Source organism: Bifidobacterium vansinderenii, assembly GCF_002234915.1.
Classification (GTDB): domain Bacteria; phylum Actinomycetota; class Actinomycetes; order Actinomycetales; family Bifidobacteriaceae; genus Galliscardovia; species Galliscardovia vansinderenii.
Genome location: NZ_NEWD01000007.1, coordinates 173,014 through 230,684 on the forward strand (window position 1 = coordinate 173,014; position 57,671 = coordinate 230,684).

A 57,671-nucleotide genomic window follows, 5' to 3' on the forward strand; every position below is an offset into this window, starting at 1 on the left:
CGCGGACCACGCACAAATCGAATCGCGATCGCGTACGAGTCTTACGCGGCGAAGTACTCCACGCCGGCCTCGAAGAGCGGCTGGTACTTGTCGCCGGGCACGTTCACGTAGAGACCGTTGCCGGAGCGCTCCGAGTGACCCATCTTGCCGAACACGCGGCCGTCGGGGCTGGTGATGCCCTCCACTGCGAGCAGCGAGCCGTTCGGGTTCACGTCCAGATCCATGCTCGGCACGCCGTTCTCGTCCACGTACTGCGTGGCGATCTGGCCGTTGGCCTTGAGCTGCGCCAGCACCTCGTCGGAGGCCACGAAGCGGCCCTCGCCGTGGGAGATGGCCACGGTGTGCACGTCGCCCACGTTGGTGCGGGCCAGCCACGGGGACAGGTCGGAGGCCACGCGGGTGCGCACCAGACGGCTCTGGTGGCGGCCGATCGTGTTGAACGTCAGCGTCGGGCATTCGGCGGTCATCGGCACGATGTCGCCGTACGGCACCAGACCCAGCTTGATGAGCGCTTGGAAGCCGTTGCAGATGCCCAGCATCAGACCGTCGCGGTTCTTCAGCAGGTCGCGCACCGCCTCGGTGACGGCCGGAGCGCGGAAGAACGCGGTGATGAACTTGGCGGAGCCGTCGGGCTCGTCGCCGCCGGAGAAGCCGCCGGGGATCATCACGATCTGGCTGCGCTTGATCTCCTCGACCAGCGCGGCGGTGGACTCGGCCACGGCGGCCGGCGTGAGGTTGTTCACGATCAGCGTGGTGGCCTCGGCGCCCGCACGCTCGAAGGCGGCGGCCGTGTCGTACTCGCAGTTGTTGCCGGGGAACACGGGGATGACCACGTGCGGCTTGGCAACGGGGGAGCCCACGTACACGGTCTTCTTCGGCGCATTGAAGCTCACGGCCTCGACGGCGTCGCCATGACCACGGTACGGGAACACCTCCTCCATGCCATGCTCCCAGGACTCCTGCAGCACGGCCAGATCGAGGTCCTCGCCGGCGGCGTGCAGCACGTACGCCTCGGTGGTCTCGCCGATCTTGCCCATGCACACGAGGTTCGACACCGCGGGCAGCTTGCCGTTGTCGGCCAGCTCCACGATGAAGCTGCCGTACGCCGGAGTGAACAGGTCGTCCACGGCGATCGAATCATCGAGCGCCACGCCGATGCGGTTGCCCAGCGTGTCCTTGAACAGGGTCTCGGCGGTGCAGCCGTAGCCCGGAGTGGACACGGACACGACCTGACCGTCCTCGATCAGGCCCTCGACCGCGGCCAGCACCTCGATCAGGCTCTCCGGATCCGGGGTCAGACCGTCGGCCTGGTAGCGCGGCGCGATGCGCACCAGCGTGTGGCCGGCCTTCTTGAACTCGGGGGAGGTGGCACGGTCCATCGGCCCGACGGCCACGGCGAAGCTCACCAGGGTCGGAGGCACGTCGAGATCCTCGAAGCTGCCGGACATGGAGTCCTTGCCGCCGATCGCGCCCACACCGAGATCGATCTGCGCCATGAGCGCGCCGAGCACGGCGGCCATGGGCTTGCCCCAGCGCTTGGGATCCTCGCGCAGCTTCTCGAAGTACTCCTGGAACGTCAGGTAGGCGTCCTCGCGGCGGAAGCCGGCGGCCACCAGCTTGGAGATGGACTCCACCACCGACAGGTACGCGCCGGTGAACTGGTTCTTCTCCATGATGTACGGGTTGAAGCCCCAGGCCATTGCGGAGGCGGTGGTGGTCTCGCCGAACACCGGGAACTTGGCGACCATGGCCTGCGATGGGGTGAGCTGACGCTTGCCGCCGAACGGCATGAGCACGGTGGCCGCGCCGATCGTGGAGTCGAAGCGCTCGGACAGACCCTTGTTGGAGGCCACGTTGATGTCGGTGACCAGGTCGTGCATGCGCTCGGCGAGCGTGTCGCCCTTCCACGGGGTGGCGTAGGTGCCGCCCTGCTCTACGTGAGCGTCCATGTACTTGGGGGCGCCGTTGGAGTTGAGGAACGCGCGGCTCAGGTTCACGATGGTGTCGCCGTTCCACGTCATGACCATGCGCGGATCCTCGGTGACGGTGGCGATGACCGTGGCCTCGAGGTTCTCCTCGCGGGCGTAGCCCAGGAACTCGTCCACGTCGTCGGCGGCCACGTCCACGGCCATGCGCTCCTGCGATTCGGAGATGGCCAGCTCGGTGCCGTCAAGACCCTCGTACTTCTTGGTGACCTTGTCGAGATCGATGGTCAGACCGTCGGCGATCTCACCGGTGGCTACGGACACACCGCCCGCACCGAAGTCGTTGCAGCGCTTGATCAGACGGCAGGCGTCGCCGCGGCGGAACAGACGCTGCAGTTTGCGCTCGATCGGGGCGTTGCCCTTCTGTACCTCGGCGCCGCATTCCTCGAGGGAGTCGATGTCGAGCTGCTTGGAGGAGCCGGTGGCGCCGCCGATGCCGTCACGGCCGGTGCGGCCGCCGAGCAGGATGATCTTGTCGCCGGGGGCCGGGGTCTCGCGACGCACGTGGTCGGCCGGAGTGGCACCCACCACGGCGCCGATCTCCATGCGCTTGGCCACGTAGCCGGGGTGGTAGAGCTCGTTGACCTGACCGGTGGCCAGACCGATCTGGTTGCCGTAGGAGCTGTAGCCGGCGGCCGCGGTGGTCACGAGCTTGCGCTGCGGCAGCTTGCCCTCAAGCGTCTCGGAGACCGGCACGGTCGGATCGGCGGCGCCGGTCACGCGCATGGCCTGGTACACGTAGGAGCGGCCCGACAGGGGGTCGCGGATGCAGCCGCCGATGCAGGTGGCCGCGCCACCGAACGGCTCGATCTCCGTGGGGTGGTTGTGCGTCTCGTTCTTGAACAGGAACAGCCAGTTCTGGTCCTCGCCGTTCACGTCCACCTTCACCTTCACGGTGCAGGCGTTGATCTCCTCGGACTCGTCGAGGTTCTTCAGCACGCCCTTGGCCTTGAGGTACTTGGCACCGATCGTGCCCATGTCCATCAGGCACACGGGCTTGGCGTCACGGCCCAGTTCGTGGCGGATGGCCATGTACTTGTCGAACGCGGCCTTGACCACGGCGTCGTCGATCTCAATGTTCGTCAGCTGCGTGCCGAACGTCGTGTGACGGCAGTGATCCGACCAGTACGTGTCGATCACCTTGATCTCGGTGATGGTGGGGTTGCGCTGCTCGCCGGCGAAGTACTCCTGACACACCTTGATGTCGGCCAGATCCATGGCCAGACCACGGTCGGCGATGAACTGCTCGAGACCGGCCTCGTCCAGATCGAGGAAGCCGTCGATGACCTCCACCTTGCCGGGCACGGCCACGTCCATCTTCAGGGTGTCGCGCGTGGCGAGCGAGGCCTCACGGGCCTCGACCGGGTTGATCACGTAGTGCTTGATCGTGGCGACATCGGCGTCGGTGAGCGCGCCCTCGAGCACGTACACCTTGGCGCTGCGCACGTCCGGACGCTCGCCCTGGCTGATCAGCTGGATGCACTCGCTGGCGGAGTCGGCGCGCTGGTCGAACTGGCCGGGAAGGAACTCGGTGGCGAACACCTTGGCGTCGCCGAAGTCGGGCAGCTCGGCGAACACGTTGTCCACCTGCGGCTCGCTGAACACGACGGGCGTGGCCTCGGCGAACAGCTCCTCGCTGATGCCCTCCACGTCGTAACGGTTGATGATGCGAAGGCCGGTCAGCGCGTCGATGCCGAGGATCGTGCGCAGTTCGTTGCCCAGCTGCTGGGCCTCAACGTCGAAACCGGGCTTCTTTTCCACGTAAATGCGAAAGACCACTGCGGTTTTCCTTTCTTACCAATTTGGCTTCCCCTTGAGGGGAAGCTGTCGAGCACAGCGAGACTGATGGGTGACATGGGCACGTACCGGATGGATATGCATCAACCCACCTCATCAGTCAGCCTGCGGCTGCCAGCTTCCCCTCAAGGGGAAGCCAATGAATCGGATATGACGGAGGTTACTTGACCTCGATGCCTTCGGACTTGGCGAGCTCGGCCAGACGGGATTCGATCTCCTCGTAGGCGGGGATGATCGAGCCCAAGCCGCGGCGGAACAGATCCTTGTCCAGGTGCTCCACCTTGCCGGAGTGATCGCGCTGATCCCACAGACGGCAGGAGTCGGGGGTGATCTCGTCGGCCAGCAGCAGCGTGCCGTCGGAGGTGCGACCCATCTCGATCTTGAAGTCCACGAGCTTGACGTCGATCTTGGCGAAGATGTCGATCAGGGCCTCGTTGATGCGGCGGGCGAGCGGGGCGATCTCGGCGAGATCCTCGCGGGTGCACACGCCAAGGGCGACTAGGTCGTCGTCGTTGACGAACGGATCATGCAGGTCGTCGTTCTTGAGGAAGTACTCGAGCACCGGCTCCTTGAGCGGCAGACCCTCCTCGACGCCGAGGCGCGAGCAGAAGTGGCCGGCCGCGGTGTTGCGCAGCACGATCTCCAGCGGGAACATGTCCATCTTGCGCACCAGCTGGGCGGTGTCGTCCACGCGCTTGACGAGATGGCTGTCGATGCCGCGGTTCTTGAGCAGATCGAAGATGATGGTGGTGATGAGGTTGTTCAGACGACCCTTGCCGGTGAAGTCCTCCTTCTTCTCACCATCGCCAGCCGTGGCCGTGTTCTTGTACTCGACCCAGAGCACCTCGGGATCATCGGTTGCGTACAGCTGCTTGGCCTTGCCCTCGTAGAGCTTTTCCAGTTTCTCCATCATTGCCTTTCTCACAACGGTATCTCACAGCGTTATCGGAGTGGAAACTTGGGGTGAATGATCGTTCTCACAGTATCAAGCGGCGGCTACAAAACACAGGGTCAACACAGGGGTGACACAGGGGTGACACGGGGTTGCCGGCGCCGCGCCGCCACCATGCGGCACCGGTCCCACCATGTGATCGCAGCGCGTCAGAACACGGTCACGTCAAGCGCGTCCGCCACGCGCCCCGCCTTGGCGCGCGCATCCGTCTCGGTGTCCGCCACGGCGAGCGCCACGGCCATGCGACGATGCCCGTCCACGCCCGGCTTGGCGAAGATACGCAGATCCGTGTCGGGCTCGGCGAGCGCCTTGGCGACCGAACCGAACGACACCTCACCCTTGCCGGCGATGACGATCGCGTGGCTGGCGGCGACCTTGGACGGGTCGCGCAGCGCCACCGAACGCGCGGAGACGGGCACGCCGAGCACGGCGCGGGCGTGCAGCGCGAACTCGCTGAGGTTCTGGGAGATCATGGTGACCATGCCGGTGTCGTGCGGGCGGGGGGAGACCTCGTTGAACAGCACGCTGCCGTCGACGAGCACGAACAGCTCCACGCCGTACACGCCCCAGCCGGTCTCGCCGTGCTCACGGGCGAGATCCACCAGACCCTGGACCATGCGCACGGCATAGTCGTCGGCCTTGATGCGCACGTCGTCGGGGATGGGGGAGCCCTGCCAGGATTCGCGATAGTCGCCGTCCTCCTGACGCTGGCCGATCGGCGCGCACGCCACGATGCCGCTCGAGGAGGCCACGGTGAGCACGGTCAGCTCGTAGTCGAGCGGGGCGAACGCCTCCACCACCACGCGGCTGACGGCATGTTCCTTGGCGGTGCGTCCCTCGGTCTGCGCCACCTGCCAGGCGCGGGCCACGTCGTCGGGACCGCGCATCACGGACTGGCCGTGGCCGGACGAACTCATCACCGGCTTGACCACGCACGGGAATCCAACCGCCGAGGCGCCCTCGGCAAGCTCCTCCTCGGTGCCGGCGAATCGGTACGGGGTGGTGGGCAGTTCCAGCGTTTCGGCGGCCAGACGGCGCAGGCGCTCGCGGTCCATGCAGATCTGTGCGATCTGGCAGCTGGGCACCACCTGCACACCGTTGTCGGCGGCGCGGGAGAGTTCGGCGGTGGCGATGGCCTCGACCTCGGGGATGATGATGTCGGGTTTGACGTCAGCGATCAGCGCGTTGAGCTCGTCAGCGTTGGCCATGTCGAGCACGCGCGCCTCATGGGCCACCTGCTGTGCGGGGGCTCCGGCGTACGAGTCGGCGGCGATCACGCGTGCGCCGAGCCGCATGAGTTCGATGGCGATCTCCTTGCCCAGCTCGCCCGAGCCGAGCAGCAGCGCGCGCGTGCAGGGGGCGGAGTCGCCGAGCGGGGAGCCGAGGGGACGATCGACGACGCGATCGGAATGATTGGTGGAACAGACGGATTCAGCAACGGGATTCGTATCGGTCATGACTCCATTGTGCAATGACCGCTCGAATACGCGATATGCCGGTGGTCGCCTCTCATCCGTCGGCACGGCAGGCCGCCGAAAACAGCAACGCCGACGGGGTCATGCGAACCACCCGTCGGCGAAGCATACGTGCGCGTCATGCGCACCACGATCGATGACGATCGAACAATCAGACGGCAAAAATCGAAAGATCAGATGCCGAAGACTTCCTTGGCCACCTTCTCCAGGGTGTCGCCGCCCAGTTCGGCGATATCGTTCTTGGTGGCGTTGATCTTGCCCAGAGCCTCGTCGGCCTGCTCGTACGTCCAGTCCAGACCGGCCTCCTTGGCCACGGCGAGCACGTCGTCCACGACAACGACGTTCTTGAGCTTCTCAACCAGTGTCTTCTCGTCCATGAGAACTCCTTTTCACATACTGTTCATCATGTCGGTCCCCGCAGTCGTGGCCGGCAATACTGCCGGGAACGCCCACCGGAATCGGCAGTTTCTGTACTAATCCTCTCCGCGTCGCTTGTAAAGTCGATACACGCGTTTGTCCGCAAATAACGGCTGTGATTCGCGTCACACTCAGCCCACGCGGATCGTGCCGAGCAGTGCCGCGTGATCGGTACCGTCCACCTGCACGTTCTTCAGATCCGACGCGGCAAGCCCCCGGTCGAGCACGATGTGGTCGATGGAGAACATCATCGGCAGATACGGCCGGTCGCTCGGCCACGAGAACGTGAACCCGTGCCCCGACTGACGGGCCGCGTCGGTGAACCGGTCGCCGAGCATGGCGCGGAACGGCGCATGATCGTACGTGGCGTTGAAATCTCCCATGAACACGTACGTACTGCCGGTGCGCGAATCCAACGCGCCGATCTCGTCGATGCTGCGCCTCCACAGATTCCAGTAGCCGTTCACCGGCGAGGTGGTGTGCACGGACACGAAGCGCAGTGTTTTGCCATCGGACAGGCTCACGGTGCCGGCGGGCATGAACGACGCGCTGGAATTGACCTCGTCCTTGACCGGATTCGCCAACGGCATGGCCGACCATACGCCGTTGCCGTACTTGCCGTCCGCGGACGCGGTCTTCGAATACGGCAGATAGTCGGCGATGCCGGCCTTGCCCAGCTCCTCCACGAACGCCTTGGTGGTCTCCTGCAGGGCGAGTACCTTCACCTGCTCGTCGCGCACGAGCCGCACGATCTCGCTCGCATCGGCCCGGCCCTTGTACACGTTGCACGTCATCACGCGCAGCATCGTCGCGCTCGCCGACGAGCCTGACGTGCCCGCCGCGCCCGACGATGACGACGACGAGTCCGCGCCGACCACACTGGAGAAGAACGGCCCCTGCCAGTACGCCTGCGCACCAAGGCATGCCACCATGAGCACGATGAGCAGACGCCTGCGGCCGAGCACGGAGAACAGCAGTGCCAGTGCGGCGGTGAGCGCGAACCACGGCGTGGCGGCGACGATGTTCGGTACGTACGGCATGGTCGACATGCCGAGCGGCAGCAGTCGGGCCGCGGTGCCGACCACCGTGGCCGCCGCGAGGATCACGGCCAGCGCCGTGCAGGCGATCCTGCCAATCGTGCCCTTGTTCATTGCACCGCCGTCCTTTGAATGTGAATGAATGTCTCCGTATGCATCGGTGATATTCGACCGTTATAGCCGTGCCTGATGATCATGGCCGTCGTCGTATCGAAAGTCTTTGCAAAAAAGCCGAAGACCATGACCATGATCTTCGGCTTCCATTCTCTGTGCCCGAGATGCGATTCGAACGCACGACACCCGCTTTAGGAGAGCGGTGCTCTATCCCCTGAGCTACCCGGGCAACGGCGTTCCATCATACCGCATGTCCGCGAAAACGCGAAACGCCCGTGCGAGGCGCCGATCGCCGCACTCGGGAAGACAATGCCCGGCGTGGTCACGAACGCTCGGCGAGCCGACGTTTTCCGCCATTTTGTCGGTTGTGCTGATACTGTTCTAATCAGTGGCGCATCTGACCAGACAAGGGAGGAACATGCGTAAGGAAACCCATAGGCCGGCTCTCGTGGACGTGACCGGTTCGGAGACCATCTTCTCGATTCTCGACGACCGCGCGAACCGCGCCCCGGACGATTCCCTGGTGGAATACAAGAACGCCGACGGATGGCAGTCGTTCTCCGCCGCCGAGTTCCGCGACGAGGTGGTTGCCCTGGCCAAGGGACTGATCGCCAAGGGCGTGAAGAAGGGCGACGCCGTGTCGATCCTGTCGCACACGCGTTGGGAGTGGACGGCGCTTGACATGGCGATCATGGCGATCGGCGCGCTGACCATCCCCGTGTACGAGACCAACTCCGCCGCGCAGGTCCGTTCGATCTTCAACGATTCGCGCGTCACGCTCGCCTTCGCCGAGGACGACGGGCAGCGTGACAAGATCGAATCCGTGCGCGACCAGTGCGCGTATCTCAAGGACGTGTACGTGATCGATCTCGGTGCGATCGACACGATCAAGACGTTCGGCCGTGGCGTGAGCGACGACGAGTTCCGCGAGCGCGCCGGCGACGTGACCGGATCCGATCTGGCGACCATCGTGTACACGTCGGGCTCCACGGGCACGCCCAAGGGCATCGAGCTGACGCACACCAACTTCTATTCGATCGTCGCCAACGGCAGCGAGACCATGGAGGACGTGGTGATGAAGCCGGGCCGTCGTCTGCTGCTGTTCCTGCCGCTGGCGCACGTGTTCGCCCGCTACATGCAGTTCGTGTGCTTTTACGGCAACGTGACGCTCGGCCTGTCGAGCAACCTCAAGACGATCCTCGCCGACTTCAACGCGTTTAAGCCCACGTTCATCCTCGCCGTGCCGCGCATCTTCGAGAAGGTGTACAACGCGGCCAGCCAGAAGGCCGGTCAGGGCGCGATGGGTCGCATGTTCGCCCGTTCGGCCGACGTGGCGCGCGAATGGTCGCGCGAGCAGCAGAAGGCGCAGGAAGCCGGCGGACGTATCCCGCTGTGGCTGAGCGTGAAGCATTTCGTGTACTCGCATATCGTCTACCGCAAGATCCGCGCCGTGTTCGGCGGCAACGTGGAGTTCGCCATCTCTGGCGGCGCCCCGCTCGACGCGTCGATCGCGCACTACTTCAACGGTCTTGGCCTGCCGTTGCTGGAGGGCTACGGCATGACCGAAACGTGCGCACCGGCCTGCGTGAACCCCACGGTCGGCTACAAGATCGGCACGATCGGTCTGCCGATGGCCGGCATGAGCTTCGGCATCGACGATGACGGCGAGCTGTGCATCAAGGGCGACAGCGTGTGCGCCGGATACCACAACCATCCCGAGATCACCACGCAGCAGATCGTCGACGGCTGGCTGCACACCGGCGATCTGGGCGACATCGACGCCGACGGGTTCATCAAGCTCACCGGCCGCAAGAAGGATCTGATCATCACGGCCGGCGGCAAGAACGTGAGCCCCGGCATCCTCGAGGCGTCGGTGATGAGCTCGCCCGTGGTGGCGCAGTGCGTGGTGATCGGAGACCGCAAGCCGTTCATCGCCGCGCTGATCACCATCGACCTGGCCGATGCGAACGCCTGGCTCAGGTCGCAGGGCGCCGAACCGGTGGCCGATCTTGACGAGGCCGCGCGCAATCCGATCATTCACGCCGAGGTTGAGCGTGCCGTGGACACGGCCAACGGTCTGGTCTCTCGCGCCGAATCGATCCGCAAGTTCGAGATCCTGTCCGACGAGTTCACCGAGGAGAACGGCATGACCACGCCGTCGATGAAGGCCAAGCGCGCCGTGATCGTGGACCACTACCGCGATCTCATCGACAAGGTCATCTACGTGCCTCGCAAGAAGAAGTGAGTGGATATCGGAGCAATCCGCGAGTTCTGAAGTGATTTCCGTCCCTTGCAGACATCAATCCGCGAGTTCTGAAGTTTGTGACCGGGAAATACCGAGTAGCGGCGTTGCGATTGCAACGCCGCTACTTCGTCTTCGGGCTCCGGAAACTTCAGAATTTGGAGATAGGTGTCTGCAAGCCCTCGTAATCACGTCAGAACTTGGAGATAGCCGGTGCGCCGTGTTCCCGCGTGCTCGGGAGTCGCCGAAAGGGGCGCACCACCTGGCACGCCCACGAACCGTGTTCCCGTATGCACGGCAGTCACCTCATCAGTCACGCATACGCGTGACAGCTTCTTCGGCAAGACTTGACGGACTTCGTCCGGCATCTTTCTACTCGCCTGTCGGCTCGTCTGGGGCCTACAAACGCTTCCAGCGTTTGCTTTACGTCCTCAGCCTAAGGGGAAGCCGGCATTGTTGGTATATGGCTGAATGGTTGTGTGTTGCCTTCCCCTTGAGGGGAAGGTGTCGGCGCAGCCGACGGATGAGGTGACCGTTCCCGCCATTGCGGGAACGCAACGGCATGGTGCCGGCCGTAGGTCGATGCTGCAACGGTCATTCGCCCTTGTCGCCGCTATCCGTACCGGTCTTACCCAATACAAGAATTCCCGTATCATCACGTCCCGTGCCGAGGCGTGATGATACGGGAATTCGCGGTTCTACAGGCCTTTCGACCGACTCGCGCTACTTACCCTTGCCCGCGCGCGGCGCGTCCGGGCCGGCGTACTGGGAGGTCAGCAGCGCGTTCGTCACCTCGTCGTAGAGGTTCTTGAACCCGGCGGGCGTGCTGGCCGGCAGCACCACCGTCTTGCCGTTCGGCGACTCCGAAAGCGAGCGCATCACGTCGAGATACTGGTTGAACATGACGATCTGGTTCACCTCGCCGATGTCCATGCCCACATCCTGCAGGCTCTTGATCTGGTCGACGATACCGTTGGCGATCTCACGACGGTAGTTCGCCTGGCCCTCGCCCTGCAGACGCACCTTCTCCGCGTCGGCCTGCGCCTGCGTCTCGATGGCGATGCGCTGCGCCTCCGCACGCTGGCGTGTGGCCTCCTTCTCGCGCTGGGCCGCATTGATCGAATCCATCGCCTGCTTGACCTGGCCGGACGGGTCGATCGCGGTGATCAGCGTCTTGACCACGGTGAAACCGAACCGCTGCATCTCGTTGCCCACCGTCTGCTGCACGTCGAGCGCCACGTTGTCCTTGCGGGCGAACGCGTCGTCCAACGTCAGCGCCGGGATGGCGGAACGCAGCGCGTCCTCCATGTAGCTGCGCAGCTGCGCAGCCGGATTCTGCAGCTCGTAGTACGCCACGGCCACGTTCTTCGCGTCCACGCGGAACTGAGTGGACGCCACCACCGTCACGAACACGTTGTCCAGCGTCTTGGTCTCCAACTTCACGTCCAGCTGACTCACCCGCAGGTTCATCTTCTGCGCAATGCGGTCGATGAACGGAATCTTGATGTGCAGACCCGCCGTGGACACGGTGTGAAACTTGCCCAGACGTTCGATCACATACGCATTCTGCTGCGGCACGATATACAGGCTGGCGAACAGCAGCACGATGATCAGCGCCAGCACCACGATCAGTACGGCAAACCCGATGATTCCACCGATAGCCATGATTATCGACCCCTTCCCGAGTCCCGCACGGCCATGACCGACATCAGTCGCACCCATGTGACGATGCGGGCCGTGCACAATCCCATTCTTTCACACGGGCACGCATTCCCGCCGCCGTGACACGACAGACCCGCGCATTGTGTCGAACGTTACTTGGCCATACGGCCCATATCCCGTCATGGCGTACGAACGCGGCCTACATTGGGACCATGGCTTACAGGCAAGACGACAGACCCGCGGCGGACCATGAGCCGGACCATGAGTCGGCATCGTCCGACACGAAGAACGATCCCGTGGGCAAGGCCCCGGAACGTTCCGAGGAGACGGCATCCCGGCGCCCGCTGACCATCGCGCTCGTGCTCGACACCTTCGGCAACCGCGGCAACGGCACCTCCAACTCGGCGCTCCAGTTCGCCGAGGAACTCGAACGGCAGGGCCACGCGGTACGGCTCGTCGGCGTGGGCGCGCCGGAATATCGGGCGCGCATCAACCGCGTGCCACTGGTCTCATGGATCGCCGCCAAACAGCAGATGCTCTTCGCCAAGCCCGACGACGCGCTCTTCCACCGCGCGTTCGACGGCGTGGACGTCGTGCACATCTACATGCCCTTCCGATTCGGCCGGCGCGCGCTCGCCGTCGCCCGGCAGATGGGCATCCCCGTCACCGCCGGCTACCACATCCAGCCCGAGAACATCCTGTACTCCGCCGGACCGCTCAAACTCATCCCCGGCATGCCGGCGTTCATCTACCGACTATTCCGCCACTGGCTCTACGGCAAGGTCGACCACATCCACGTGCCCACCGACATGACCGCACGGCTTCTGCAGGAGCACGAGTACCGGGCGCGACTGCACGTCATCTCCAACGGATACGCGCCGCGCTTCACCGGCAAGAACGACTATCCGGCGACGGTCCGACCGCCGTTCGTCGTGATCGCCTCCGGCAGACTCTCCCACGAAAAGGACCAGATGACGCTGATCCGCGCGCTCGCCGCATGCCGTCACCGCGACGACGTACGACTCGTGATCGCCGGCACCGGTCCGCTGCGCCGCTACCTACGGCTGCGCGCCCGCCACATGCTCGCCAGACCGGCCGACATCGGCTTCCACGACAACGCGACCATGCCCGACCTGCTACGATCCGCCGACCTGTTCGTGCACCCGTCCATCGCCGACCTCGAATCAGTGAGCGTGATCGAGGCCATGGCCTGCGGCCTGCCGCCCGTGATCGCACGATCAGACCTGAGCGCCGCACAGCAGTTCGCGCTCACCGACGAATCCCTGTTCCCCGTGCGCGACGTGCAGGCGCTCGCCGATCGCATCGACTGGTGGTACGAGCACCCAGACGAATGCGAGGAGTGGGGGAGACGGTATGCGCAACATACGCGGGAGCATTACTCCGTGCGCTCGTCTGTGGAACGATTCGTGGCGATGGAACGCGAGGCCATCGCCGATGATCGTCGGGCCCGGCGCTCGGATGATGATGGCCGGTGACGGACGGGTGCATGATGTGTTGTGTGCGGTACATCGGGTGCATGACATCATCAGAATACTGACGACAGTGTCATAAACGTTGATATTCCAACGATTGTTCCGGCACTGCCGCGGTCTGCGAATGGCGCGACACGCCGAGTTGGACAGCCTCTGAGATTCGTGTATAGTAATCACCTGTTGCGCTCATTCAGTTCGCTGAGTGAAGACGACATGGTGGCTATAGCTCAGTTGGTAGAGCATCTGATTGTGGTTCAGAAGGTCGCGTGTTCGAGCCACGTTAGCCACCCCGAGGTGATCCCCGGAGCCGAAAGGCTTCGGGGATTTTTCGTATGTGCGGTTGTGCGTTCACCGGGCCGGTGATATCGGGCGTGCCGCCCTTGGGACCGGATAGGATGACGGGGCCTTACAAGATATGCGGTCCCTCCCTCAGTCCGCCTGTGGCGGCCAGCTCCCTCCCTTGGAGGGAGCACGTGCTCCTTATCCTAGAGGGCGCATGCGCTCCTTACCCTCGTGCTCCCTCCAAGGGAGGGAGCTGTCATGCGCAGCATGACTGAGGGAGGGGTCGCACAGGGTATAGGCCGAAACGGTCACGCATTTGGACCTATAACTCAGAGTGTCGTCTACCTGCTACTGCTCCAGATTGCTCTGGGTGCCGGCGGTGGCGCCGGCGCTGGCCTGATCGGCCTGGGCGGCGTCGAGCTGGGCGCGCACGTCGTCGAGCAGGGACTGGGCACGGCGGGCAAGGGCCTCGCCCAGCTGCCACTGGCGCATTGAGGCGTCAAGGTCGAGTCCGCCGGCCTCCAGCGCCTGCACGGCCTGGATGAGCTGATCGCGGGCCTGCTCGTAGCTCAGCGCGTTGATCTTCTCAAGCTCCTCGGCGCTCAGCGAGGGCAGGTTGGAGGTGGACTGGGCGTTTGCGTTCTGATCGGTCATGATGATCTCCTTGGCGGTGCGCCGCATTGTGAACGAGCGGCGCATCTGGTCGTATATCGGATACTGACATATATATAGGTGTCGCAATCGTGTTGTTTCACGACCACGACAGTGTTTCATGACGTTGTTTCATGCGTCATGTTGTTTCACGGACTGGTCGATGTGCCGGACGGCGCCTACTGCACGGTCGCGCGAATCGATCCATGACGCAGCGTGACGGCAAGCTCGTCGCCGCTCTTCACATCGTCGGCGTCGGTCACCACATGGCCGCTCGTGGTCTGGATCACCGCGTAGCCGCGGTCGAGCGTGGACTGCGGACTCAACGCGGTCAGCGAGGCGTGCAGCTTCTCCACGGTCAGCGAGGCGTCGTCGACGATGCGGCGCATGCCGATATCCAGACGCTGGCGGGCGTCGTCGACGAACCGCTGCGGACGGTCGAGCATCGTCAGCGGCTGTGTCAGGCTCGGACGGTTCGCATAGCCCTCGATCAGACGCATCTCGTTGTCCACGCGGGCGCGAATACGGTCGCGCATGCGACGGCGTGCCTCATCCACGATCTGCAGCTGCTCGTTCACGTCCGGCACGATGCGCTTGGCCGCATCCGTCGGGGTGGACGCGCGCATATCCGCGGCCAGATCGATCAGTGTCCAGTCGTCCTCGTGACCGATGGCCGACACGATCGGCGTGACGCACGCGGCCGTGGCACGCACCACGCCCTCGTCGGAGAACCCCATAAGGTCCTCGAAGCTGCCGCCGCCTCGGGCCACGATGATCACATCCACGCTCGGATCTGCGTCGAGCCGTTGGATCGCGGCGATCACATCCGGCGGGCAACTGGGTCCCTGCACGTGCGCGTGCACGACGGTGAACTCGATCGTGGGCCAGCGCAGCCGTGCGTTGGTGATCACATCGCCCTCGGCGCGCGCCTGCGGAGCACACACCAGGCCGATGCGCTTGGGGAACGCGGGGATCGGGATCTTGTTCTCCGCGTCGAACAATCCCTCGCCCTTGAGCCGCTTGCGCAGCTCCTCGATCTGCGCCATCAGGTCGCCCTTGCCCACGCGGCGGATGTCATCGCCCATGAAGCTCAGACGGGTCTGCTTCATCCACACGTCGGGACGGCCGTGCAGCACCACGCGGTCGCCCTGACGGAATTCGCGGGCCATCTGCGCAAAACGGCCGAAGCCGGTCACGCTTAGCGAGATGTCCTCCGTGTTGTCGCGCACGGTGAGATAGGCGGAGCCGGCGCGGCGCGTGTTGATCTCCGAGATCTGGCCCTCGATCCACGTGCCGGGCCATTTGGCCACGGCGTCGTGATACTTGCGGCTGAGCAGGCTGATCGGCCAGGGATTGTCCGGAGTGGTGTCCCTCGCCAGACGCGCAAGCGGCTGCGGCTGCACGTTCTGGGCGCCGGGGGAGTCCGGGAAAAGCGTATTGGTCATGACCTCACTTTCCGCCGCGTGCGGGACATGTGACGATGGTCACACGAGCGGTGTGAGGTTGCTCACCGTGTGGCGTGGCGGGTCGTGCGCTGTCCGGTGATACGGGCACAATCGATGGTCGGCCATGACACGCCGGAGGCGATTTTCATCGCCGTTATTTTTCCGCGACATGATGCCGAAAACACTAGATATGCGCTTGGCATGGTAGATCCCAACTAGATATTGGGGTGGAAGTGCTGTAATGTGCAATAGGCCGGTTGGCGTGGTCCCGGCGATAACGACCACGGAATACGTTGCCCGACACACTAAAGAACCATGGCGGAAGGAGACTGATGAGCGCACAGGTGCTGGAACAGGAGACGACCGAGGTGATTCGTCCGCAGAAGGAGACCGTGCTCGTCGAAAAGCGCGACGGCAGGGTCGTCGACTTCGATCCGATCAACATCATCAATGCCGTGGCCGCCGCATTCGGCGACCTCGACAAGAAGGTGGGCCCCGAAGAGGAGCGCATCATCCGCGACATCGCGGATCGCGTCGAAGCAGAGGTGAAGACCCGCTACACCGGTCCCGCCAAGATCGAGGACATCCAGAACCTGGTCGAGCACGCCCTCATCGGCGAGCACCTGTACGAGGTGGCCCGCACCTACACCAACTACCGCCTGAACAAGGACATCGAGCGCGCCAAGGCCACCGACATCAACGAGGCCGTGAGCCGTCTGGTCAACAAGGACGAGGCCCTCGTGCGCGAGAACGCGAACAAGGACTCCAACGTCTACGCCACCCAGCGTGATCTGCTCGCCGGCGCCGTGAGCAAGGCCTCCGCCTTCTCCATGCTGCCCGAGCAGGTCTCCAACGCCCACATGAAGGGCGACATCCACTTCCACGATGCCGACTACTCGCCGTTCACCGCCATGAGCAACTGCTCCCTGCCGGACTTCGGCGACATGCTCGAGCACGGCTTCGCCCTCGGCAACGCCATGATGGACTCCCCGAAGTCCATCGGCACCGCCGCCACCCAGATCACCCAGATCATTAAGGACATCGCCGGCTGCCAGTACGGCGGCCAGACCGTCAACCGCTGCGACGAGATGCTCGAGCGCTACGCCAAGCGCGACTACGAGAAGAACCTCAAGATGGCCGAGGCGATCCTGCCCGACGAGATGCCGCTCAACGTGGCCGAGGACGTCGTCAAGGGTCTCAAGGCCCAGGAGCCCAAGTGGCTGCACTTCGAGAACCGTGAGCCGCTGGGTGAGGACACCCCGTTCGACGAGAACCTCTCCGAGATCGAGCAGCTGCGCGAGATCTACGCCAAGATCATGACCCGCAAGGCCATCTACGACGCCATGCAGACCATGGAATACCAGATCAACTCCAACCGCGTGTCCAACGGCCAGACCCCGTTCGTCACCGTCGGCTTCGGTCTGGGCACCTCCTGGTTCGCCCGCGAGATCCAGCGCGCCATCCTGCTCAACCGCATCCGCGGCCTCGGCAAGGACCGTCACACCGCCATCTTCCCCAAGCTCGTGTTCACCATCAAGCACGGCGTGAACGCCGACCCGGGCGACCCGAACTACGATCTCAAGCAGCTGGCGCTCGAATCCGCCACCAAGCGCATGTACCCGGACGTGGTGTTCTACGAGAACATCGTGAAGATCACCGGCTCCTTCAAGGCCCCGATGGGCTGCCGCTCCTTCCTGCAGGGCTGGAAGGACCCGAAGACCGGCAAGGACGTGACCGACGGCCGTATGAACCTCGGCGTGGTGTCCGTGAACGTGCCGCGCATCGCCCTCGAATCGCACGGCGACGTGGACCGCTTCTGGAAGCTGTTCAACCAGCGCATGGAGATCGCCCACGAGGCCCTGCAGTTCCGCATCATGCGCTGCAAGCAGGCCACCCCGGTCAACGCCCCCACCCTCTACCGCTACGGCGCCTTCGGTCGCCTGAACGCCAACGACAAGGTGGACCAGCTGTTCAAGGACGGCCGCGCCACCGTGTCCCTCGGCTACATCGGCCTGTACGAGACCACCGCTGTGTTCTTCGGCAAGGACTGGATGACCGACCACCACTGGGACGAGGACGGCAAGGAGTTCGCCCTGTCGATCGTGCGCCGCATGAACGAGCTGTGCAAGCAGTGGAGCGCCGCCGAGGGCTACCACTACTCCGTGTACTCCACCCCGGCCGAAAGCCTCACCGACCGTTTCAACCGCATGGACCGCGAGAAGTTCGGCGAAGTCGAGGGCGTGACCGACCACGACTTCTACACCAACAGCTTCCACTACCCCGTGTGGCTGCAGCCCACCCCGATGGAGAAGCTCGCCTACGAGAAGGACTTCCCGTACCTCGCCTCCGGCGGCTTCATCAACTACTGCGAGTTCCCCTGCCTGCAGCCGAACCCCAAGGCCCTCGAAGCCGTGTGGGACTACGCCTACAACATCGGCATCGGCTACCTCGGCACGAACACGCCCATCGACCACTGCTTCGTCTGCGGCTTCGAAGGCGACTTCGAACCCACCGACGAGGGCTTCAAGTGCCCCGAGTGCGGCAACTCCGACCCCGACAAGTGCAACGTGACCAAGCGCACCTGCGGCTACCTGGGCAACCCGGTCCAGCGCCCCATGGTGCACGGCCGCCACGAGGAGATCGCCCACCGCGTCAAGCACATGGCCGGCGAAACCGGACACGTGACGCTCAAGGACGGCACCGAGCGCGAATGGTTCGAAGACACCAAGTGACCGCAGCCGCGTGAGACTCCCGCCCTGAGCGGGAACCGCGCATAGCCCCATCACTTCCGGCTCCCCTCGCCGAGGGGGAGCTGTCGGCAACGTCGACCGAGGGGAGCCCAACCGCACGTATGGCATGTGCATTGGGCTCCCCTCAGTCATGTGCGAACACGGCAGCTCCCCGGCGCAGGGGAGCCTTTGCCGTCGCCACGGCCGTCGGCGCCCTATTCGCAACCAAGGAGGAAACGCATGCCCGAATCATGGAAGCAGGTCAAGCACCACGACTTCGCCGCCGGCGAGACCGACCGCGGCCCCGGAGTCCCCAGTGAACTCACCAACAACCCCCGTGCCGGCCAATGGGACGGCCGACGCATGGGACAGCGCATGGTCGCCGACTACAAGCGCTTCCTCATGACCGACGGCGAAGGCATCCGCTGCTCCATCTACGTCAGCGGCTGCCCCTTCCGCTGCGACGGCTGCTACAACTCCTCCATCTGGGACTTCCAAGCCGGCTACGAATACAACCAGAAGCTCGAGGACATGATCATGGACGACCTCTCCCAGTCGTTCGTCCAAGGCCTCACCCTCCTCGGCGGCGAACCCCTCCTCAACACCACCATCCTCATCCCCCTGTGCCGCAAGATCCGCGAACGCTTCGGTCACACCAAAGACATCTGGTGCTGGACCGGCTACACCTGGGAAGAGCTCATGCGCCCCGGCGAAACCCCCGACAAGCGCGACCTCCTCGACCTCATCGACATCCTCGTCGACGGCCGCTACCTCAAGGACCAGCACGACTCCCTCCTCCAGTTCCGCGGTTCCAAAAACCAGCGCATCCTCGACGTCCCCAAATCCCTCGAGGTCGGCAAACCCGTCATCTGGGCCAAACTGCACGACCAGGAACGGTTCATACCCGAGATATACGGCAAAGACCGTGCCGCGGGCGAGGGCGACGCGTCATGACGGAGCGTCGCCTGCGTTGCTCCTCGGTCGACGTACCTTCGTACGCCTTCCCTCGGTGCGCCTTGGTGCCGCACGCGTCATGACGCGTCGCCTGCGGCGTTGTGGTGAGTCGTCGGCGTTGCTCCTCGGTCGACGTACCTTCGTACGCCTTCCCTCGGTGCGTCTTGGCGTCGCACTCGTCATGACGCGTCGCCTGCGGCGACATTGTCGGACGGCGACAGTGTCGGGGGAGTGGTTGAACGGGAACGGCATGTGATCGGACAACTTTGTGAGGTATGTCGAGAATCATTCGCTGTTGGCTCAAAATACGGGCGTGTGGGGGTTTGGTGATCGTCGGCGTTCCGTACTGGCGACTACGATACTGCAAGGAAATGTGCGAGCGCATATAAGGGTTGCCGCGGAAAAGAAGAAGTGAGCGCGGCCGGTAGGCGTGGAAGGGCACACGGACGGATTGAAGGAAAAGGTATGCCGGAGTTGAAGACGAACGACTGCATCAGGATCGGCCTGGACATCGGGTCGACGACGGTGAAGGCGGTGGTCCTGGACAAGGACGGAGTCTCCGCCGACGGGGGAGAGGACGAATCGCCGCTGGCCGCGCCCGGCCAGCATATTCTCTACGCCGATTATCGGCGTCATCACGCCAACGTGCGTGCCACGGTGGCCGAACTGCTCACCGATATCCATCATCATCTCGAGGATCTGCATCGCGGCGACGAACCCGTGCGTCTGGCCATCACCGGTTCCGGCGGCCTCGGCCTCGCCGACAACCTGCACGTGCCGTTCGCCCAGGAGGTCATCGCCGAAACCGTGGCGATCGACGCCAAATACCCGCAGGCCGACGTGATCATCGAACTCGGCGGCGAGGACGCCAAGGTCACCTATCTCAAGCCCACGCCCGAACAGCGCATGAACGGCTCCTGCGCCGGCGGCACCGGCGCGTTCATCGACCAGATGGCCACCCTGCTCGACACCGACGCCACCGGCCTCAACGAAATGGCCAAGCACTACGAGACGCTGTACCCGATTGCGTCCCGCTGCGGCGTGTTCGCCAAGACCGACCTGCAGCCGTTGATCAACGACGGCGCTGCCAAGCCCGACCTCGCCGCGTCGATCTTCACCGCCGTGGCCACCCAGACCATCGCCGGCCTGTCGTCCGGCCGGCCGATCCGCGGCACCGTGATCTTCCTCGGCGGACCGTTGTTCTTCCTGTCCGAACTGCGCGAGGCGTTCCGCCGTGCACTCAAGGACCGCGTCAAGGAATTCATCACCCCCGAGGACGCGCACCTGTACGTCGCGTACGGTTCCGCGCTGCTCGTCGGTCAGGAGGACGCCGAACAGAACGAGGACGGCATCGTCCACTACGAGGCTCGCACGCTCGACGACATCCTCGCCGCACTGGAGAACCTGAAGAATCTGCCGAGCAACACGCCCACCATGCCGCCGCTGTTCGACACCGAGGAGGACCGCGAACGCTTCAACGAGCGTCACCACCGCGAGCACATCCACATCGGCACGCTCGAAGGCGCGCACGGCCCGCACTTCCTCGGCATCGACGCGGGATCCACCACCATCAAGGCCACGCTCGTCAACGACGATCGCGAGATCGTCTGGTCCAGCTACGCGAACAACGAGGGCAGCCCGCTGACTGCGGCCGTCAACATCGTCAAGAAGATCCAGAACGAGCTGCCCGAAGGCGCGTACATCGCCCGCAGCTGCGCCACCGGCTACGGCGAAGGACTCATCACCACCGGTCTGCACCTCGACGAAGGCGTGGTGGAGACCATGGCCCACTATCGTGGCGCGGAAATGGTCAGCCCTGGCGTCACCGCCGTCATCGACATCGGCGGTCAGGACATGAAGTATCTGGCCATCAACGACGGCGTGATCGACTCGATCGCCGTCAACGAGGCCTGTTCGTCCGGCTGCGGATCGTTCCTGCAGACGTTCGCCCAGTCCATGGGCCTGACCATCCAGGAATTCACGCAGAAGGCGCTGGCCTCCGACCATCCGGTCGACCTCGGATCGCGCTGCACCGTGTTCATGAACTCGTCCGTCAAGCAGGCGCAGAAGGAAGGCGCGTCGATCGAAAACATCGCCGCCGGCCTGTGCTACTCCGTCGTGCGCAACGCCCTGTACAAGGTGATCAAGCTGCGCGACGCCGGCGACCTCGGCGACACCGTGGTCGTGCAGGGCGGCACGTTCCTCAACGACGCCGTGCTGCGCGCCTTCGAACTGCTCACCGAACGCGAGGTCACCCGACCCAACATCGCCGGCCTCATGGGCGCGTTCGGCGCTGCCCTCACCGCGCGCATGCACTACAACGACGACGATGATCCGAACAAGCGTTCGTCGATCCTGTCCGGCAGCGAACTTGACAACCTGTCGATGACCTCCGAACGCGACGTGTGCAAGCTGTGCCAGAACCACTGCAAGCTCACCATCACCACCTTCGCCGACGGTTCGCGCTACGTGACCGGCAACCGCTGCGAGCGCGGCGGTGACAGCAAGCGCAAGCGCAGCGACCGGCCCAACCTGTACGAATACAAGTACAAGCGCTGCTTCGCCTACCGCAGGCTCACCGACAAGAAGGCCACCCGCGGCGAGATCGGCATCCCGCGCGTACTCAACATGTACGAGAACTACCCGTTCTGGTTCACGCTGCTCACCAGCCTCGGCTTCAAGGTGATGATCTCCGGCCGATCCAACCACGAACTGTTCGAGACGGGCATCGACTCCATCGCCTCCGAGAACATCTGCTACCCGGCCAAGCTCGTGCACGGCCACATCAAGTGGCTGCTGCACAAGGGCATCAAGACCATCTTCTACCCGTGCGTCAGCTACGAGGAGAATCTGGTCGAGAACACCGACAACCACTACAACTGCCCGGTCGTGGCCAACTATCCGGTCGTGATCGGCGCCAACATGCCCGAACTGCGCGACCCGTCCATCCGCTACATGCGCCCCTACTTCAATCTCGCCGACCACGACCTCATGGTCGACCGCATCGTCGAGGAATTCGCATGGGCGAACGTGAGCCGCGAAGAGGCCGAAGCCGCCGTCAAGGCCGCATACGCCGAGGACAAGCTCTTCAAGCACGACGTGCAGCAGGAGGGCCTGCGCGCGCTCGCCTACATGAAGGAGCACAACTGCCGCGGCATCGTGCTCGCCGGCCGTCCCTACCACATCGACCCGGAGATCAACCACGGCATCCCCGAAACGATCTGCGCGCTCGGCATGGTCGTGCTTTCCGAGGACTCCATCTGCGAACTGCAGCCCGGCGAGGACCTCCACCTGAGCGACTACCTCGCCGAAGGGGAGAAGGATCCACGCAAGAAGGACTCCGCAGGCTTCCGCCACGTAGGCGACCGCAAGGTCACCCGCATGCCGCTGCGCGTGACCAACCAGTGGGCCTACCACTCCCGCCTGTACGCGGCCGCGCACTTCGTGGCCTCCTACCCGGGACTCGAACTCGTGCAGCTCAACTCCTTCGGCTGCGGTCTCGACGCCATCACCACCGACCAGGTCTCCGAGATCCTCGCCGACAAGGCCGACGTGTACACACTGCTCAAGATCGACGAGGTGTCCAACCTGGGCGCCGCCAAGATCCGACTGCGCTCGCTCAAGGCCGCCGTGGAGGAACGCGAGGCCAACAAGAAGCGCGAGGAGCACGCCCTGCAGACCACCGCCGAACAGGTGCGTCGCGAAACCGAATCCGAAAACCGCCTCGCCGAAGCGCAGGCCAGGTTCGAAGAGGCCAAGAAGCAGCTCGAAGCCGCACAGGCCGAGGTGGAGGCCACCATGCCCGCCGCCAACCTGGACGCCGGATTCGTCAAGAAGCCGTACGCGATCACGCTGGACGGTAGGGGTGCTGCCGGTGCCGCCGGAGCCGGTGCGGGCGCTTCCGCCAAGCCCCAGCCGAAGCAGGGCGAATTCCGCCGCACCGGATCCAAGGCCCCCACGCCCGGACGCCAGATCCTGCTCGACGCGGTCATGGACGGCAACCCCAAGGCCAGCGCACAGACCAAGAAGAACGCACACAACACCGCCACCATGTCGAAGTACGCCAACCGCATCCCCTTCGGCAAGTCCATGAAGAAGGACTACACCATCGTGGCACCGCAGATGAGCCCCATGCACATGTCGCTCATCGAATCCGTGATCCGCTCCGGCGGCTACAAGTTCGACATCCTCGAACACGCCAGCCGCGACGACGTGGAACTCGGCCTCAAATACGTGAACAACGACGCCTGCTACCCGGCCATCATGGTCATCGGACAGCTCGTCAACGCCATCGTCGAAGGCAAGTACGACCCCGACAAGGTGGCGCTCGCCATCACGCAGACCGGCGGCATGTGCCGTGCGACCAACTACTTCGGCCTGATCCGCAAGGCACTCGTCGACGCCGGCTACCCGCAGGTGCCGGTGATCGCGCTGAGCACGCAGGGACTGGAGTCCAACCCCGGATTCACTCCCACGCCGGCGCTGCTGCACCGCGCGGTCAAGGCGCTGATCGTGGGCGACCTGTTCCTTAAGTGCCTTTATCGCGTGCGCCCGTACGAGCAGGTCAAAGGCAGCGCCGACGAACTGTACCGCATGTGGGACACGATCACCCGCGAGACGATCGAGCACCATGGCTTCTCCAAGACCGCCAAGGCGAAGATCGGCAAGGGATACCTGCCGTATCCGGTGCTGCTCAAGGAGATCGTCAAGTCGTTCGACGCGCTGCCGCTGCGCGACATTCCGCGCAAACCGCGCGTGGGCGTGGTGGGCGAGATCCTCGTCAAGTACCATCCCGACGCGAACAACCACGTGGTCGACGTGATCGAATCCCAGGGCTGCGAGGCCGTGGTGCCCGGCATCATGGAGTTCATGACCACGCGCCCGTACATCACCGACTGGAACGAGCACAACCTCGGCATGGGAGGCAACAAGAAGCTGTACGCCGTGATGCGCTGGGGTCTGGACCGCTATCTCAACCCGGTGCGCAGGGCCATCGACCTGGCGCACGGCAAGTTCCAGCAGGATCTGCCGATGAGCGAACTCGTCAAGAAGGCCGGCGAGGTCACGTCGGTGGGCGTGCAGGCCGGCGAGGGCTGGCTGCTGACCGCCGAGATTCTGGAGCTCATCGAATCGGGTGCGCCGAATGTGGTGTGCGCGCAGCCGTTCGCCTGCCTGCCGAACCACGTGACCGGCCGCGGCATGTTCGGCGAGATCCGCCGCCAGCACCCCGAGGCGAACATCGTATCGATCGATTACGATCCGGGCGCCTCGCAGGCCAACCAGCTCAACCGCATCAAGCTCATGATCTCCGCCGCCAAGCAGGCCGAGGAGCGTCGCCGGGCTCAGGCGGCCGGGGAAGCTGCAGGGGAGCAGGAGACGGATAGTGCCGCTGCCGGCGATGCCGACTCCTCTGGGGCCGGTAACGCGGCGAATGGCGAACAGGATCGCGCACCCGGCCAGGACGGCGGCGACGCCCCGGCCAAGCCGCGTCTCTCCGAGGCGGCGTGATCCGCTGCCGGGGCATATCGGTCATTGGTCGTTGTGAGCATTGAGCCCGGGAATGGGTACGTCGGTACCCTATACCCCCGGGCTCATTCGCTTCCGCTTTACAGTGCCGGTGGCGGGGCGCGGCTCAACTTCTTCGTCATCGATGCCCGCTGGCCGGTTTTTGCCGAGCCCCTTTGACCTAACTCCTAGTTCTGTGCGGATTTCGGGGGAGTGCGGACATCAATCCTCGAGTTCTGTGCGTGAGATTCGGCATATGGGAAGTATGATCCTTGATATTTCAGGCCTCATACTTTGATGTTCTTCTTAATGACGCACAGAACTCGAGGATTGGTGTCTGCAGGAACGGAAAATCCGCACAGAACTCGAAGATTGCCCTGTCTGCAGGATGCAAGATTGGGTGCGGACTCCTGCGTTCGGCGACCAGTCCCACCGACACGCCGAATTGTTGCATTTGCAACTGTTGTATATGATAACTTTTCGTTATGAAGGTTGCATATGCAACAGTTGCATGTGATGCAGATTCGAGGAGGACGATGGACAGACGCATTCTCAGTCTGGAGATGCGCGCGCTCTGCAAGTCCGTCGACCGCTATCTCGGCGAAACCATGCCCGAGTCCGCGGCCAGCGCCACTGGAGGCAACGCGCACATCATCCTGTTCCTGGTGCGCAACCGGGACAGGGAGATCTACCAGCACACCATCGAGCAGCACTTCGGCGTCACCCGATCCACGGTGTCGCGCGTGCTCGCGCTGATGGAGAAGAAGGGACTGATCACCCGTGAACCGGTCGCGCACGACGCCCGGCTGAAGAAGATCGTGCCCACGGCCAAGGCCGACGCCATCGTCGCCGACCTCAAAGCCAACGGCGAACGAGCCGAACGACTGCTGCTCAGCGGTTTCTCCGACGAGGAGGAGGCCGCGCTCCGCGAATACGTGCAGCGCATGCGCGACAACATCGCGCGGGCACAGCAGGAGTTCGAAAACAGCGGTGCCATTGCCGATGATGCCGTCGCGGACGCCGTGGCAAAGAACAACCCGACAAAAAACGACACAGTGAAAAACGACACAAAGAAGAAGGAGGAAGACAAGTGACCGACGCCACCGCCACCGAAGCGGCCATCGAGAAGTCGCGCAAGGCCGTCGAACCGGCCAGGCCCAAACACATCATTCGCACACTCGGCAAGTCGCTGCGCGAATACCGGAAGCACAGCCTGCTGGCCCCGGCATTCGTGATCGTCGAAAGCGTGCTGGAGATCGTGATCCCCACGGTCATGGCGTCCCTGATCGATCAGGGCATCACCGGCGGCAGCATGCCCGCCATCATCAAGTTCGGCCTGATCCTGCTGGGATGCTCGCTGGTGTCGCTCGCCTGCGGATTCCTCGCCGGAAAGTTCGCCGCCATCGCGGCCGCCGGATTTGCGAAGAACCTGCGCCACGACCAGTTCGAGAAGGTGCAGGGCTTCAGCTTCACCAACATCGACCGGTTCTCCACCGGTTCGATCATCACCCGACTGACCACCGACGTGACCAACCTGCAGAACGCGTACGCCATGATGATCCGCATGGGCGTGCGCGCGCCGATCATGGTGGTCGTCGCATGGATTTTCTCGTTCCGCATCAGCCCGAGCATTTCCATGGTGTTCCTCGCCTGCATCCCGATCCTCGGCCTTGGTCTATGCGGTCTGGCCGTGCTCGTGCACCCCGTGTTCGAGCGCGTGTTCCACACGTACGATGCGCTGAACAATGTGGTCGACGAGAACCTGCAGGGCATTCGCGTGGTCAAGTCGTACAACCGCGAATCCTATGAGATCAACAAGTTCGACCGCATTTCCAAGCGCATCTTCAAGGACTTCACCAAGGCCGAACGCATCATGAGCTTCAACATGCCGCTCATGATGTTCTGCATCTACGGATCCATGATCCTCATCTCGTGGATGGGCGCCACGCAGATCGTTGCCTCCGGCAACAACGCCGCGCTGGGTCTGACCACCGGCGACCTGACCGCGCTCGTGACCTACGCCATGCAGATCCTCATGGCCATGATGATGCTGTCGATGATCTTCGTCATGGTCATCATCTCCCAGGCGTCCGCCGAACGCATCTGCCAGGTGCTGCAGGAGCAGAGCACCGTGACCGATCCTGACCAGCCCGTCATGGAGGTGACCGACGGCTCCATCGACTTCGACCACGTGACCTTCCGCTACTCCGACAGCTCCGAAAAGCCCGTGCTCGACGACATCGACCTGAACATCCCGTCCGGCGCCACCATCGGCATCGTCGGCGGCACCGGATCCGCCAAGTCGTCGCTCGTCCAGCTGATCCCGCGCCTGTACGACGTCTCCTCCGGCTCCCTCCGAGTCGGCGGCCGCGACGTGCGCAACTACGACCTCGAGGTCCTGCGCGACCAGGTGGCCATGGTGCTGCAGAAGAACGTGCTGTTCAGCGGCACCATCGCCGAAAACCTGCGCTGGGGCAACCCGAACGCCACCGACGAGGAGCTGCGCCACGCCTGCCAGCTCGCCCAGGCCGACGGATTCATCCAGGAATTCCCCGACAAGTACGACACGTACATCGAACAGGGCGGCACCAACGTGTCCGGCGGCCAGCGCCAGCGACTGTGCATCGCCCGAGCGCTCCTGAAGAAGCCGAAGATCCTCATCCTCGACGACTCCACCAGCGCCGTCGACACCAAGACCGACAAGCTGATCCGCGAGGCGTTCCACAACGAGATCCCCGACACCACCAAGATCATCATCGCCCAGCGAGTCTCCTCCGTGCAGGAATCCGACATGATCCTCGTGATGGACGGCGGCCGCATCATGGCCCGAGGCACGCACGACGAACTGCTCCTCACCTGCGAGGAATACCGGTCCATCTACGAATCCCAGACCAAGAACCAGGGCCAGTCCGAAGAGGAGGCCACGGCATCCGAGCCGGCGCCTGCGTCTGCCCCCACCGAACTGCCCGAACAGGAGCAGACCCTGGCCCACGAGGTCCAGAACGCCCCCACCGCCGACCACACCGCCGAAGGAGGTGCCCGATAATGGCCGAACAGACCAAACAGAACAACACGAACACCATCACCAACCGCCGGCCGGGCATGCTCAAACCCGCACCCGGCACCACCAAACGCATCTTCGGCTACATCATGCAGTACAAGGTGCGCGTCGTGGCCATCGTCGCCTGCATCCTCGTCGGCGCCGCCGCCCAGGCCGGATCCGCGCTCTTCCTGCAGACCCTGATCGACAAGTACATCCTGCCGATGGTGGGGGAGACCAACCCCGACTGGAATCCGCTAATCCGCGCCATCACACTCATCGGCTGCCTGTACCTCGCCGGCATCCTCACCGGATGGCTCTGGCAGTGGCTCATCGTCACCGTCGAACAGGGCGTGCTCAAGAAGATCCGCGACGACATGTTCGCCCACCAGCAGCGACTGCCGATCCGCTACTTCGACACCAACGAACACGGCGACATCATGAGCCGTTACACCAACGACACCGACACCCTGCGCCAGGCCATCAGCCAGTCGTTCCCGCAGATGTTCTCCTCGATCATCTCCGCGCTCGCGGCCATCATCTCCATGCTCTGGCTATCCGTGCCGATCACCGTGTTCGTGCTCCTGTTCACCGTGCTTCTATTCGTCATCGTCCGCAAGATCGTCGGACGCGCCGGTCGATACTTCGTCAAGCAGCAGCAGTGGCTCGGCGACGTCAACGCCTTCGTCGAGGAATCCGTCAACGGCCAGAAGGTCATCAAGGTCTTCAACCACGAGGACACCACCCAGAAGACCTTCGACGAAAAGAACCAGGAACTCTTCGAAGCATCCGCCGAAGCCAACACCTGGGGCAACGTCACTATGCCGGTCGTGGGCAACATGGGCTACATGCTCTACATCCTGCTCGCCATCCTCGGCGGAGCCATGGCGCTCGCCGGCGTCGGCAACTTCGGCCTGTCCGGAGCCGGCCCGCTCACCCTCGGCACGCTCATCTCGCTGCTCACCCTCTCCCGATCGTTCATCAACCCGCTCGGCCAGGTCTCCATGCAGCTCAACATGGTGATGATGGCGCTCGCCGGCGCATCGCGCATCTTCCAGCTGATGGACGAGCCGGTGGAAGCCGACGGCGGCACCGTCACCCTGGTGAACGTGGAACTCGGCGAGGACGGCCGCACCATGACCGAGGTGGACCACGAGACCGGCCACTGGGCGTGGAAGCGCGAGGAGGGCGACGACGGCACGCGTTCCATGGCCGCCGCCCACGCGCTGAGCCCGCGCGCCGCCGAAGTGGCGACCAAGGCCCGCGAATCGGCCATCACCTCGCCTGACGGACGACTCACGCTGCTGCGCGGCGACGTGCGCTTCACCGACGTGACGTTCGGCTACAACCCCGACAAGCCCGTGCTGCACGACATCACCTGGTTCGCCAAGCCCGGCCAGAAGATCGCGCTCGTCGGCGCCACCGGTGCCGGCAAGACCACCGTGACCAACCTGATCAACCGGTTCTACGACATCCAGGAAGGCCAGATCCTCTACGACGGCATCTCCATTAAGGGCATCTGCAAGCCGGACCTGCGCCGCTCGCTCGGCGTGGTGTTGCAGGACGTGAACTTGTTCACCGGCACCGTGATGGACAACATCCGCTACGGACGCCTGAACGCCACCGACGAGGAGTGCATCGAGGCCGCGCGGCTCGTGAACGCGGACAGCTTCATCCGCATGCTGCCGCAGGGCTACCAGACGGTGCTCGAGGGTGACGGATCGGGTCTTTCGCAGGGACAGCGACAGCTGATCTCCATCGCGCGCGCCGCGGTGGCCGATCCGCCCGCGCTGATCCTCGACGAGGCCACGTCGTCGATCGATACGCGCACTGAGGAAGTGGTGCAGGCCGGCATGGACAACCTGATGAAGGGCCGCACCGTGTTCGTGATCGCACACCGCCTGTCCACCGTGCGCAACTCCGACGTGATCATGGTGCTCGACCATGGCAACATCATCGAGCGCGGTTCGCACGACGAGCTCATCGCCCAGAAGGGCGAATACTACCAGCTGTACACGGGCGCCGTGGAGTTGGAGTAGGGCGGCTCGCGGTTGGTTGGCTTGGGCTGCTTGGCATGGCTCTCCTCTCCGAGGAGAGCTGTCGACGCCGCCGACTGAAGGGGAGCCGTGCGCTCCCATGACTAGATAAGGCCCGCATTCCCGGCTGGAGGGGGAGTGCGGGCCTTTTGCGTCTTGATTGCTAAGATAGGTGTGTCCGCAAGGGCGGACGTGTTCCGGTTAATAGGGTTGACCAACCTTTTCTGCTGGAGAAATCCTCGCAATTGCGGGGTTTAATCTAGCGGTAGTGTTATGATCAATTTAAAGATAAGGTTAAAAGGGTAATCTATTTGAGTGAAAAGATACCGAAGATGTACTTTTGACTCTACTTGGAAACTACGGAGTTTCCTTACCCCCTAACCGGAAAAGGACGAATAATACGAAAGGAACGAAAAAAGGCTGGAGAAGAATTCAGAGGTGAAGTCCGTGCCTTCGTCGGTCCGATGCGCCAATATGACAAAAAACAACTTGTGAACAGCGATCTGTTCCAGGCCATGAAAGGTAGCGAACAGGCTGTTAAAGCTACGAACCTGCACTACGTCGTCGCTACACAGACACTGGAGGTTGGCATTGATGCCGATTTCTGTACGTTGATCACCGAACTGCCCGCGGCCAGTGCTCTGGTGCAACGTGCTGGCCGAGTGAATCGTCGGGGAACGCGGGACTCTGGACGCATCATCGTGTTCCGGGAACCAGATTTGTCCAAAACCCCAAAGGGCGTGTATTCGGCCGAGGAACTGGAATACGCGTCGCATTGGCTGGAGACATTCGAGGGAGCTGATTCCGGTATTTCCGCGTGGACATGTACACAGAATCCGCCACGGTCTGCCGAGTTGTCCCGTGCCGCTTTGCAGCGCTTGGAATCCTGGGATGCGGAGAACCTGTCTCATACGGACGAGGAACTGGCTGCCGACATGATGCTGCCGTTCCAGAATCCCTCTGACATCAACCTCTGGCTCCGGGACGATCTGCTGTTCCAGGATGATCCCAACATCGGCGTGGTCGTCCGATCGTTGCCGGAGAACGATGCCGACGCATTAGGTCTTCTTGATGCGGCGAGACCGGTGGCCGATGAGGCGTTTCCCATCCGGAACCGCAGTCAGATCGCGGAGATCGCGAAACGTTCCCACGATGGCACCTCGTTCCGCATCTTTATCGTGCGGGCTCGAGAGACCGGTGAGAATGCGGTGACCTTGTGGAGCGAATCCGTCGGTTCCCTGCCCGATTGTCTGCAATCCGGCGACACGCTGGTCGTGGATTCGTCGGCTCCGTTGTTCGATCGGAACCTTCATACGCTCAAAACGGCGGGAGGCGAATGCGAGACTGACGTGTACAACCTATGCCAGAATTCTGGCGTCGTGCTCTCGATAGCAGACGACGATGATGCACTTAAGCGGATATTTGCCGTGATCCGGTCGGCCGATGTTCCCGATGACTCTGATACTCCGAACGAGGATTCTTCGGGTTCATCCTCGTCTGATATGGATTCATGTCTGTTGAGGAACGTGCTCATCGATGAGGCGGATTTGGAATATCTTCGTAGGGCAATTCAATCGCATACAGTTGGGCGTACTGGCAATGGATATGATTCCGTCGGACAAAATTCCATGCAGGAGTTCGTTGAGAACTACGAGAATATGCCAACGGAACGGTTCGTATTTCCTGCACTTGCTACGGAGGAGGATCGGCTTTCATGGCTGGTTCTCCAACGTTCCGAGAACTCTCTGGATGACGTTTCCCTGCAGGAGATGCGAAAAGCGATCTCTGGCCGAAGGAACGATCCTGTGCATTTGAATACGGATGATGGGCATCAGCATTCCGTGGCGCGCAGGGCCGAACGCTTTCTTCAGATTCTCGGTCTATCTGACGGGACTTGTCATGATGTCATGACGGCGGCACTCCATCATGACGATGGCAAAAAGGATCCACGATTCCAAAAGCTGCTGCACTTTAGAATCAGGGAACCACAGAGCTATGATGACGAGACATATCTTGCCAAGAGCCAATATTACTCGCCCGTATACGAGGCTCGGATCCGTCGAGAGATGAACCTGCGTGGCTGGCGGCATGAGCAGCGTTCCGCCGCCGAGTGCTGGGCGAACCATGATGTTATTGGTGCGAACGACATTGAGCTGGTGACCCGTCTGGCCGGTACCTCGCACGGTCATGGGCGTTCATGCTTCCGCGATAATGCCGAGACATTGATCCCCCGGTACGTGATGGAACATGATGATACTGGCCCGGCACCGAGCATCAATGACATTCGTCGTGCGGCCAGGGAACTGTTCGACAACGGCGTGTGGGAGCGAATCATCTCCCATACGGACGAACGGTACGGGTACTGGGGTGTGGCCTACCTTGAGGCGATCCTACGGGCCGCCGATATCACGATCTCCGCGGAAGGGCGGTGAACGATGGATCTGGAAATCTACGGGCGATACGATGACGCGTTCTCGCATCTGTTTCTGATCGGTCTCGCATCGATTCTCGAAGACTCCGACGAGCAACGTACTTGCATGGTCTGGTGGAAGGAACGTGGAAAGGCCATAATCCGCCCCGGTGACGACCTGTCCTGGGAGGATTGCGCCGAGATCGTGCAGGCGCATGCCAGACGCTGGTGGGAATCGTCGTGGCTGAACGCCAGTGACGTGTACTCGGAAACGAAGAAAGCGGCGAAGCAGGCGAAGAACGCCGTCGCCGCGGAACGCGCGACGTTGAGCCCCCGGCTCGGCACTCCGAGTTCGCCGGATAAATGGCGACTGCTGGAATGTAATCGTGCACAGGCCATCGATGCGTTGCAGACGGTTCTGGATCATCGGTACATCGGGGCGTTGGGTGAGCCATCGTACTGGTCCGGAGATATGACCGCGAACGGATACACCCCTGACCGTGGCGCAACCCGCTGGGAAATGGTCGCCCGAAACCGTGGACAGGAGTTCATCACCGGACGTCTGCGCCCGCTGGCTGAGGCGGTAGCCTCACGTGATTTGCCACAGATTGAGGTCGGACTACGAGGACAGAAGACTGTCGATGAGACCGGCAAGAACAAAAGTGATAGCCGTACTCCCACAGGTCTGCGGAATCCTTCAATCACGGACAACGCACAGGCGTGGTGCGCCCTGTTCGGCGTCTCCGCATTCCCCGTGATGAAGTCGACGACGAACAAAAGAGGCAGCACGGCGGCATTTTCCCAGATCAGTGGACAGAATCCGTTTGCGGTACTACCCATATGGTTGAGCCCATGGACACTGGACAGATACCGCACGGTCGTACGCAGCCGTGCATTGCTAACGATCGGACTGGACGAGGCCTTCCGCAATTCCATGCTGGACGATATAGAAGAATTCCGTATTCGTTCGGGCATCACTGCAGTGACGGTGAGGAAGGAACGGCAGTGGCTGAAGGACAAGGGTGTGGAATACTGCATGATGTTTCCGCAATACGTGTCAGACAACAAATCGGCCCCGGAACGCTGGCTGATGAAAGGACATCCAGTCTTTTTGGAGGAAACGGGGGCGCATCGTGAACGATGACCCCATTCCAATCAGCCTTGTTGCCAACTACATGTTCTGTCCCAGACGCGCATGGATGGAATCCGTTGGAGAGCGGGTGGAGTCCGCCCAGATGTCGCAGGGATTCTATGATCATCGCAAAGTGGATCGTGAACGAAACCACCCTGCGAGCACCGGTGACGGGGACTATCAATCCATCAGCATACGTCATGAAGAATGGAGGGTTTCCGGGAAACTCGATGCGGCGAGATTGACGGATGACGGAGTGATCATCCGTGAGTACAAGGCCACGCCGGTCAAACGCGAGATGATCGTCACGGATGCGATGCGCATACAACTCGCTCTGCAGGCGGCTTGTCTGGAAGACATGGGATATCGCGTCGCACGTACCGAGATCTTCTTCACCACCCATCATCGCAACGTGGAAGTGATACTGACGCCCGAGGATTATTCCAAGGCGTGCATGGCCGTGGAAAAGACTCGCTCTCTCATCAATTCTGGGACCGCGCCGGAACCGTTGGAAGACAGCCCGCGATGCATGAAATGCTCCCATGCGGGAATCTGTCTTCCCGAAGAACGACAGTTGAAGCCCGTCAGTAGACGCGTCATGGTTTCGTCTCCGGACAATCAGGTGACCCATCTGGCCACGCCCGGGGCCAAGGCGTTCAGCCGGGCAGGGCGGATGATCGTATTCAAGGACGGTCAGGAACTGACTTCCATACCGCTTGACACCATTCAAGGGCTGCAGGTGCATGGGAACACGGACCTATCCAGCGGACTGATCCGCGAACTGATGTGGAGGGACATTCCGATCCTCTGGTGTAGCGGCACCGGTCGCCTGTACGGCTGGGCCATGTCAACCTATGGCCCCAACGGGTTGCAGCGTGCGAAACAGCATGTGGCTTCACAGGAGGGGCGATTGGGGTTGGCCAGGGAATTCATCATCGCAAAAGTGCATAATCAGTCGGTTTTGCTGCGCCGATCCGACAAGGACAATCCCATTGTGGAGCGGCTACGGAACATCGAGAAGACCGTTGTCAACGCGAATCGATGGCAGGACGTTCTGGGATTGGAAGGAGAGGCTGCGTCCCTGTACTTTTCCCAGTTCCCTTGCCTGATCAAACCGGGCCGCCGCGATGACTGGCAATGGAACGGACGTACTCGCAGGCCGGCGCTTGACGAGCTGAATTCCCTGCTGGACTATACATACGCGCTTCTTCTTGCGGACTGCATACGCGCTTTGATCTCCTGCGGACTGGACCCTCATGCGGGCTTCCTGCACAGCAGCAACCGGAACAAACCCGCTCTGGCATTGGATCTCATGGAGGAATTTCGCGCTCCTATCGCGGACTCCGTCGTGCAGACGGTGGTGAATAACGGGGAAGTGCATCCGGATGGGTTCGTCCGGTCCCTTGGATCGGTTCGGATGAAGGACGGGACCAGAAAATCGCTGATCGGCGCTTACGAACGACGGCTGAGTACCGAGCTGACCCATCCGATCTTCGGATACAAGGCCTCATGGCGGCGCATCATCGAGATTCAGGCAAGGATGATCCTCGGCTACCTAGATGGAACACAGTCGCCATATCGAGGAATTCGGGTGCGGTGATCCATGACCGACGAGCAACGAAGCTACCTGATGGCATACGACATCAACGATGACATAAGGAGATCACATGTTGCAAAGATCCTGCAAAGCCACGGCGAACGACTGCAATACAGTGTGTTCCTGCTGCGCATACGGCCATCGAAGCTGCTGAAGGTCAAAGCATCCGTGGAGGACGAGATCGACCCCGACACGGATTCGATTTTGATCTGCGATCTCGGAATCAACGATCACGCCGAACGATCCATGCTGTTTCTCGGCAAACGCAGCTACCGGGACACCATGATCCCTACAATTATTTAAAGCCTTGAATGGACTTTTCATCTCGCATGAAGGAAGTTTGATAATTTCAAAGGGATTATTTTGGCTGCGAAATGTGCCGCGAGCGCTGAATCATAACGGAAATCATGCCGGACCTCTCGCAGGCGACATTGCAGACACCGGCATGTCACTTTCTTCCAGATTGCTCCTCCAGCTCTTGCATATGCGGGAGCTCTCGCGATCCTCCATCCAACACTAAGTGTGCTAGTCTACCTATATCCCACCATCTCTAGAGCCTTAGCTCTAGAGCTTCATTGAGGGCAGTTGTCCGTGCTGTCGCTAGGTAGAAGCCATGGCATCTCTAGAGCCTTAGCTCTAGAGCTTCATTGAGGGGGGTACGCCACGGTCCGGTACCCATTTGCCTCCCGATCTCTAGAGCCTTAGCTCTAGAGCTTCATTGAGGGTCCATGCTCATGCCCTTGGCCGGCAGTGTGTCATGGGTATCTCTAGAGCCTTAGCTCTAGAGCTTCATTGAGGGAATGCGGCAAGCGTGGACATTTTCGCCACCATGTGCGATCTCTAGAGCCTTAGCTTTAGAGCTTCATTGAGGGAATCTTTCTCAGTTCGCCGGAACCGATCGGCCATCATATCTCTAGAGCCTTAGCTCTAGAGCTTCATTGAGGGGGTTGGAATCATGGGCGAAACGAATACTACGGATGATCTCTAGAGCCTTAGCTCTAGAGCTTCATTGCTATGCGAACTTCAGAACTTGGAGATAGGTGTCTGCAAAGGGCTCAAATCACTTCAGAACTCGAAGATTGCCCGGACACGTCCGAGCTGGCCATGGTGCTTCCTCGTCATCGCGCTTTTACGGGGATGGCGACGACGGACCATGCGAATTTGTTGCCGAACCGGAGCTATGAAATGGCTTGCGTACGTGGGTACGATTACTTAACGACTTAAGATGTCGATTTGGTCTTGCGGAGGATGACGGGGAATGGAAGAGCATGATTCGCAAATACTCGACTACGATGTCATGACGGCACTCGCCGAACAATGTCGGGGCCTGGTCCGTGAATTGGATCCGGATAGCGATCCTGTCGTCGGTCTTGATATCGATGCCGGGGAAATGGATCTTGCCATAGCGGATGCGTTGGATGCATTGTCCGTAATTCCGGGCTATAGGAACTTTTGTGGTGCTTTAGACTCCGTTTCCCTAGTCGTCTGACTTCCATGGGACGTGGGTGTGGAAGTCGTTCCAGTCGATGCCGGTGTCGTATTCAGGCTCGCCGTTATCGTCGCCGTCGCCGCTCGACTGTTGGGCCGGCCTCGTCGTCTTCCAATGCTCCGGGCGGATCAGTGTTCCGGGTCGCGGGCCCGCGCTTTTCATGTAGCACACCCATTCGCAGGCACGTCTCATATGCTCCTCGGGCAGCCCGTGGTGGTCGAGGAGCACGTGCTTGAGCGGCGAGTTGACGCCGCCCTCCAGCCGGTTCGTGGTGCGCGCCACCGGGCCCGCGGCGGTCAGCGAGGGCTCCAGGAACGCGAACAGCCTGCCCTCGCGGAACAGTCTCTCCAGCCGCCGGTAGCAGCGTCTGACCTCCTGGTGGGTCCACCACCACTCCCGGCGCGTGGCCTTCGGGTTCGTCGGATCGTCCTTCGCGAAGGTACGTTCGTTGATGAAACCGCCCCACCTGAGATGCCATGCGTTGAGCGCCTCGCCCCACCGGGCCGCCCGCTCGGCGTCATGGACCCCGGTGAGCCGGTCGGAGAGCTTCTTGAGCTCCCGGCCAGCATCGAGCCTGGGCCTGGCGGTCAGGTCGGTACGGGTGTTGCGCTGCACGTGCACCAGGCAGCGCTGGATCCGCGTGGACGGCCACGCGGCATTGCAGGCGGCCTCGGCGCCGCGCAGCCCGTCGGTGATGAGCACGTCGGGCGCGGGGATGCGCGAGAACAGCGCCATGTAGGCGGCCCTCGACTCGTGCGCGCACCACCAGCACCTCGCCGCTCTCGCCGTCGACCGCGACGATCAGGCACCAGCCGTGGTTCATGTACGTGCCGTCCGCCATCACCGTGTGATGCCCGACGGCCGGCGGCGGGATGACGGGCCGCACGTTCCAGCACCACGCGGTCCGCTTGCGCAGGGCACGCGCGTCGCCGTTCGCGTCGCACGAGGACTGGGATGCGCGGCCGAGCAGCCAGGCGAGGAACGCGTCGAGCTGCCTGCCGCGCTCGGCGGTCTCCCGCGGCATGGTCGAGCTCAGCGAGCAGGCCGTGCACTTCCAACGTTGGGTCCCCTTCGCGGTCCGACCGCTCTTCTTCATCGACTGACCGCATATCGGGCATTTCTTCGCCTTGCTGGACTTCATTCTCATACGTCCAGCCCATCATCGGAACGTCCCTATTTTCCCATGAAGAAAAATAACACCCCGACACACCTACTGCCGTAAGGCCAAACCCTAGTTATAAGCACCACAAAAGTTCCTATAGCCCGTAATTCCCGGAGCGGCGTCGCGGATACCGAAAGAGGTAGTGGAGCTTACCCATAACCCCGTATACGTGGACATTCACCGATTCGACGGGGTGTTCTAGGAGCCTGCGGAGTTGCTCATATCGGCAAGGAATAGAAAGGAGCCCGTGCCATGACAACCATGACAACAAATGGTCAGTCGATATTCGACGAGCTCGAGGCTATTGCCAAGCGATGGATCCCAATGATCGAATCTGTGGATCCGCTTGCGGCTTCCCTGATGGCCCTTGACGTGGATGCCGGGGAGCCTGAGCCCGCCGTCGCATCCGCGCTCAGCATCATCCTCGCGCATCCCGAACTGGACATTGAGATCCCGGAAATCGTCATCACTCTTACGCGCAATCCCGCCTATCAGTCGCTTTACCGTCTACGTGATCGACTCCGGTAATTACAGTAGAAACCCCCACTTCCGATAAACGGGGACGCCATACGGATTCTCGGCAAGGCTGATGGGCGGCGAGACGGGCTTCGCTTCGTCGAGGAGCGAACGCAACTCGGGCGCCACGGTTGGAGTCCTTCCATTGTCCTCGATGACGGCGGCGAGTAGCGTGACGGTGTCGGCAGGAAGACGGGAGGCGTCGAGCTCGTTGAGGCGCGAGAACCAGACTCTGCTGGTCTGTGCGTGATCGACGGCGTGCACAAGGTAGTGCCAGAGCGCGAGCCGGTCGGCTGTCGCAAGATCTCGGATGGGAATGTACACATCGTCGGCAGTATTGAAATGGCGTTCGGTCATGAGACGGTCCTTTCGACTACGCGTCATCGGGCATGAAAGTCACCGGTGCATACGGCATAGGTCATACAGCATAGGAGCATAGCGGCATATCGGGTTGTACGGTATACGGCCAGTGTTATCCAGACCACATGTCGTAGCCACATACCGTACGCCGGACCGTTTTCCCGCGTTCCGCGGACTAGGCTGGAGGGTATGGCAAGTGAACAGCAAACTTCGAGCGATACCCAGTCAGTTCAGTCGTCTCAGGCCGGCCATGCCCAGCCTCACGCTCATGCCCATCTCGAGCCGGGCAAGAAGAAGGCCACGATGCTGGGCCTCGTCATGGTTTTCGCGATTCGCAAGCACATCCAGCAGCAGTGTCATGCCGATCTGCGCGTTGCCAATGTTGAGCGGCTCATCGAAGCCGTCGAGGAGGGTGAGCTCAACCAGAGCATCATCCGCGTGCTGCGCAACGTCGCACAGGAGGTGGAGCCCGTGCCCGCCGCGCTGGCCACGCTGCTGACGCATGAGGATCCGACGGACAAGCCCTTCGAGCTGCATGAGGAACTGGCGTCGGAGGACGAGAAGTCCCTCGCCGTCGGCTTCTGCGTCCGTATGGACGTGGCGTTGCGCGGCACCGAGCCGGCCGACGAGCGTGAGATCGTCCACACGCATCTGACCGGCGAGCGCGCCGCCTCCCATCGTTGCGAGATCATCTTCCGCGTGCTTTCCACCATCCGCGATCTGCTCAAGCTTCAGGACGAGATCGACCGCAAGCGCCACGCGGCGTGAGCGACGACTCCTGCTGCGGTAGGGCCAGTTCACGCTTTGTCGGGAGTTTCGTTGCGTGAACTGGCCGGAGTCTTCACAACGTTGATATTCCGCCGTTGTCGTGTTGAAATCCGGTTCACGATTTGCGTGCGCTTGCATTGCGTGAACCGGAATCTGTAGGGCGAGTGCGGACGGCGTGGTCCGCATGCGTTATCTGGCCATTTCTGGCCATGCCCTCCAACATTTGTCATGTAACCCCGTAGGCGTACGCTGTTGCTTGGTCGTCCCGAGGAAGAGGACCACGATAATTCAATAATCGCAATACGACGCTGACGAAGTCTGTCAGCATGGCTCGATGGCGAATCTACAGCAAGCAGTACCCCCGTCATTCGAGTCGGCCACGTAACTGAAGAAGGAAGATTCATGGTCAGAACCAGCCATGTCGAAGATTCATCCGATCCCGTCAGGAGACGGAACGGCGTCATCCGCTCGGAGAAGGGCCGTGCGGATCGAGAGGCGTCTGGGGCGCGTGCACACCTCATCCGTCGCGTTGCGGGAACGTTCGCTGCGATCACGGCCGCGCTCGCCATGATGATCGCCCCTGCAGCATCCGCTGCCCCCGCCGCCACTAAGACCGACGCCTCCACGCTCAACCCCGTCGTCACCTACACCGGCGACGGCATGACGTTCAGCAAGATCTCCCATGCCGGCTCCGGCGTGGAGACCAACGACGGCATCGTTGACTACGCCGGCAAGGGTCTGGTCAAGCCGTACGAACAGGGCGTGAGCCAGGAGGGCAATGGCTCCCGCGGCCAGTCGTACAGCTACGCGTCCGCTGTCTACGGCGACTGGGTGTACATCAACACCATGTACGGCGGTCTCGGTATCGCCAACATCCTCAACTACAGCGTTCCGGGTATGTCGGCCGAGGCCATGAAGGCCGCCATGGACACCATGTACAACGGCAACCTGTACATGGGCGAGCCCGACGGCGTGCAGGCGGGCGGCATTCTGGTCAAGGTGAACGTGAAGACCGGCGAGACGAAGATCCTCATGTCCCGTGAGAACGGTGTCATGCCCACGTTCCGTGACGCGCTCGTACTGAACGGCAAAATCTACTTCGTGGGCATGATCGTCGACACCACTCATCTGAACCAGAGGGAGCTCGCAACCGCACTGGCCATGCAGAACGGCTTCCCCGTGATCTACCAGATCGATCCGGAGGACAACGACAGGATCACCTGCGTGTACGACGCTCTCGGCATCCTTTCCGACGACAAGGCGACGAGCGAGGCCGGCAAGACCCGTTACGACAAGCTCATTGCCGACAACGTGTTCACGTCTACCCGTGCGATCGCCGACTTCAACGGCACGCTCATCGCTGGTGCTCTCGACAACGACGGTGTCTTCCTGACCGCATCCAAGGATCCGTCGGCGGGCGAGGACTCGTTCAAGACCATCGCCACGATGGAGGACTTCGGCGGAGAGCCGGCATGGCACCGCACCGACGTCAACGGTGGCGGCGGCATCTATCAGGCGATCGAATACAACGGGCAGCTGTATGTGGTGGTCTGCACGGGTACGCCAGCCAACCAGAACGCGCAGGGCACCAAGCAGGCGTTCTCCATCTGGCGGGGAACCGTTAACGGCGACCCGACCGAACGTTCCAGCTGGACGTGGAGCCGTGTGGTGGGTGACACCTCGAAGGGCGCACGGTACACGTACGGCATCGACCCGTCGCGCATCAGCGCCGGCGCCGCCACGCTTGTCAAGTACAACGGGCAGCTCTACATCGGCGACTACAACGACGTCTCCAGCGCGCTGCAGGGATTCGTGCTGCAGAAGAACTTCACCACGCAGGCCACCAACCTCGAGCAGTCGATCAACCTGTACCGCATGGACGCTAACGAGAACGTCGAACTTGTGGTGGGCGACCCCACTGACATGTTCCCCAAGGGCGGCATCTCCGGAACCGGTACCGGATACGGTTCGCACATGAACCAGTACACGTGGCAGGCCACCGTCTATGAAGGCAAGCTGTACATTGGCACGATGGACACGACCACCCTGCTCGAACCGATCGCGCAGTTCACCAACGGCGACCTGATTCACATGACCCCGGACGAATGGAAGAAGCAGATCAATTATCTGCGCGTGTTCCTCGAACTGCTGATCAAGGATTCCACGAATTCCGGTGATGCTTCCGCCAACGGTTCCGGCAACGCCGCAGCGAACGGAGACAAGGCGCCGGAGGCGTCCACGTTCTCCGCCCGCAGCGCCGATTCCGCCAGCACGGACTCCGCCGGCGCCGCTGACCTTGTCGCCCAGGCTGTGACCCAGGCGTCCGACCGCAAGCAGCAGACCATGCCGCAGACGCTGTCGCTCGACTCCGATTCCGCCAAGAGCAAGGATTCCGGCAAGGTCAGCCTCACCGACGACCAGACCGCAAAGCTCGTCGATGGACTCACGAACGGCGGCATCGTTCCCGGATCCCTCGACGACACCGCGCTCGCCGATCAGATCAACGATCTCAACAACCAGCTCAACGCGCTTGACTCCCTGATCGGTGCCAAGGCCTCCGACGGCGCGCAGTTCCGCGACGCCTACGCGCAGCTGCTCGACGAGTACGGCAAGATCGCGGTGCCCGACAATCTGAAGCCCCTGTACGACATGCTGCTCAAGCTCACCACCAAGGAGAACCTGCAGGCATACGCCAAGTCGGTCAAGTATCTCAAGACGTCCAAGAGCGGATTCGACCTGTATGCGATCAGCGACAAGGATGGCAAGGTGAGCGTCGAGACCGTGACCAAGAACGGCTTCGGAGACCGATACAACCACGGTCTGCGAATCTTCGCCAAGACCAGCGACTATCTGCTGATCGGTACGGCCAATCCGTTCTATGGCACCCAGCTGTGGCGCACCCCCAACACTCAGAAGGTGAAGTACGCGATCACGGTAAGCGACGACGGCAACGGCACCGCATCGGCCAGCGTAAAGACCGCCGCGCAGGGGGAGCGGGTGACGATCGCCGCCAAACCCAACGACGGATACCGCCTCAAGGAGTGGAAGGTGCTGTACGGCGGTGTTGGCGTGAAGGACAATGCCTTCGTCATGACCAACAAGGACGTGGCAGTTCAGGCCGTGTTCGAGAAGACGAATGACGCCGTCGACCCGAATCAGCCGGACAATGGCGGCGTCGAGGGCGGTGGTACGGAAACCGACGGCAAGACCGGCTCCGATAACGGGTCGAATGCCGCGCAGAACGTTCCATCCAACGCGAACAGGACGGTTGACAATTCGCAGACGACATCCGCAAAGACGACGAAGAAGCTCTCCGCCACCGGCACCGCGATCGTCGGTGTGAGCGTGGGCGCGGTGCTTGCGCTGGTCGTCGGCGGGGCCTTCGTGCTGAACCGTCGCAAGGCCCGTCGCTGATCCCGATCCCGTAGCCATGGTGGTCTGTCCCATATCGGGACCGGTCATGCCAAGGGCGGTGCCAAGTCGTCTTCGAAAGGTGTGAAAGCCATTCGAGGACGACTTTTCGTTTGACTGGCACGCCGATTTTCAGAGAAAGAGTCGTCTGATATGTCTGCGACGGCTGTAGTCGGCCGTGCCGGTGATCCATGTCACGTCCGTCGAACCGCCACGCGCGTTCTCGCCTTCCGCAACCGGTGTTATCATGTGACGTGGTAAGCATCGATCCGTCATCAGCGGGGAGCTTCCGGAAGAACGGCTATGTATTCGTCATCGTGTCCGTGCCTCGGCGCGGCGGATCGGCGGGCGTGGCTTATTAGACCCGGCGGGTGGGCCCGACACAGCCCTAGACAAGCGGTCGCATCACCGTTCCACGAGGTTTCGGGACATCGGTGCGGCAAGCGAGGTGGTACCGCGGTCGGTGCCCGGCGGCGAACATGTTCGTGCGCGCAGATGTTGTGCGTACGGTCAGGCGTGTTCCGCACGTCGCAGCATCCGGTCGTCCTCGTAGCAGTAGTAATGGTGACACTGTGAATGAGGAGACCAGCGGTGAGCAATAAGTTCCCGAAGGCTGCGGCCGACTCCAGCCTGGAGCACGTGGCCCCGAATCCCAGCTTCCCCGATCTCGAGGTGAAGACCCTCGACTATTGGGACAAGGACGATACCTTCCAGAAGTCCGTCGAACGCAACCCCTCCGGCGACCACAGCCAGAACGAGTTCGTGTTCTTCGACGGCCCGCCGTTCGCCAACGGCCTGCCGCACTACGGCCACCTGCTGACCGGCTACGCCAAGGACGTGATCCCGCGCTACCAGACCATGAAGGGCCGCAAGGTCAATCGTGTGTTTGGCTGGGACACCCACGGCCTGCCCGCCGAGCTCGAGGCGCAGAAGGAGCTTGGCATCGACTCGGTCGAGCAGATCGAGGAGATGGGCATCGACAAGTTCAACGACGCCTGCCGCGCCTCCGTGCTCAAGTACACGAATGAGTGGCAGGACTACGTGCACCGTCAGGCCCGCTGGGTGGACTTCGAGCATGGCTACAAGACCCTGAACATCCCGTACATGGAGTCGGTGATGTGGGCGTTCAAGCAGCTGTACGAGAAGGGACTGGCCTACCAGGGCTACCGCGTGCTGCCGTACTGCCCCAAGGACCGCACCCCGCTGTCCGCGCACGAGCTGCGCATGGACGCCGACGTGTACCAGGACCGTCAGGACACCACCGTCTCCGTGGCTGTTAAGCTGCGTGACGAGGACGCCTACGCCGTGTTCTGGACCACCACGCCGTGGACCGTGCCCACCAACTTCGCGATCGTGGTCGGCGCCGACATCGACTACGTTGAGGTGAAGCCCACCGAAGGCAAGTTCGCCGGCAAGAAGTTCTACTTCGGCAAGGCCCTGCTGCCGCATTACGAGAAGGAGCTCGGCGAGAACTACGAGATCGTGCGCGAGCTCAAGGGCTCCGAGATGGAGGGCTGGCGCTACTGGCCGGTGTTCCCGTACTTCTCGGGCGAGACCGCCGAATCCGAGGGCAATGTGCCCGGACCGAACGGCTACACGATCTTCACCGCCGACTATGTCGACACCGTCGAGGGTACCGGTCTGGTCCATCAGGCCCCCTACGGCGAGGACGATATGAACACGCTCAACGCCAAGGGCATCAAGAGCACCGACGTGCTCGATGCCGGCTGCAAGTTCACCTCGCAGTGCCCCGACTATGAGGGTATGTTCGTGTTCGACGCCAACCTGCCGATCCTGCGTAACCTGCGTGCCGGCGACGGTCCGCTCGCCGAGATCCCGGAGGAGAAGCGCGCCATCCTCTTCCAGGAGAAGAGCTACGTGCACTCCTACCCGCACTGCTGGCGTTGCGCCACCCCGCTGATCTACAAGCCGGTGAGCTCCTGGTTCGTGTCCGTGACCAAGATCAAGCCGCGCCTGCTCGAGCTCAACCAGGAGATCAACTGGATCCCGGAGAACGTGAAGGACGGCCAGTTCGGCAAGTGGCTCGCCAACGCCCGCGACTGGTCCATCTCCCGCAACCGCTTCTGGGGTTCCCCGATCCCGGTGTGGGTGTCCGACGATCCGAAGTACCCGCGCGTGGACGTGTACGGCTCCCTCGAGGAGCTCAAGGCCGACTTCGGCGACTACCCGCGCGACAAGGACGGCAACATCAACATGCACCGTCCGTGGATCGACAACCTGACCCGCGTCAACCCGGACGATCCGACCGGTAAGAGCCACATGCACCGCATCTCCGACGTGCTCGACTGCTGGTTCGAGTCCGGCTCCATGTCGTTCGCGCAGTTCCACTACCCGTTCGAGAACAAGGAGAAGTTCGAGCAGCACTTCCCGGCCGACTACATCGTCGAGTACATCGGCCAGACCCGTGGCTGGTTCTATCTGCTGCACGTGATGGCCACCGCCCTGTTCGACCGCCCGGCGTTCAAGAACGTGATCTGCCACGGCATCGTGCTCGGCTCCGACGGCCAGAAGATGTCGAAGCATCTGCGCAACTACCCGGACGTCAACGGCGTGTTCGACAAGTACGGTTCCGACGCCATGCGCTGGTTCCTCATGTCGTCCCCGATCCTGCGCGGCGGCAACCTGATCGTCACCGCCGAGGGCATCCGCGACACCGTGCGCCAGGTCATGCTGCCGCTGTGGAGCTCCTACTACTTCTTCACCCTGTATGCGAACGCCGCGAACAAGGGCGAGGGCTTCGACGCCTGTACGCTCACCGCCGACGAGGTGGCCGGACTGCCGGAGATGGACCGCTACCTGCTGGCCCGTCTGCGCAAGCTGGTCTCCGGCGTGCAGCATTCGCTCGACACGTTCGCCATCTCCGACGCGTGCGACGAGGTGGGCGACTTCATCGACGTGCTTACCAACTGGTACATCCGCAACACCCGCGATCGCTTCTGGCAGGAGGACGCCAACGCGTTCAACACCCTGTACACCGCGCTCGAGGTGCTGTGCCGCGTGATGGCCCCGCTCGCTCCGATGGAGACCGAGACGATCTGGCGCGGTCTGACCGGCGGCGAGTCCGTGCACCTGGCCGACTGGCCGTTCCTCTCCGACGAGAAGACCGGCGAGCCGACCGAGCTGGGCAAGGTTCTCGTGGCCGACGACAAGCTCGTCGCCGCCATGGAGAAGGTGCGCGAGGTCGTGTCCGGTACGCTGTCGCTGCGCAAGGCGCAGAAGATCCGCGTGCGTCAGCCGCTCGCCAAGCTCACCGTCGTGGTGGAGGATGCCGAGGCCGTCAAGGCGTACACCGAGATCCTCAAGTCCGAGCTCAACGTGAAGGACATCGAGTTCTGCACCATGGAGGACGCCGCCTCGCAGGGTCTCAAGATCGTCCACGAGCTCAAGGTGAACGCCCGCGTGGCCGGCAAGCGTCTGCGCAAGGACGTCCAGTTCGCCATCAAGGCCTCCAAGACCGGCGCATGGCACGTGGGTGCCGACGGCGCTCCCGTGGCGGAGACCCCGAACGGCGAGATCGCGCTCGTCGAGGGCGAGTACGAGCTGATCAACCGCGTGGAGGAGGAGAACGCGCATGAAGCCGCCAACTCCGTGTCCTCCGCGCTGCCGACCGGCGGCTTCGTGATCCTCGACACCGAGCTGAACGACGACCTGATCGCCGAGGGATACGCCCGCGACGTGATCCGCGCCGTGCAGGACGCCCGCAAGGACGCCGGACTCGACATCGCCGACCGCATCTCGCTGAAGCTGACGCTGCCGGCCGCCGACGCCCCCAAGGCCGAGCAGTTCCGCGACCTGATCGCCGCGGAGACCCTGGCCGAGGCCGGTGTGGAGATCACCGCCGATGCGGACGCCAAGGAAATTGGCGTGACCGTCGCCAAGGCGTGAGTGTCTGACGCTCTGACCTGACATTCTGACAGTGGTCCTGAGTGGTCCGTGGCATATTGCCTCCGGGCCGTTCGGGGCCACTGTTCGTTTTCTGACCGTTTTCTGAGCGATTCCGTTGGAAAATGTTTCGTCGGAACCGGTGTCTCGGCATTCGACGGTGCACAAAACGCAGATACCCGAAACCGAACGTTGAAAAATCAACGGTCAATTTCAGGTATCTACGTTTTGTGTACCACCGTTCATCGAGACCTCCCTTCCGTCGGCGATTTTGGAGAGGGAAACCGAACATCCTGCCGGTTTCGGCAAGGGGCGGCTGCCATTGCACGCCGGTGCACGGGTGACGGTACTGTCGATTGATGGCGAGCGCGGAGGACCTCCGCTACGCCGCAGGTATCCGCCATTGTGCGATTAGGAACCCGACCAGTGTGCGAGGTGACGATGAAACAGGTTGTGGTGGGCATCCTCGCCCACGTGGATGCAGGCAAGACCACGCTGTCCGAGGGGCTGCTCTACCGGTCCGGTCAGATCCGATCATTCGGCCGCGTAGATCACGGCGACGCGTTCCTCGACACCGACGCCATGGAGAAGCAGCGCGGCATCACGATCTTCTCCAAGCAGGCGGTGATCGACCTCGACGATCTGCGCATCACCCTGCTCGACACCCCCGGTCATGTGGACTTCTCCGCCGAGATGGAGCGCACCCTTCGTGTGCTCGACTATGCGATTCTCGTCGTCAGTGCGTCCGACGGCGTACGTGGATACACGGAGACGCTGTGGCGATTGCTGGCCCGATACCACGTGCCCACATTCGTATTCGTCAACAAGATGGACGCCGTGGGTGCGGACGGCGACGGCATTCTCGAGCAGATGCGCGCGCGATTCTCCGACGCGTGCGTGCCGTTCGGCGGACTCGACAACGGCTCCGGCGATGACGGCAACGGCAACGGTGATACGCCCGGCGACGGATTCCCGCAACTGCCTGACGACGTTCAGGAGACCATGGCCATGCAGGACGAGTCCGCCATGGACGAATTCCTCGAACAGGGCGCACTGTCCGGCGACACCGTTCGTCGACTGATCGCCGAACGCAGGATCTTCCTCTGCTATTTCGGATCCGCATTGAAGCTGCAGGGCGTCGACGATTTTCTGCACGGTCTGCGCGCGCTCGTCCGTCAGCCCGATCACGGCGACGCGTTCGGCGCCCGCGTGTTCAAGATCTCGCACGACAAACAGGGCGGGCGGCTGACGTGGCTGAAAGTGACCGGGGGAGTGCTGCCGGTCAAAAGCGTGCTGACGAACGAACGGCCCGGCGCCGGCGAGAATGGTGACGGTACCGTCGGCGAGGCGGTCGGAAACGGCGGCGCCGAGATCTGGCATGAGAAGGCCGATCAGGTGCGCGTGTACTCCGGTGCGAAGTTCACGCTCGTTGACGAGGCGCCCGCCGGTTCCGTGGTCGCGGTGACCGGTCCGACGCACACGTTCCCCGGTGAGGGACTGGGCGTGGAATCCGATGCCGGCGAGCCCGCGCTCGAGCCGGTGCTCACCTACACCGTGCTGCCCGGCGACAACGACGTGCACAAGGTGCTCGCCGCATTGCGCGAGCTCGACGACGAGGATCCTCTGCTGCACGTCGCATGGCAGGAGCGGCTGCAGGAGATCCACGTGCAGCTCATGGGTGCCGTGCAGTTGGAGATCATCCGGCAGATCATGCACGACCGGTTCTCGCTCGACATCGACTTCGGCCCCGGCGGCATCCTGTACAAGGAGACGATCACCGCGCCCGTCGAAGGCGTGGGACACTTCGAACCGCTGCGGCACTATGCCGAAGTGCATCTGCTGCTCGAACCGGCGGACGAGGGGAGCGCAGTGGTCTTCGGTTCGGATCTGAGCCTCGACGTGCTCGACCGCAACTGGCAGCGGCTCGTGCTCACGCATCTGGCGGAGAAGGAGCATCTCGGCGTGCTTGCGGGATTCCCGATCGCCGACATGCGCATCACGCTGATCAACGGCCGTGCCCACGAGAAGCACACCGAGGGCGGCGACTTCCGTCAGGCCACGTATCGCGCGGTCCGTCAGGGTCTGATGAAGGCAAAGCGCGACGGGAATTGCCGACTGCTCGAACCGTGGTACGACTTCCGTCTCGAAGTGCCGCAGGACATGCTTGGACGGGCCATGGCCGACGTGCAGCGCATGAGCGGCGAATTCGATCCACCGACGAACGACGGCGAGTACGCGGTATTGTCCGGCACGGCGCCGGTCTCCGAAATGCGCGACTATGCGATGGACGTCAACGCCTATACGCACGGTCAGGGGCAGATCAGCTGCACGTTCGGCGGATATCGTCCCTGCCACGATGCCGATGCGGTGATCGAACGCGTGAACTACGATCCTGAATCCGACTTGGAGAACACGCCCGACTCGGTGTTCTGCGCGCACGGCGCCGGATATCCGGTCAAGTGGAGCGACGTCGACGCGCACGCACATCTCGAACTGCGCGCACTGTAGTCGCGTGGTGTGGTTGTGTGTTGCGGTGCGAGCTCTGGAGCGGGGCCGGATGTTACCGCCCATGGCGTAGCATGACGCCGAGAATGCCGGAGATCGGGCCTGCTGATCGAGGTACGACGGGTGTGGTGGCGCGTAGAGGAATGCGGAGAATCGTTTTGACTACCAAGTTTGGTGGTCGGGAATTTAGTAGTCGGAACGTGACGTATCCGGCGGCTTGTGAGGGTTCACGGTGTTATGTTTCGACTACCAAGTTTGGGAGTCCGGATTTTTGGGAGTCGGAACGGGGCGGAAGCCGGGGAGCCGGGGTGAGACACGCCGAAGTTGCGTGGATCCGGGTGGTTGCGTAATATGTCTCAAGTCGAAACGACCGGTTGGTTGTGGCCGATGGCCATCTGACTGACGGGGCTATGGCGCAGCTGGTAGCGCATCTCCATGGCATGGAGGGGGTCGGGGGTTCGAATCCCCCTAGCTCCACGGACGAGGTCCGGGATCCGAATGGGTCTCGGACCTTTTTCAATTTCCCCGCCGTTCCGCCCGGCTGTGGTCCGTATCGTGGAACCGGATCCCGGTTTTGTCTCGCGATGCGGAAGAATCCGTTTTTTGGGGCGTCGACATCCCGTTTTCGCGTCGATTTTCGGGAATTTGACGCCCCAAAGAGCAGAAAACGGGCATTCGACGCCCCAAATATGCAGTCCGACAGCGCCCTGTAGCCCGACGGCAACGAACGCCGCCACCCGTGCCTACTCCGCCAGTGGCATGGTGATGCGCATGGTGGTGCCGGACGGCGACGAGGACTCCACATCGATCCACCCGTGATAGCGCGACACCACATCGCGCGCCAGCGCCAGCCCCAGGCCGTAGCCCTGATGCGCGGTGCCGTCGTCGGACCTCGCAAACCGCTGGAACAGTCGCTCCGGATCCTCGCCGATGCCGGTGCCATGATCGCTGACCAGAATCACCGCCTCACGCCCACCGCCACGCAGCGATGCCCCGGTCGTGTACGCGGTCACACGGATGTGCGAATCGTCGGGGGAGTGGGCGATCGCGTTGTCGAGTACGGCCACGATGCAGCGCATCAGCCCGAACCGGCCGCCAAGCACCGTGATCGGCTTCCCCGCCGTTCCGGTCGTACCGGCTTTCGCGGGATCCGCCGCAACTCCGGCCTCGTCTCCGGCCACGCCTTCGCCGGCACTGCCGGTTACGCCCTCAGCCGCTTCGGCATCTCCATCACGACCGCCACCAGCCGCATCATCCCAATCGATCGTCACATGCCGGCTGTCGGCCAAGAGCCGCACGGTCTCCACGGCCTCGGCGATCACGCCGGGCAATTCCACCGGCTCGGGCTTCTGCGCCCCCTGCGCGGCCAGCAGCAGATCATTGATGATGTCGTTCATACGGTCCACATCGCCACGCAGCTGCTTCACGGCATCATCGATCGGCATGCCACGCGACTGCCGGTATTCGATCAGATCGGTCTGCAGACTGATCACCGTCAGCGGCGTCTTCAGCTCATGACTGGCGTCGGCCACGAAATTCTTCTGCAACCGCAATGCCTCGTGCAACGGCGCAAGCTCGCGCTGCGAAAAATACCAGCCCACCAACGCCGTGGCCACGATGATGCCCACCGCGAACAGCACGATGAACGCCAGCGCCTTCTTCTGGTCGATCACCCACGTGCCCACGGCCGACGCCGCCGCATTCACGTCGTTCGGATCGATGCCACGCTCGCTGAACTCATGCCTGGAGCCGAGCAGTACGCCGGCGATCATGCATCCGGCGCCGATCAGCGTGATGACGGTCATGGCCAGGGTCATGCGCAGGCTGATGCTGGTGGCGGCCCGATCGCCGAGCACGCGCGTGACCAGACGTTTGACCCATGCCTTCAGCCCGTTCTTCAGACCGTGTCGATTATTGCCGAGGCGATGCGGCTCGAATGGCTTGACGGATGACGTGTCGACCGTCGCCGATGCGGTGGATTCGGCGGATGCCGATGAGGAAGTGCCCATGGAAGTGTCCATATGCTCCTGCTTGTTCCTGTTTCACTGGATTGAACGAATCGATGACCGGAATGACGGAACCGTCATTGCCTCGGGAAGCCGAGGAAAACGCGGCAAGCCGGGGAAGCGAAAAAATCAACGACGCAACGCTAGTCGCGCGGCTCTCCGATGATGTACCCATGGCCACGCACGGTGTCGATGATGTGCCGGGTGGTCTTCTGCCGAATGTACGAGACGTACGTATCGATCGTGCCCTCGGTGTCGCTTTCGCTGAACACGATCCGCAGCAGTTCGGCGCGGGAGAACACGTGCTGCGGCGACGAGCAGAGCGTGGTCAGCAGCGTGCATTCCGCGCGGGTGAGCGTCACCCGCTGCAGGTCGGGGCTTTCGATCATGCCCGACTGCGGCAGCAGACGCCAGTCGCCGATGTCGTACGATTTCTGTTCGGCCCGGTAGCCTCGCAGCAGTGCGCGAAGACGGGCCTCCAGCTCCTCGAAGTGAAACGGCTTGGTCAGGTAGTCGTTGGCGCCGTAGTCCAGCCCCTCCACGATATTGTCCACGCTGCCCAGTGCGGTGAGCATGAGCACGGGCGTGGTGATGCCGCTGCCGCGCGCCTCGCGCACCAGTTCGAGCCCGTCGGCGTCGGGCAGTCGACGATCCACGATCGCCACGTCATACGTCATGCCGAACAGTCGACTGCGCCCCTCCGCGCCGGTCGTCACCCAGTCCACGCGATAGTGTTCGCCGAGGATCTCCGACGTGATCGCGCCGATGCGCGGATCATCCTCGATGAACAGCACGGACGGCTGCAGCAGCTTCTCCGGATCGGTGAGCGCGTACGGTGTCGATGCGTCGTCGGCCATGATCGTCTTCCCCTCGATTTCCCGTTGTCCCCGGATACGATGAACGCCGCACGGTGCGGACTGCCCGTGCGGCGTTCGTCATCCGGAAGTCGGCGTATTCACTGATATTGTTTCACGCCTGCGTGGCGCCACGCGAGGCGAGCGCCGAACGGATGCCCTTGATCACGAGCGGCATCACGGAGATCAGCACGATGATGATGCACACCGCGTCGATGTTGTTGGCGATCAGGCTGACGCGGCCGAGCTGGTGGCCGAGCGTGGGCAGGGCGAGTCCCCAGATGAGCGTGCCGATCAGGTTCGCGGAGATGAACTTCCTGTGGTCGTAGTGGGTCAGGCCCACGGCGAACGGGGTGAAGGTGCGCAGGATCGGCACGAAGCGGGCGAGGATGATGGCCTTGTAGCCGTATTTGACGAAGAACGCGTGCGCGCGTTCGAGTCGTTCGGCGTTCTTGCCCTGCGTCCACGATTGCAGAAGACGGCTGTCGCGTCCCTTGCGGCCGAGTTCGTAGCCGGTCTGGTCTCCCACGAACGCGGCGATGCCGATGACCACGCAGATGAGCGCGAGCGGCGTGTGGGCGAGCGGCGAGTCGGGCAGCGCGGTGGCGGCGGAGACCATGCCGAGCAGGAACACGAGCGAGTCGCCGGGCAGGAAGAAGCCGACGAGCAGGCCGGTTTCGGCGAATACGATGAGCGCGGAGATGATCAGCGCCCACGGGCCGGCCGCGGAGATGATGAATTCCGGACTGAGAAAACTGGGCATGTCGAATCCTTACGATGAGTTGTTGATTTGCCGTGATGATTGATGATTCAAGACTGCGGTACGTGTTCTCAGAAAGCGCTGAGAATCGCCGGAACGTATATGGGGGAGCGGTCCTAAGCTGAAGGCATGACTGAAATGGAGAGGAATGTTCGGCCGGCGGTGCGGGTTGGCGAGCCCCGGCCGGTGCTCGAGGTGACCGACGCCCGATGCCATGTGCGGCATGGGGATGCGCGGAAGGATATCTTCACCGGACTGTCGTTGACGCTGTACGCGGGGCAGATCGTCGACCTGGTCGGCCCGTCGGGTTCCGGCAAGTCCACGCTGATGGAATGCATGGCGCAGCTCAACGCCGACGCCGATGCGACGATGACGCTCGACGGCCGGTCCACCGACGGGTTCACGCCCGAACAGTGGCGCACACAGGTGGCGTACGTGCCGCAGCGGCCGGTGCTGATGGGCGGGAGCGTGGCCGAGGCGATCCGCTACCCGTTCACGCTGCGGGTGCGCCGCGATTCGTCGGTCCGTGTTCCCGACGACGATACGCTGCGCCGCGCGCTGGACGACATCGGCCTTGATGACGTGGAGCTCGACCGTTCGCCGCAGGACCTGTCCGTCGGACAGCAGGCGCGCGTCTGTCTGCTGCGCACGCTGCTGACCGGGCCGAAGGTGCTGCTCGCCGACGAGGTGGACGCCGGACTGGACCCGGACAACGCCATGCGTGCCGCCCACCTGCTCAAACGTGCGGCGGACGAGGGCATGGCGGTTTGCCGCGTACGGCACCGTGAGCCGGACGGCATGGCCACGCGCACGCTGGAGCTTGCCGACGGCGTGCTGACGGACATCACGGGCAGGACCGCGGCCGGTGCTGCGAGGACCGCCGGTGCGGCGAACGACACCGATACGGCGAACGACACCGATACGACCGATACGGAGGCACAGGCATGAGCGGCATCAACGACGTACTCGTCACCGGCACGGAAGGCGCCGCATCCGACTATCCGATCGACAACTGGGGCCTCTTGGTCGCCCTGCTGCTGGTGGCCCTGGCGGCCGTGATCTCCGCGGTACTCAAACTCGGCGTGGAACGCCGCCTGCTGTGGGCCACCGTGCGCTCGCTCGTGCAGCTGCTGGCCATGGGCCTGATCATCAGCTACGTGATCCAGGTGAACCAGTGGTGGCTCGTGTTCGCCCTGCTCGGCGTGATGATCATCGCCGCCGTGCAGATCACCCTCACCCGAGGCAGCGGCCTGCCCAAGGGGCTCGTGCTGCCCGTGTTTCTCACCCTGCTGGCCAGCGCCGTGCTCATGTTCTCCGTGGTCGTGGAACTCATCATCCGACCCCAGCCGTGGTACGCGCCGCAGGTGGTGGTCACCATGGTTGGCATGCTGCTCGGCAACGTGGTGTCCGCCATCGCCGTGGCCATCACCCGACTGTTCGACGACATGCGCACCCGGCGCTACGAGATCGAGACCATGCTCGCCTGGGGCGCCACCCCGTTGGAGGCGGCCATGCCGTCCATCACCTCGGCCGTGCGCCTGGGCCTGATTCCCACCATCGCCCAACTGGCGTCCAGCGGCATCGTGCTCATACCGGGCATGATGGCCGGCCAGATCATCGCAGGCGGCGACCCGGTGCAGGCCGCACGCTACCAGTTCGTCGTGCTCGCCGTCATCTCGTCGCTCACCGCGCTCGCCGACACGCTGATCGTGATGCTCGTCTACCGCGTGGCGTTCACCGAGAACCATCGTCTGCGCACCGACCTGTAGGCTCCGCTCGGGTCAGTCCGTTATCCGCCTTGTCGTGTACACATGTACAGGGAGACGACGACCATACGGCGCGGAATGGACGGGTGACATGACGGAATCAGAACGTGGCAATCATGCGCGGCGCGGCGAGCTGCGCGGCGATCCCGAACGCAGGAACCGGATCATCGAAGCGTGCCTCGACGTGATCGCGGACAAGGGTGTGGCCGGCACCTCGCATCGCGTGGTGGCCGCCGCGGCCGGCGTGCCGCTCGGATCCATGACCTACTACTTCGACGGCATGGACGACCTGCTGCATCAGACGTTCGAACGCTTCGCCGACGACAGCGTGAGCCGCATGCGTGAGCGTTTCGCCGGAATCGCCACCCGCGAGGAGGCCTGCGAGGCCGTGGTGCGCACGATCGTCGACGACGTGTTCCGCAACCAGCACGATCTGAGCCTCAACCTCGAGTTCTACACGCTGGCCGCGCGCGACCCCGCTTACCGCGACATCACCACCCGGTGGATGGGCCGCAGCCGCGAACAGCTGCGACGGTTCTTCGACCCGCGCACGGCACAGATGCTTGACGCGATGATCGAGGGCTTCTCCATCCACTGCGCGCTGTCGACCGTCCCGCCCAGCGAGGACGACATCCGCGAGGGCGTGCGCCGCATCGCAGCCGTATCGCAGTCGTTCACAAACGAAAACTAGACTACGTTTCAGTCGCGGCGTTTGGGATGACTGTCGCGGCAGAACGTTCCGATAGGGGAGGAACCGTCCCGCAACGGCCCCGACGTCGAGAAAACCGGCCGGAACACTTCAAGGAAAGGACCTGACATGGCAGACAACACGGCAGCAGCCCCGCGCATCGGCGTGATCGGCTTCGGCAACATGGGCGGCGCGATCATCGGAGGCGCGGTGGCGCACCACGTGGTCGAACCCGCGTCCGTGACCATCTACGACCCGAACGCGAACGCTATCGCCCACGCGAAGGACCTCGGCCTGACCGCGGCGTCCAGCGAACGCGAGGTCGTCGAATCGTCCGACATGATCCTGCTGGCCGTCAAGCCGCAGTCGTTCGCCGACACCGCCGCGAACTGCGGTTCGTTCGACGGCAAGGCCGTGCTTTCGATCATGGCCGGCGTGACCGCCGAACGCATCCGCACCACCGTGGACGGCACTCCGCGCGTGCTGCGTCTGATGCCGAACACGCCCGCACTGGTGGGCGCAGGCGCCTTCGCCCTGAGCTCCGACAGCGACTTCACGGACGCCGAGAAGACGTTCGCCAAGGAACTGTTCGAATCCATCGGCATCGTGGAATTCGTGCCCGAGCATCTGATCGACGCGGTGACCGGCCTGTCCGGCAGCGCCCCCGCGTTCGTGGCCATGTTCATCGAGGCGCTCGCCGACGGCGGACTCAAGGAGGGCCTGACCCGCGACACCGCGTACCGTCTGGCCGCGCAGACCTGCCTGGGCGAGGCCAAGCTGATCCTGGACAAGAACATGACCCCGGCACAGGCGAAGGACATGGTCACCTCGCCCGCCGGCACCACCATCGCCGGCTACGCGGTGCTCGAGGAGGGCGGCTTCCGCGGCACGGTGATGAAGGCCGTGTCCGCCGCCGCCCAGCGTTCGCGCGAACTGTAGTCGACGAACTGCAGCTGAATCGTGCGGTAGTCCGCCGCCGCGCGATTCGCTAGAACGTCGGCCGCGCCGCGCCGATGGACTGCAGGAACGTCGACACGTCACGCATCTCCGGCATGTTGATGCTGTGCTCCATGCTGGGGTAGATCCTCTCGGTGAGCGTGCCGTGGGTCTTCCAGAACCCGCTCATGGCGTTCACCTCGTCGGGCGTGAAGATCGTGTCGGCGCCGCCGTGACCGTAGAACACCGGGGGAGTGAGCGTCTTCAGGCGTTCGTCTCCCGGGGCCTCGCCCGGCGCCAGCCATCCGGAGAAGCAGACGGCCGCCATGTACCGTTCGGGGTTCACGCGCAGCATGTGGCCGGCCAGCAGGCCGCCCTGCGAGAAGCCCATCACCACCACGCGGCGGGATTCGTCGACATTGGCGGCCACCCAGCGGTCCACCGCCTCGGCCGCGGCCAGCGCCTGCTCGTCCAACGAGGTGCCCGACGGCACGCCCTCATGATCCCAGGTGCCGAACCACGTGTAGCCCATGCCGTATTCGATGGGCGCGCGCAGCGACGCGTAGTCGGCGTCCGGCGCGCAGAAGCGCAGCAGATCCGGCAGATCGTACTCATTCGAACCCCATCCGTGCAGCAGCACGAACACCGGGGTGCTGGCGTTGCCGCGGATGCGGGTCAGAGCCTTGGTGATGTCCATCAGTCATCCTTCGTTGGTTGTGATCGTTCGGCCGTGATCCCACGGTCGTGTTCGGTCACGGACCGTCGTCCGCCGGATCGACGATCGGCCGTCCCGGTATGTGATATGTCCGCCACCTGACTTCAGGGTATGGCCGCGAGCAGACGAACGGTTTCGAACAGTCCATAACTTCTACGTATAGCCGTCGCGTTGTCAAGCGCCATGAAACGGTATTACATGGATATATTGCATGATTCGCGGGGCGTGCCATGACGGCCCGGCCCGCGCCGACCGACCAGAAACCCGACCAGAAAAAGGAACGATCCCATGAGCGCAACGGCTTTGGAACAGAGCCTGCTGGACCACTACCGGTGGTTCCACCGGCATCCGGAACCGTCATACGAGGAGCACGCCACCACCGAACATATCCGTCGGATACTGGAGGAGCAGGGCATCGAGATCCTGAAGACCGGTCTGAAGACCGGCCTGATCGCCATCATCCGCGGCGGACGGCCCGGCCCGGTGATCGCATTGCGCGGCGACATCGACGGCCTGCCGATCACCGAGAACACCGGCCTGCCGTACACGTCCGAACACGCGGGATACATGCACGGCTGCGGACACGATTTCAACCTCACCGTCGCGCTCGGCGCCGCCATCGAACTGCACGCCGTACGCGACGATCTCGCCGGCACCATCAAGGTGATCTTCCAGCCGGCCGAGGAGGGGCGCGCCACCAAGGAACGCCCCACCGGAGCCGTGCAGGTGCTCAACACCGGCGCGCTGGACGACGTGCAGGCGTTCTTCGGCACGCACGACGCCCCCGGCGAAGTCGGCGCCATCTACATCAAGGAGGGCGGCACGTCCGGTGCCGTCGACAAGTTCGCCGTCACCATTCACGGACACGGCACGCACG

Annotated in this window: 35 protein-coding genes, 3 tRNA genes, 3 pseudogenes and 1 CRISPR repeat array (1 of these 42 running past the window's edge); of the genes and pseudogenes, 26 read left to right on the forward strand and 15 right to left on the reverse strand. The window is 62.9% G+C overall.

Going from position 1 to position 57,671, the window contains the following annotated elements:
• Positions 1-41 precede the first annotated feature (41 nt).
• From Tam10B_RS04320 to Tam10B_RS04345, 6 genes are all read right to left on the reverse strand, one after another.
• The gene (locus Tam10B_RS04320) at positions 42-3,764 is read right to left on the reverse strand and encodes a phosphoribosylformylglycinamidine synthase (RefSeq protein ID WP_093960029.1); all 3,723 of its coding nucleotides are present in this window, start codon (positions 3,762-3,764) and stop codon (positions 42-44) included.
• 178 nt (positions 3,765-3,942) lie between these two features.
• On the reverse strand, positions 3,943-4,692 hold the full coding sequence (gene purC, locus Tam10B_RS04325) for a phosphoribosylaminoimidazolesuccinocarboxamide synthase (protein ID WP_093960030.1): 750 nt from the start codon (positions 4,690-4,692) through the stop codon (positions 3,943-3,945).
• Between the two features lie 191 nt (positions 4,693-4,883).
• The gene (gene purT, locus Tam10B_RS04330) at positions 4,884-6,191 is read right to left on the reverse strand and encodes a formate-dependent phosphoribosylglycinamide formyltransferase (RefSeq protein WP_093960031.1); all 1,308 of its coding nucleotides are present in this window, start codon (positions 6,189-6,191) and stop codon (positions 4,884-4,886) included.
• Between the two features lie 191 nt (positions 6,192-6,382).
• On the reverse strand, positions 6,383-6,586 hold the full coding sequence (locus Tam10B_RS04335) for a hypothetical protein (protein WP_093960032.1): 204 nt from the start codon (positions 6,584-6,586) through the stop codon (positions 6,383-6,385).
• A 171-nt stretch (positions 6,587-6,757) separates the two neighbouring features.
• Positions 6,758-7,777, reverse strand: a complete 1,020-nt coding sequence (locus tag Tam10B_RS04340) for an endonuclease/exonuclease/phosphatase family protein (protein ID WP_093960033.1) — start codon at positions 7,775-7,777, stop codon at positions 6,758-6,760.
• A 156-nt stretch (positions 7,778-7,933) separates the two neighbouring features.
• Positions 7,934-8,006, reverse strand: a tRNA-Arg gene (locus Tam10B_RS04345).
• A 189-nt stretch (positions 8,007-8,195) separates the two neighbouring features.
• Between Tam10B_RS04345 and Tam10B_RS04350 the strand changes: the two genes are divergently transcribed.
• Positions 8,196-10,022 (forward strand): AMP-dependent synthetase/ligase, encoded by a 1,827-nt coding sequence (locus Tam10B_RS04350; RefSeq protein WP_093960034.1) that lies wholly within the window; start codon positions 8,196-8,198, stop codon positions 10,020-10,022.
• 720 nt (positions 10,023-10,742) lie between these two features.
• Here Tam10B_RS04350 and Tam10B_RS04360 read toward each other — a convergent pair.
• Positions 10,743-11,684, reverse strand: coding sequence for an SPFH domain-containing protein (locus tag Tam10B_RS04360; protein WP_198947523.1), 942 nt, complete (start codon positions 11,682-11,684; stop codon positions 10,743-10,745).
• Between the two features lie 209 nt (positions 11,685-11,893).
• Here Tam10B_RS04360 and Tam10B_RS04365 point away from each other — a divergent pair, with 209 nt between their 5' ends.
• A complete protein-coding gene (locus Tam10B_RS04365) occupies positions 11,894-13,177 on the forward strand; it encodes a glycosyltransferase (RefSeq protein WP_093960036.1) in 1,284 nt (427 codons plus the stop codon).
• A gap of 213 nt (positions 13,178-13,390) precedes the next feature.
• Positions 13,391-13,463, forward strand: a tRNA-His gene (locus tag Tam10B_RS04370).
• A gap of 341 nt (positions 13,464-13,804) precedes the next feature.
• Here the strand turns inward: Tam10B_RS04370 and Tam10B_RS04375 are convergent.
• Together Tam10B_RS04375 and xseA are read right to left on the reverse strand one after the other, a co-directional pair.
• A complete protein-coding gene (locus Tam10B_RS04375) occupies positions 13,805-14,110 on the reverse strand; it encodes an exodeoxyribonuclease VII small subunit (RefSeq protein ID WP_093960150.1) in 306 nt (101 codons plus the stop codon).
• 176 nt (positions 14,111-14,286) lie between these two features.
• Entirely contained in the window at positions 14,287-15,552 is a 1,266-nt protein-coding gene (gene xseA / locus Tam10B_RS04380) for an exodeoxyribonuclease VII large subunit (protein WP_093960037.1), read from the reverse strand.
• A 332-nt stretch (positions 15,553-15,884) separates the two neighbouring features.
• Here xseA and nrdD point away from each other — a divergent pair, with 332 nt between their 5' ends.
• The 12 genes and pseudogenes from nrdD to Tam10B_RS04435 all read left to right on the forward strand — a co-directional run bounded on the left by nrdD (position 15,885) and on the right by Tam10B_RS04435 (position 36,444).
• Positions 15,885-18,284 carry an anaerobic ribonucleoside-triphosphate reductase gene (gene nrdD, locus Tam10B_RS04385; protein ID WP_093960038.1) on the forward strand — a complete coding sequence of 800 codons (2,400 nt, stop codon included), beginning with the start codon at positions 15,885-15,887 and terminating at the stop codon, positions 18,282-18,284.
• A gap of 237 nt (positions 18,285-18,521) precedes the next feature.
• Entirely contained in the window at positions 18,522-19,235 is a 714-nt protein-coding gene (nrdG, locus tag Tam10B_RS04390) for an anaerobic ribonucleoside-triphosphate reductase activating protein (protein WP_093960039.1), read from the forward strand.
• Between the two features lie 465 nt (positions 19,236-19,700).
• Positions 19,701-22,908 (forward strand): annotated as a pseudogene (locus tag Tam10B_RS13805) (acyl-CoA dehydratase activase-related protein); the annotation flags it as partial.
• Positions 22,909-23,150: 242 nt separating this feature from the next.
• Positions 23,151-24,743 (forward strand): annotated as a pseudogene (locus Tam10B_RS13810) (activase); the annotation flags it as partial.
• A gap of 533 nt (positions 24,744-25,276) precedes the next feature.
• On the forward strand, positions 25,277-25,834 hold the full coding sequence (locus Tam10B_RS04400; RefSeq protein ID WP_198947524.1) for a MarR family winged helix-turn-helix transcriptional regulator: 558 nt from the start codon (positions 25,277-25,279) through the stop codon (positions 25,832-25,834).
• A complete protein-coding gene (locus Tam10B_RS04405; protein WP_093960041.1) occupies positions 25,831-27,786 on the forward strand; it encodes an ABC transporter ATP-binding protein in 1,956 nt (651 codons plus the stop codon). Before Tam10B_RS04400 ends, Tam10B_RS04405 begins: the two co-directional genes overlap by 4 nt.
• A complete protein-coding gene (locus tag Tam10B_RS04410) occupies positions 27,786-29,819 on the forward strand; it encodes an ABC transporter ATP-binding protein (protein ID WP_093960042.1) in 2,034 nt (677 codons plus the stop codon). The genes Tam10B_RS04405 and Tam10B_RS04410 overlap by 1 nt, the downstream gene beginning before the upstream one ends.
• 488 nt (positions 29,820-30,307) lie before the next feature.
• Positions 30,308-32,248 carry a hypothetical protein gene (locus Tam10B_RS04415; RefSeq protein ID WP_143248536.1) on the forward strand — a complete coding sequence of 647 codons (1,941 nt, stop codon included), beginning with the start codon at positions 30,308-30,310 and terminating at the stop codon, positions 32,246-32,248.
• A 3-nt stretch (positions 32,249-32,251) separates the two neighbouring features.
• Positions 32,252-33,370 (forward strand): hypothetical protein, encoded by a 1,119-nt coding sequence (locus tag Tam10B_RS04420; RefSeq protein ID WP_093960044.1) that lies wholly within the window; start codon positions 32,252-32,254, stop codon positions 33,368-33,370.
• Positions 33,360-34,958, forward strand: a complete 1,599-nt coding sequence (locus tag Tam10B_RS04425; protein ID WP_093960045.1) for a CRISPR-associated endonuclease Cas4/Cas1 — start codon at positions 33,360-33,362, stop codon at positions 34,956-34,958. The genes Tam10B_RS04420 and Tam10B_RS04425 overlap by 11 nt, the downstream gene beginning before the upstream one ends.
• A 30-nt stretch (positions 34,959-34,988) precedes the next feature.
• Positions 34,989-35,258 carry a CRISPR-associated endonuclease Cas2 gene (cas2, locus tag Tam10B_RS04430; RefSeq protein WP_233133581.1) on the forward strand — a complete coding sequence of 90 codons (270 nt, stop codon included), beginning with the start codon at positions 34,989-34,991 and terminating at the stop codon, positions 35,256-35,258.
• 243 nt (positions 35,259-35,501) lie between these two features.
• Positions 35,502-35,971: a CRISPR direct-repeat array (repeat unit 36 nt; unit sequence ATCTCTAGAGCCTTAGCTCTAGAGCTTCATTGAGGG).
• Between the two features lie 242 nt (positions 35,972-36,213).
• Entirely contained in the window at positions 36,214-36,444 is a 231-nt protein-coding gene (locus tag Tam10B_RS04435; protein WP_093960047.1) for a hypothetical protein, read from the forward strand.
• On the opposite strand, the pseudogene Tam10B_RS04440 reads toward Tam10B_RS04435, so the two are convergent.
• Positions 36,433-37,591: pseudogene (locus Tam10B_RS04440) on the reverse strand (IS1249 family transposase). The gene Tam10B_RS04435 and the pseudogene Tam10B_RS04440 sit on opposite strands and share 12 nt — an antisense overlap.
• A gap of 267 nt (positions 37,592-37,858) precedes the next feature.
• Between Tam10B_RS04440 and Tam10B_RS04445 the strand changes: the two are divergent.
• On the forward strand, positions 37,859-38,134 hold the full coding sequence (locus tag Tam10B_RS04445) for a hypothetical protein (protein WP_093960048.1): 276 nt from the start codon (positions 37,859-37,861) through the stop codon (positions 38,132-38,134).
• On the opposite strand, the gene Tam10B_RS04450 is transcribed toward Tam10B_RS04445, so the two are convergent.
• Positions 38,135-38,479 carry a hypothetical protein gene (locus tag Tam10B_RS04450; protein ID WP_093960049.1) on the reverse strand — a complete coding sequence of 115 codons (345 nt, stop codon included), beginning with the start codon at positions 38,477-38,479 and terminating at the stop codon, positions 38,135-38,137. It lies immediately after the preceding gene.
• Positions 38,480-38,671: 192 nt separating this feature from the next.
• On the opposite strand from Tam10B_RS04450, the gene Tam10B_RS04455 reads away from it, so the two are divergent.
• The 5 genes from Tam10B_RS04455 (at position 38,672) to Tam10B_RS04475 (ending at position 49,546) form a co-directional block, all read left to right on the forward strand.
• Positions 38,672-39,250, forward strand: a complete 579-nt coding sequence (locus Tam10B_RS04455; RefSeq protein ID WP_143248537.1) for a hypothetical protein — start codon at positions 38,672-38,674, stop codon at positions 39,248-39,250.
• Positions 39,251-39,652: 402 nt separating this feature from the next.
• Positions 39,653-42,664, forward strand: a complete 3,012-nt coding sequence (locus Tam10B_RS04460; RefSeq protein ID WP_093960051.1) for an InlB B-repeat-containing protein — start codon at positions 39,653-39,655, stop codon at positions 42,662-42,664.
• Positions 42,665-43,252: 588 nt separating this feature from the next.
• Positions 43,253-46,567 (forward strand): mupirocin-resistant isoleucine--tRNA ligase, encoded by a 3,315-nt coding sequence (ileS, locus tag Tam10B_RS04465; protein ID WP_408606628.1) that lies wholly within the window; start codon positions 43,253-43,255, stop codon positions 46,565-46,567.
• Between the two features lie 438 nt (positions 46,568-47,005).
• Positions 47,006-49,072: a GTP-binding protein gene (locus Tam10B_RS04470; RefSeq protein WP_093960152.1), complete on the forward strand. Its 2,067-nt coding sequence runs from the start codon at positions 47,006-47,008 to the stop codon at positions 49,070-49,072.
• Positions 49,073-49,473: 401 nt separating this feature from the next.
• Positions 49,474-49,546 (forward strand) — tRNA-Ala (locus Tam10B_RS04475).
• Between the two features lie 266 nt (positions 49,547-49,812).
• Here Tam10B_RS04475 and Tam10B_RS04480 read toward each other — a convergent pair.
• The 3 genes from Tam10B_RS04480 to Tam10B_RS04490 all read right to left on the reverse strand — a co-directional run bounded on the left by Tam10B_RS04480 (position 49,813) and on the right by Tam10B_RS04490 (position 52,692).
• On the reverse strand, positions 49,813-51,090 hold the full coding sequence (locus Tam10B_RS04480; protein WP_093960053.1) for a sensor histidine kinase: 1,278 nt from the start codon (positions 51,088-51,090) through the stop codon (positions 49,813-49,815).
• A gap of 128 nt (positions 51,091-51,218) precedes the next feature.
• Positions 51,219-51,932 (reverse strand): response regulator transcription factor, encoded by a 714-nt coding sequence (locus Tam10B_RS04485; RefSeq protein ID WP_093960054.1) that lies wholly within the window; start codon positions 51,930-51,932, stop codon positions 51,219-51,221.
• A 112-nt stretch (positions 51,933-52,044) separates the two neighbouring features.
• Positions 52,045-52,692, reverse strand: coding sequence for a DedA family protein (locus Tam10B_RS04490; protein ID WP_093960055.1), 648 nt, complete (start codon positions 52,690-52,692; stop codon positions 52,045-52,047).
• Positions 52,693-52,827: 135 nt separating this feature from the next.
• On the opposite strand from Tam10B_RS04490, the gene Tam10B_RS04495 reads away from it, so the two are divergent.
• The 4 genes from Tam10B_RS04495 (at position 52,828) to proC (ending at position 56,082) form a co-directional block, all read left to right on the forward strand.
• Positions 52,828-53,637, forward strand: a complete 810-nt coding sequence (locus Tam10B_RS04495; RefSeq protein ID WP_093960056.1) for an ABC transporter ATP-binding protein — start codon at positions 52,828-52,830, stop codon at positions 53,635-53,637.
• The gene (locus Tam10B_RS04500) at positions 53,634-54,458 is read left to right on the forward strand and encodes an ABC transporter permease (RefSeq protein ID WP_093960057.1); all 825 of its coding nucleotides are present in this window, start codon (positions 53,634-53,636) and stop codon (positions 54,456-54,458) included. The genes Tam10B_RS04495 and Tam10B_RS04500 overlap by 4 nt, the downstream gene beginning before the upstream one ends.
• Before the next feature lie 88 nt (positions 54,459-54,546).
• A complete protein-coding gene (locus tag Tam10B_RS04505) occupies positions 54,547-55,146 on the forward strand; it encodes a TetR/AcrR family transcriptional regulator (protein WP_093960058.1) in 600 nt (199 codons plus the stop codon).
• A 126-nt stretch (positions 55,147-55,272) separates the two neighbouring features.
• Positions 55,273-56,082, forward strand: a complete 810-nt coding sequence (gene proC, locus Tam10B_RS04510) for a pyrroline-5-carboxylate reductase (protein WP_093960059.1) — start codon at positions 55,273-55,275, stop codon at positions 56,080-56,082.
• Positions 56,083-56,131: 49 nt separating this feature from the next.
• Here the strand turns inward: proC and Tam10B_RS04515 are convergent, their stop codons facing one another.
• On the reverse strand, positions 56,132-56,776 hold the full coding sequence (locus Tam10B_RS04515; RefSeq protein WP_093960060.1) for an alpha/beta hydrolase: 645 nt from the start codon (positions 56,774-56,776) through the stop codon (positions 56,132-56,134).
• A 306-nt stretch (positions 56,777-57,082) separates the two neighbouring features.
• Between Tam10B_RS04515 and Tam10B_RS04520 the strand changes: the two genes are divergently transcribed.
• Positions 57,083-57,671, forward strand: partial view of an amidohydrolase gene (locus Tam10B_RS04520; RefSeq protein WP_093960061.1) — the beginning only. It continues 608 nt past the right edge of the window; 589 of the gene's 1,197 nt are visible here — the first part of the coding sequence; it begins with the start codon at positions 57,083-57,085; its stop codon lies beyond the right edge, outside the window.

Coding starts and splice junctions, on each gene's coding strand:
- purC (WP_093960030.1), bottom strand. CDS start 4,692: ATGGAGAAACTGGAAAAGCTCTACGAGGGCAAGGCCAAGCAGCTGTAC.
- purT (WP_093960031.1), bottom strand. CDS start 6,191: ATGACCGATACGAATCCCGTTGCTGAATCCGTCTGTTCCACCAATCAT.
- Tam10B_RS04335 (WP_093960032.1), bottom strand. CDS start 6,586: ATGGACGAGAAGACACTGGTTGAGAAGCTCAAGAACGTCGTTGTCGTG.
- Tam10B_RS04340 (WP_093960033.1), bottom strand. CDS start 7,777: ATGAACAAGGGCACGATTGGCAGGATCGCCTGCACGGCGCTGGCCGTG.
- Tam10B_RS04350 (WP_093960034.1), top strand. CDS start 8,196: ATGCGTAAGGAAACCCATAGGCCGGCTCTCGTGGACGTGACCGGTTCG.
- Tam10B_RS04360 (WP_198947523.1), bottom strand. CDS start 11,684: ATGGCTATCGGTGGAATCATCGGGTTTGCCGTACTGATCGTGGTGCTG.
- Tam10B_RS04365 (WP_093960036.1), top strand. CDS start 11,894: ATGGCTTACAGGCAAGACGACAGACCCGCGGCGGACCATGAGCCGGAC.
- Tam10B_RS04375 (WP_093960150.1), bottom strand. CDS start 14,110: ATGACCGATCAGAACGCAAACGCCCAGTCCACCTCCAACCTGCCCTCG.
- xseA (WP_093960037.1), bottom strand. CDS start 15,552: ATGACCAATACGCTTTTCCCGGACTCCCCCGGCGCCCAGAACGTGCAG.
- nrdD (WP_093960038.1), top strand. CDS start 15,885: ATGAGCGCACAGGTGCTGGAACAGGAGACGACCGAGGTGATTCGTCCG.
- nrdG (WP_093960039.1), top strand. CDS start 18,522: ATGCCCGAATCATGGAAGCAGGTCAAGCACCACGACTTCGCCGCCGGC.
- Tam10B_RS04400 (WP_198947524.1), top strand. CDS start 25,277: ATGGACAGACGCATTCTCAGTCTGGAGATGCGCGCGCTCTGCAAGTCC.
- Tam10B_RS04410 (WP_093960042.1), top strand. CDS start 27,786: ATGGCCGAACAGACCAAACAGAACAACACGAACACCATCACCAACCGC.
- Tam10B_RS04420 (WP_093960044.1), top strand. CDS start 32,252: ATGGATCTGGAAATCTACGGGCGATACGATGACGCGTTCTCGCATCTG.
- cas2 (WP_233133581.1), top strand. CDS start 34,989: ATGGCATACGACATCAACGATGACATAAGGAGATCACATGTTGCAAAG.
- Tam10B_RS04435 (WP_093960047.1), top strand. CDS start 36,214: ATGGAAGAGCATGATTCGCAAATACTCGACTACGATGTCATGACGGCA.
- Tam10B_RS04445 (WP_093960048.1), top strand. CDS start 37,859: ATGACAACCATGACAACAAATGGTCAGTCGATATTCGACGAGCTCGAG.
- Tam10B_RS04450 (WP_093960049.1), bottom strand. CDS start 38,479: ATGACCGAACGCCATTTCAATACTGCCGACGATGTGTACATTCCCATC.
- Tam10B_RS04455 (WP_143248537.1), top strand. CDS start 38,672: ATGGCAAGTGAACAGCAAACTTCGAGCGATACCCAGTCAGTTCAGTCG.
- Tam10B_RS04460 (WP_093960051.1), top strand. CDS start 39,653: ATGGTCAGAACCAGCCATGTCGAAGATTCATCCGATCCCGTCAGGAGA.
- Tam10B_RS04470 (WP_093960152.1), top strand. CDS start 47,006: ATGAAACAGGTTGTGGTGGGCATCCTCGCCCACGTGGATGCAGGCAAG.
- Tam10B_RS04480 (WP_093960053.1), bottom strand. CDS start 51,090: ATGGACACTTCCATGGGCACTTCCTCATCGGCATCCGCCGAATCCACC.
- Tam10B_RS04485 (WP_093960054.1), bottom strand. CDS start 51,932: ATGGCCGACGACGCATCGACACCGTACGCGCTCACCGATCCGGAGAAG.
- Tam10B_RS04490 (WP_093960055.1), bottom strand. CDS start 52,692: ATGCCCAGTTTTCTCAGTCCGGAATTCATCATCTCCGCGGCCGGCCCG.
- Tam10B_RS04495 (WP_093960056.1), top strand. CDS start 52,828: ATGGAGAGGAATGTTCGGCCGGCGGTGCGGGTTGGCGAGCCCCGGCCG.
- Tam10B_RS04500 (WP_093960057.1), top strand. CDS start 53,634: ATGAGCGGCATCAACGACGTACTCGTCACCGGCACGGAAGGCGCCGCA.
- Tam10B_RS04505 (WP_093960058.1), top strand. CDS start 54,547: ATGACGGAATCAGAACGTGGCAATCATGCGCGGCGCGGCGAGCTGCGC.
- proC (WP_093960059.1), top strand. CDS start 55,273: ATGGCAGACAACACGGCAGCAGCCCCGCGCATCGGCGTGATCGGCTTC.
- Tam10B_RS04515 (WP_093960060.1), bottom strand. CDS start 56,776: ATGGACATCACCAAGGCTCTGACCCGCATCCGCGGCAACGCCAGCACC.